Here is a 57,671-nt window from a genome sequence, read left to right as displayed (position 1 = left end):
CCTGATAAGCATCCTCCAGGGCCCTCCAGGCTCCCATAGTATCTCCCAGAGGCTGGTGCAGCAAGTACAGGTCTACATATTCCTGGCCCAGTTTTTTCAGGGAAACTTTCAGGCCGTTCTGGGCATTTTCGTAGCCATAATCCTGCAGCCACAATTTGGAAACGATAAAAATTTCCTCCCTGGGAATCCCGCTTTTCCGGATAGCCCGACCTACGGCTTCTTCATTACCATAGGCCGCTGCTGTATCGATCATCCGATACCCGGCTTTCAATGCCCCCCAGGTGACTTCTTCACATTCCCTGGAATCGGTGATCTGGAAGACACCAAAGCCCTCCAGGGGCATGGAAATCCCGTTGTTCAAAGTTACTTTTTCCATGATATTCTCCTTATTTGGAAGCGATCTTACTGCCCCCGAAGACAGGCAGTTCCATCCGATCCAGTGCCCGGTCGAGCTGTTCGATTTCTCCCGGAGAAAGGAATACCTGGAGAGCCGAAAAGTTCTCTTTTAAACGGGAAATTTTCCGCGATCCGGGGATAGGGATGATATACGTTTTTTTGCAGAGCATCCAGGCCAGGGACAATTGCCCCACGGAAGCCTTTTTCTGTTCCCCCAGTTCCTGGAGCAGCTGCAGGAGCTGTTTCCCTTTTTCTTCTCCTTCTGCCGTGAACTGGGGCATCTTGGAGCGGTAATCCTTCTTGTCTGTAAACTGACCGGTCTTCGTGTATTTCCCGGTCAGGAATCCGTTGGCCAGGGGAGAAAATGCCACAAAAGAGACACCCAGTTCTTCACATACAGGGAACAGGTTTTCATGCCAGCGAGCCATCATGGAGTACCTGTTCTGGATAGCTGCCACCGGGCAGACCGCATTGGCCCGCCGCAGATATTCTTCATTGGCTTCCGAAATCCCCCAAGCCCGGATTTTGCCTTCCCTGATCAGCTTGGCCATGGTATCTGCCACCACTTCCGGTTCCACCGCCGGATCGATCCGGTGCTGGTAATATAGATCCACATAGTCCGTACCCAGCCGTTTCAGGCTACCTTCCAGACTTTTCCGGATGACTTCCGGCCGGGCATCAGTACTCAGTGACTGGTCCGGTTCAATCCGGATCCCCATCTTGGTAGCGATAACCACCTGCTGGCGTACCGGCGCCAGGGCCTTCCCTACCACTTCTTCATTCCAGGACAGGGTTCCATCAGCCAGTTTTTCTTTATAGACTTCAGCCGTATCGAAAAAATCATACCCTACGTCCTGGGACTGGCGCAAAATGGAAATTGCTTCCTGTTCGTCCATAGCATGACCATAAGCATGGCTGAACCCCATACAGCCCAATCCTACGGGATTGACCTGGATACCGCTTTTCCCTAACATCCTTTTTTTCATAACTGACACCTCTCTGATTTGATTTTCTCTTCTTTCCAGTTGGATAGACCGGTTTTTGCCTTACTCCTATACTCTACCGAAAAGAAGCTGGAATCAGAAGTCTCCATTGTCTAAAAGGAGGAAACCCGGAGGTTTATAGAAAAAGAGGGGTGTGAAAAAATGCTTTTTCACACCCCTCTTGCTTACAGCGTCCGTTCTATCTTTTTCGGTTTTCCTTCATCGTCCAGTGAAACGTATACGAACAGGGCATCCGCCGCCCGGATGGGTTCCTGGTCTTCCTGTTCCTGCTCCAGCCAGGCCACCACTTCCACGTCCATGGAGGCATGACCTACCCGAACCACTCGTCCTTCCAGCTGCAGTACGGAGCCGTAGGGAATGGGTTTCCGGAAGTTCAGGTTTTTCACTGCTGCCGTGGTCACCCTGGTCCAGGTAAACCGATGGGCTGCAATGCCGCTCACTTCATCCATCCAGCCCATGAGAGTACCCCCGAACAGGTTCCCAGCGGAGTTAGCCATTTTCAGCATCACTGAGCGGGTCATAATCACAGGAGCCTTTGGGTCCCGGATCATGCTTTCTCCTTCTGGGTTTCGTCCAGCAGGGCCACAAAGGCATCGGCAATGGCCCGATACCCTTCCGGCGTGGGATGAAGTCCATCTTCGAACAGAGAGTGGCCGGCGGCCTTTTCAGCGTCGCTAAGCACCTGTTCATAGTCCAGTGTGGGCAGGTTCCGCCGGGCTGCTTCTTCCTTCAGCCATTGGCGGTATTCCTTCAGCACGGCATTGTGCTTTTCAAATTCGCTGGGCAGCTGCCAGCCCTTTTCCGTGCTTTCGATGCGGGTGAGCGGCAGCAGCCCGATGAAGATCGGATCCAGCCCGGCCTTTTCCGCCTTGTCGAAGGTACCGGACATATTTTCCTTCACCTTGCTCAGCGGGTCATCCAGCAGGATGTCGTTCATGCCGCAGCAGATGAACACCCCATCGGCTTTTTCATCCACCACGTCCATATTGAACATCCCCCACATGACCAGGGTCAGCTTGCCCCCGGCCGCATTGTTCACCACATCGAAGCCTCTCTTTTTAGAGGCAATATCATACCATGTGTCCGCCAGGGTTACGTTGGTGCAGCTCACCAGACTGTCACCGATAAATGCCAGTTTCATACCTATCTCCTTTTCAGTCCCTGTGGGTAAAATCCACGCCTTTGTGCAATGCATCCAGGGCATTGATCACTACCTGGCTCATCAGCTTGGACCCCACCACCAGGGCATTTTCATTGGGGCACATCTTGGCATTGTGCAGGCCATGGACGGCCTGCCCTTCCGTACCACAACCCAGCCACAGGAATGAACCAGGGATATCCTGCATATAGAAGCCAAAGTCCTCTGCCGTCAGATCCGGCACCACATGGGATGCCAGTCCCTTTTCGCCCAGTACCTGCCGGGCCGTATCTGCCACCAGTTTCGCCGGCACCGGCCAGTTGTCCAGCACCGGATAGCCATAGTAATAGTTGAATTCATAATCCACCCCAGCGGACTTTTTCAATCCGTCCAGGATCCCCTGGATGAATTCCGGGATGTTCTTCCGATTGGTTTCGTCCAGGGTACGGATGGTGCCTTCCAGGGTCACTTCATCGGGCACTACATTGTACCGGGAACCCCCGTGGATGGTGCCGATATTGATGGTCGCTGTGGCCAGAGGGCTCACCCGCCGACTGACGATGTGGCTGACCTGTTCCAGAAAATCCGCGGCCGCCATGATGGCATCGATACCTTCCTGGGGATGACCTGCATGGGAAGTCTTCCCTTTGATCACCACTTTGATCCGATCAGAACCGGCCATCATGGCCCCCGGTTTCACACCGATCTGTCCGCATACATAGTTGGGCCAGACGTGAAGCCCGAACACCGCCTTCACATCCTTCAGAAATCCGTCCTTGATCATGTACCGAGCACCACCGGTGGGAGCCAGTTCCTCCGACGGCTGGAACAGAATCCGTACGCTGCCCTGGATTTCATCCTTCCGGCGCAGCAGCCGCAGGATGGTTTCCAGCAACGTGGTCATATGGACATCATGACCGCATGCATGCATGACCCCAGGATTTTGGGAAGCATAGGGCAGACCCGTATCTTCTTTCACCGAAAGGGCATCCATGTCCGCCCGCAGCGCCACCATAGGTCCCGGTTTGCCTCCTTTGAGAGTAGCAGCCACCCCGTAATGTCCCTGGCCCCGGACCGGATCCAGCCCCAGTTCCTCCAGAATGGAATAAATCTTTTCAGAAGTATGCTGCTCCTTGGTACTCACTTCCGGGTGTTCATGGAACCACCGGCGCCATTCCACACATTTCGCTTGCAGTTCGTCTTCCGTCATAGCCAATACGTCCATCATTCATCCTCCTGTATCTATACAACATGAGAAATTTCTATAGAGAATCATCAAATTTATTGTACCATTTTTTCAAACATTTGAAAACAGAAAGAGAAAATCGTTTGCCCCATATTGAAGATTGGCTTTCGAAAATTTTTTCTTTGACCAGAGACGAGAAACTGGAAACATAGGGTGGCTGCAAACCGCCCGTAAAAAAATCCTGCCGCATTCGGCGACAGGATTTTTTTACGCGTATTCCTCTCCGTCCCACAAAACGATACTGCCCGTTTCCAGAGACTTGGGTACATTGATGATCCGCTGGTTTTCGCTGCCTTTGAACCGCAGATTCAGATTTTTTTTGCTTTCCACGAATTCCCCGTCTACCAGTACATCCAGATACCCCAGCATTTCCCGGGTAATGGCTGGGTCGCCCAGCTTCCCGGTCAGCATATCATGATCGAACAGATAGCCGCTGTAGCACCAGATGGTCTTTTGCGGATAGCGCTCCCGGATATGACGGAGTACGCCCACCAGCACTTCCTGGTTGACCGGTTCGAAGGGTTCTCCGCCCAAAAGGGAGAAGCCCCGGATGTAGTCCGGTTCCAAATCTTCCAGGATTTCTTTCAGCTGGGCCTGCGTAAAAGGCTTTCCATAAGCAAAATCCCAGGTTTCCTGGTTGAAACAACCTTTGCAGTGGTGGGTGCAGCCACTGACGTACAAGGAAACCCGCACGCCCGGGCCGTTGGCCACGTCCACTTTCTTGATGGTCGCGTAATTCACGAAAAAGCCTCCTTACAGATGCAGCACTCTCGATTTGATTTCTTTGGTCTTGCCCACATTCCAGAAGTTTTCGCCCAGGTACCCGCAGGTCCGCCGGGTTACGTTCATCTTGGACTGGTCCTTGTTGTGGCATTGCGGGCATTCCCATTCCAGATTGTCGTTGATCTGGATTTCTCCGTCAAAGCCGCATACCTGGCAGTAATCGGATTTTGTATTGAATTCCGCATACTGGATATTGTCGTAGATAAACCGGACCACGTCTTCGATGGCTGTGGGATTCTTCTTCATGTTAGGGATTTCTACATAGGAAATGCAGCCGCCGGAAGAAATGGGCTGGAACTGAGATTCGAACTTGAACTTGCTGAAGGCATCAATGGGTTCCCGTACATCCACATGGTAGGAGTTGGTGTAGTAGCCCTTGTCGGTAATGTCTTTGATGGTGCCGAACCGTTCTTTGTCAATCCGGGCAAATCGATAACACAAGGATTCCGCCGGAGTACCGTACAGGGCGAAGCCCAGGCCGGTTTTGGCTTTCCAGTCATCACAAGCCTTGCGCAGGCGCTTCATCACCCGCATAGCAAATTCTTCCCCTTCAGGGGTGGTATGGCTGACACCCTTCATGGCCTTGGTACATTCGTACAGTCCGATATAGCCCAGGCTCAGGGTAGAATAGCCGCCTTCCAGCAGTTTATCGATGGTCTCACCCTTCTTCAGCCGGGCGATGGCACCGTTCTGCCAGTGGATGGGACTCACATCGCTGCGGATGCCCTTCAGCGCATTGTGGCGCACCATCAGGGCTTCATAGCACAGTTCCAGCCGTTCATCCAGCAGTTTCCAGAACTTGTCTTCGTCACCTTTGGCAATGATACCGATCTGGGGCAGATTCAGAGAAACAACACCCTGATTGAATCTTCCTTCGAACTTGTAGTTGCCATCCTTATCCTTCCAGGGAGACAGGAAGGAACGGCAGCCCATGGGAGAAAACACATTGCCCTGATAGATTTCCCGCATTTTCTTGGCGGAAATGTAATCCGGATACATCCGTTTGATGGAGCACTTCACAGCCAGCTTAGTCAGATAATCGTACTTACCGCCCTTCAGGCAGTTGAATTCGTCCAGTACGTACACCAGTTTCGGGAAGGCCGGAGTCACATAGACGCCCACTTCATTCTTGATGCCCTCCAGGCGCTGCTGCAGGATTTCTTCGATGATCTGGGCATTTTCCTCAATGTATTCATCGTTGGGGTCCAGATGCAGGAACAATGTCACGAAAGGAGATTGTCCGTTTGTAGTCATCAATGTATTGATCTGATATTGGATGGTCTGTACCCCGCTGGCCAGTTCATCTTTCATCCGGCTGTCCAGGATGGCTTCCATCTCATCTTCCGGCAAATCACCATGGGTGGTTTCAATCAGGCGCTTCCTGAATTTTTCCCGGCTGCGGCGCAGGTATTTACCAAGGTGGGACACATCCACGGACTGGCCGCCGTACTGGGCGGAAGCCACAGAGGCAATGATCTGGGTCATGACGGTACAGGCCACCTGGAAGCTCTTGGGACTTTCAATCAGTTTGCCGTGCATCACCGTACCGTTATCCAGCATATCGCCCAGGTTCACCAGGCAGCAGTTGAACATGGGCTGGATGAAGTAATCCGAATCATGGAAATGAATGACCCCTTCGTCATGGGCCCGGGAAATCTTTTCCGGCAACACCACACGGCGGGTCAGGTCACGGGATACTTCTCCGGCAATCAAGTCACGCTGGGTGGAAACCATGACGGCATTCTTGTTGGAGTTTTCCTCCATCACATCCTTGTTCTTGTTGCTGATCAGGCTCAGGATGGAATCATCGGTGGTATTGGCCTTGCGGACCAGAGCCCGGTTGTAGCGGTAGATGATATAGGCCTTGGCCAGTTCGTATCGGCCCCGGATCATGATCTGTTTTTCCACCATATCCTGGATATCTTCCACCAGAAGTCTCTTTTTGTTCTTATGCTCTACGAAAGACGCAATCTCTTCGATATCTTCCTGCAGAAGCCGTTCTTTTTCTTCCACAGCCTTATTGGCTTTCGATATGGCTCTGACGATCTTGCTCCGGTCGAAAGAAACCGTAGAGCCGTCTCTTTTGATAACCTTCATAGCCGCTCCCCTTCTCTGGTATCCTTATTTTCTTTTTTCAATAATTAATATCTCATTGAATTTATTTTCTAAATGGCTTTGAAAAATCTTTTATTATCATACAATACTTTCCTGTTTTCTGCAAGGAAAATTACTATATATTGTGTTTTTCTCTTCGATTTCGACGTTGTAGACACAATAAGCAGTATGTGTCCTCTCATAAGACAACCGTTACAAATTCCGGTTTTCCCATCAATTTCCTGACTTTTTCCACCGCTTTCCCTGTTGAGCCCGGGTTCCATGGTATAATAAATCCAATCAATCAGAGCTCCAGTACCTGAGTCCCTGAGCAATCTGCTGTGTAAAATCGTCCGGACCATCTTATAAGGAGGAATTCCCTTTGTCTTTGCTAAATGAATACAATACAAAAAAAAAGACCGTTCCAGAGCTGCTAAGCCTTCTCCGGGACGGTGACTATATCCTGTCCGCCCAGGCCCTGGCCGAGCCGGTGACGCTGCTGGAACAGCTGCCCCTGCTCCACAGGATGGGTCGGAAAAACATCATATTCAATTCCTGTATGCCTGCCCGGGATCTTCCCTGGTACCATGACCCGGCCATGCAGGAGACCCTGGAACATGTCTGTTGGTTCTTCAGCCCGCCGGCACGGAAAGCCCATCAGGAAGGACTGTGCAGCTTCATTCCCGGTTACTCCACCAACCTGGTCCGAAAGACCTTCCAGCGGCTCCGGTCTGAAGACCGCCGTCCGGTACTTCTGGCCACAGCTTCTCCTCTGGATGCGCAGGGAAATTTTTCTCTTTCCATCAGCGCCCTGTTCGAACGGGAAATCATTGACAGCGGAGCGCTGGTCCTCCTGGAAGTGAGCTCCCGCTTTCCCCGGACCTATGGGGATACCACTCTGCCCCTTTCGAGGGTGACCGCCTTTGTGGAAACAGACCGGCCGGTACCGGAAATGCCGCAAGCCACCCTGCGTCCTGTGGATGAAGCCATCGGTACCCGGGTTGCTGAACTGATTCCGGACGGTTCCACCCTCCAGCTGGGCGTGGGGCACATCCCCGATGCGGTGGCCATCCGGCTGAAAGACCGCCGTCACCTGGGCATCCATTCCGGCATGTTCAGTGAAAGCCTTATGGAGCTGATCCGCTGCGGAGCCGTAGATAATTCCCAAAAAGACTTCCATACGGGACAGACGGTGACAGCTTTTGCCGCCGGCAGCCAAAAGCTGTACCAGTTCCTTCATGAAAACAGGACCATCCTGATCAAAGGAGGCTATTATACCAACTCCCCGGCCGTCATCGCACGGAATCGGAACATGGTTTCCCTGAATACAGCCCTGGAAATCGATCTGACCGGCCAGTGTTCTGCTGAATCCATGGGCTTTACCCAATGGAGTGCCACCGGTGCCCAGACAGAAACGATTGAAGGCGCCCAGCTCTCTCCGGGAGGCAAATCCATCCTGGCCCTTCCTTCCTGCTATACTGCCCGAAAGCAGAATGGAGAAAAAATCCTGCGTTCCAAGATTGTCCTTTCCTTCCGGCCGGGGACCGTCGTTTCCACCTCCCGGAACGATGTGGATTATGTGGTCACCGAATATGGTACGGCCTGGCTCCGGGGCCTGCCCCTGGACAAGCGGGCCAAAGCCCTCATTTCCATTGCCCATCCGTCCTTCCGGGAACAGCTCACTGCGGATGCAAAAAAATGCGGTCTGCTTTTCTAACCACATCCCCGTCATGAATCACTATCCGAGGGAAGCCAGCTGATGCTGGCAAAAAAATAGGAACTGTGAAGAATGATTTCGCAGTCCCTATTTTTAAGCCAAAAATTCGATACCCAAATCGCAAAAGAGGGAACTGTGATTTCCACAGTTCCCTCTTTTATCGTAATCTTACAGGCTTTCTGCAAAAGCTTCCAGAGCGGTCTGGGCTTGCCCGAAGTCACGGGTCTGTTGATCCACACCGATCTTCACATGAGGAATGTGATGGGCATCCAGAGCCTTCTTCAGGTCAGGATATTCCATTTCTTCCGGATCGCAGAATTGCATCATGAAGACCACAACACCTTCAGCGCCGCTGTCTTTTACCAGCTGGCACACATATTCAGCACGAGTGTTTTGTTGATAAGTCGGGTCGTACAGCAGTACATCGTTCTTCTGTTTGGAGAACTGTACAGCCAGGGCCTGCAGACCATTATCCAGGTCTTCCGGAGCATCCACTGCGAAGCTGCGGCTTTCGTAAGCGCAGTCATCTGCAGCTACGACCAGCTTGTTGTCGTCCATAGCTTTCAGCACGCCGGGCATATTGTAGATGATACCGGAAACAACCACTTTGTGGCCATCGAACTTGCCAGCCGGAGCAGCAGCCAGTTCTTTGTTCAGTTCTTCCAGCTTTGCGGTATATTCATCCTTCAGCATGAAGTAAGCTGCACGCAGAACAGCAGCACGAGCAGAAGCCGGAATCAGATCCGGATGTTCGTTGGCCAGTTTGCAGAATTCACGGCGGGCCTGACGGCTCTTATTGTACACTTTGATGGCATCTTTGATGGCATCGTTGGTGATTTCATGACCGCAGATTTCTTCCAGATGGCCCTTCACTTCATTGTAGGCATCATAGGTGAACTGGCGGCCGGCAGCAGTTTGACGGACCTGCGGATGAGCCAGGAAAATGACAGGCATCTTGCCAGCCATGGCAACTTTGAAATTCTGGCTCATAGGACGCAGGGTATCGCACAGAACCGTAGTGATAATGCCGTCCAGGCCGTCCAGAGTGCCGTCCAGCAGCATTTCCAGGGATTGTTGGGCAACGGTGCAGTAGAAAGAAGCGCAATATTCCTTGGAACGGACTTCCTGTTTGCCGTTGCAGCCCCATACACCCATGGGAACCATGCCTGCAGCATAGACCAGTTCTTCCGGGCTATAGTAAGGCAGACAGCCGATGGCTTTTTTACCCTGGGCTTTATATTTTGCCAGCATGGTTTTCGGGCTGGCAGAGATTTGTTTGAATTCATCAAGCAGTGCACTGATAGCCATTGTTATTTCCCCTTCTTTTCATCATTTGCTTCCATGGCTTCGACCAAGCCTTGAACACGGGTCTCATACTGAGCCGCATTGAAGTTTCTCGGGTCAGCCTGGTCACCGTCGAATCCGGCAGTGGGGATACCCATGTCTTTGGTGAACCGGCGCTGCATTTCAGGCATATAACCGCTCCAAGGTTTGCAGGACCGGTTGTAATGGACCAGTACACCGTCGACCTTGTTGTCACGGATCAGACCTTCACGCCAAGCAACACCTTGTTCGATGCTGACGGAGTTAGGCGCTTTGCAGTAGGCTTTGACCAGACCATCCAAGTTGTCGTACACGAACCCAAAAGCAGGAGCATACACAACGCCGGTGATGTTCAGGCCGTTGGCTTTCAGCGGTTTGAACAGGTTCGGCAGTTTCGGCCAGCAGGGGATACCTTCGAACATGATACGATGCTGTTCTTTGAACGGAGCAGTGGTGGTACCCTCTTTTACATGCTGTTCCAGTTCGCTGGCCAGCAGTTCGAAAGCTTCAGCAGCTTCTACACGGCCACGAGCGGTTACTACATCAGCCATGTGGTTGAACAAATCGAACCCGTTGAACGGAGCCGGTTTGTATTGCAGATAGTCGCAAACCTTCAACCAAGCTTTAGCAGTACGGTTGGCGTTCTGGCAGCATTGTTCGAACTTGTCTTCATCGAACTTCTTGCCGGAGATTTCTTCCATTTGATGGATGGCCGTATCCAGCTGAGCACGGATATATTTTACGTTGGATTCGTTTACATGGTCGAATTCATTGTAAGGAACATCGATCATGATCAGGGGAATGTTATGACGACGGGCAATGTCTTCATACCATTTGGTCATGCAGTTGCAGATGTTGTTGCAGCACAGCAGGAAGTCCGGCTGAGGCATGGTCATCTGACGATATTTATGCAGTGCATTCTGCCGGCGGGTCTTTTCTTCCCCTTCGGGCAGAGCAGCAATTTCATAAATGTTATCAACAGTCGGATACGGTTTCAGCGTCTTGGGATCGATTACGGGTTTGCCGTTTTCATCAAAGACCTTCTTGCCGTTTTCGTCTTTCTTCTGTTTGCCGCTGTTGGGGTTGATGACGTAGTTGCCATCTTTGTCCATCTTATTGGCACCACGATAACCGGCAGAATAAGCCAGGGAAATCCGGGCATACCCGCAGATATCGTTATCGTATCCCATATCTTCAGCAGCCTGGCACATTACTTCACCGTCACGGTTGGCAGCGATACCAGCAGCCTGGTTTTCAGGATAACCTACGTGCAGACCGAAAGATTCAGCCAATTCGCAGGGGAACTTGGAAGAGGACCAGCCTACTTTTTCTCCTCTTTCTTTGGCTTCCCGCAATTCTCTGTAAACCTTTTCAACTACATCTCTCAATGCCTGAACGCCAGGGCTTACTTTCTTTGGCATAATGATCCTTCCTTCTCTCGAAATGAAATCACGCTTACGCTTGATTTTTCAACGCTTTTTTATATGCATACAGGGCAGCACCCAGGGCACCATTATACTGTGCCAGAGGAGATGTCTTGATTTCCACACCAAGACCTTCTTCCAAGGCCTGTCTCACACCATAGTTCTGGGCCACACCGCCCGTCATCACTACGTCCTTCACAACCCCCACCCGGTTGGCAAGGCCGACGACACGGCTGGCTACGGAACGATGGATCCCGGCAATGATGTCGACCTTATCCGCGCCTTTGGACAGCTGGCTGATGACTTCACTTTCGGCAAATACCGTACAAGTGGAGCTGATGGAGATCCGTTTCTTAGACTGGGCACCCAGCTCAGCCAACTGAGAAACTTTCACCTCCAGGATATTTGCCATTACATCCAGGAAACGGCCTGTCCCGGCAGCGCATTTATCATTCATCTGGAAATTGGTCAAGGCACCGTTATCCACATGGATGACCTTCACATCCTGGCCGCCGATATCGATGACCGTATGGACATTGGGCCACAGGAAACTGGCACCCATGGCATGGCAGCTCAGTTCGCTCATCTGTTTGTCAGCAATGCCTTCCAGCGAATTGCGTCCGTAGCCGGTAGCCAGGGTAAAGGCCATATCTTCCCGCTTCATGTGGGCATTTTCCAGCACTTCCTTAATAGAACGTGCGGGACCGGATGTACCGGTCCCCACGTCTACCAGGGATTTTGCCACGATGTCTTTTCCGTCTTTCAGGATAACGCACTTGGATGCCGTAGATCCAACATCGATTCCCAAGGTATAGATACTCATGAATGGTTAGCCTCCGTAAGAATTATTTCTTTACGAAAGTGTCGAACTCTCTGATGGCACGAGGCAGCAGCATTTGATGGAACGGGCAGATGCTTTCCGGATTCTGGTAAGCAGCTTCCGTAAAGGCAACCACATAGCCACGCAGTTTGTTCATATCCACGATTTCGTCCACCAGGCCCAGTTCGGCGCAAACTTTCGGACGAGATTTGGTGTAGAATGCCTGCATCAGGGTATTCATCTTGTCGATGGTCGGCTGCAGGTCCTTACCGGCTTTCCGGTCTTTGGCCAGTCTCCGGGAGTACATGGCCGTAGCAGCGGTTTCACCGTTCATAACGGCGATTTCCGTAGCGGCAGTACCGATGGAGAAAGCGTTGGTATCATTGCCCTGCGGGCCACCCAGTACATAGTGGGCAGCAGCAGTACCTTTTCTCAGAGTGATTTCGAATTGCGGAATCTTGGAACTCTGGATGGAATAGATCAGGGATTGACCCAGACCCAGCAGTTCAGCCTTTTCTGCATCATTGCCTACATCGATACCAGTGGTGTCCTGGATCCATACGATGGGCAGACGGTCTCTGGTGCACAGAGCGACGAATTCGTTCATCTTCATCAGGCCCTGGCGATACAGCTTGCCGCCGATACCCACAGAGCCGGCAGCCTTGTATTCAGGATAGTTCATCAGCAGGCCCTGGACGTTGGCCACAACACCAACCAGCAGACCGTTGACTTTGGCCATGCCCGTAACCATTTCAGGGCCATAGCCTTTCTTGTATTCTTTGAATTCGCTGTTATCGAACAGACGGCCGATTACATTGTAGATATCATAAGCCCGTTTGTCGTTCAGCGGGACCATGCTGTACAGATCGTCAGCCGGGAAAGCAGGTTCTTTCGGATCGTCTACACGGAAGAATTCAGGATCATATTTCGGCAGCATGCCTACATATTTCTTGATGCCTTCCAGGACGCCTTCTTCAGAAGCGTACACTTCGCGGATGAAACCGGTTTCCGTATAGTGGATGTCGACAGCTCCCGGAGGTTCAGTCTTGCCGGAGCGATCCACCATATCAGCGATTTCGTTGGCATATTCCGTATCCACATGGCCTTTGGGGTTCATGCCGCCCATGATGCCGGCACCGCCTACAGCCATGTTGGCTTTTTCATGAGCGATGATCACAGTCGGGCTGATGGAATGGTAGCCGCCGCCTGCAGGGTTCGTCCCGTAGATTCCTACGATGACAGGAACGCCCATCTGATTCAGTGCAGCATTGCGGAAGAAAGGAGTACCGCCGCCGCGACGGTTGGGATATACTTTTTCCTGTTCATCGAATTTAACGCCGGAGCAGTTCAGCACATACACCAGAGGAATGTGCAGGGTCTTGGCGGTATCGGAAGCCCGCAGCAGGCATTCAGCCTGCCCAGGCACCCAGGCACCGGCCAGCTTCTTGTTATCGGAAGCAACAATCACGCACCATTTGCCGTTTACACGGCCCAGGCCCTTCAGGATACCCACAGAACCATTCTTGTTGCCCTGGGGGTTGAACAGGCTGTTCAGCGGTCTCCAAGTACCAGGTTCCACCAGTTTTTCCAATCTCTGGCGGGCAGTCAGTTCGCCTCTCTTGTTGACGTCAGCATCAGCCTTACCGGCATCCTGCGCTTGTTGGATCAGCGCATGGATCTCGTCTTCGATTTTCTTCAGCTTTTCGGTATTGTCAGCATCTGCTTTTTTCAGCGGTTTGCCTACTTGAGGCAGTTGTTGAAAATATCTAGGCATAGAGTAGAAACCCATTTAAATTTTTCCTCCTGAATGGTTTATTTTGCTTCCGGAACAGGGACTTTAATGAAAGCCTGGCCCGGGTCGATTTCTTCACGGATCAGTTTGATAACGGCAGGATCAGGCGGTTCCAGTTCAACAGCCTGGGAAACATCCAGATCGAAGCCCGTGTTTTCCAGTACATCTTCCGGAGAAGAAGAAGGATAGTAGGCAGCCAGGTACATCCGTTTGGTCTTCGGATCGAATTTCAGGATCCCTTTATCGGTTACGACCAGTTGCGGACCTACATCACCGGGCAGACCCAGTCTTTCACGTCCGCCAGGGCCATCGATCCAGCCCGGGCTGGTCACATAGTCGATCTGTTTCATGAATCTGCGTTTTTCATGCTGCATCATGATAATGGTGTTGGAGTACGTAGCAATGCCGTTGGCGCCGCCGGACCCGGTGAAACGGGTTTTCGGATGATGGTAGTCACCGATGGAGGTGGAGTTCACGTTGCCGTACGGGTCGATCTGAGCACCGCCGATGAAAGCGATCAGACGGTCTGCCTTGTGCAGGTATTCGTTGATTTCAAAACCAACGAACCGGACGTTCGGCCAGATGCAGCCGCAATGAGCCATGAACCGCAGGTCACCTACGGAACGGGGAACTTCAACAGGAGAGCAGTCCATCAGACCACTTTCCACGATGATATGGCAGTCAGGAGCATATACTCTCTTGGCCACGCTGGCGCCGATCAGAGGCAGGCCGGTACCAACGGTTACGACCTGACCATTTTTGATCTGCTTGGCAATGGTCACAGCCTGCATTTCTTTATTGGTATAATTCGTGTAATCAGCCATTGTTATTTGTCCTCCTTCGTCATGTCGATATGATAGCCCAGACCAGGAACAACCTTCAGGTTGATCAGACGGGTAGCACCCAGTTTGTTCAGGTATTCGTCATGATCTTTCAGGTCAAACACCCATTCTTTGCAGAAGGCATCGAAGTCTTCCTGGGTCTTGCTGACTACGTCATAGACTTTCAGGAACGGATTATCATAGTCATACAGGCCATAGCACTGAGAAGGATGAGCACCATAAGGAGCCAGTACCACAGCATCTACGCACATGCCGGGGATATCATTCTTGGTGGGATCTCTGCGGATTTCTTCATTGCTGACGATTTCTTCGCAGGTAACAATGGTATATTTAGCAGCTTCAGCAATATCCACATCCTGGAATTTGCCGCCCCAGATGCGAACGGTGCCATCCGGAGAAGCCTGCTGGGCATGGATGATGGCCACATCGATTTGCGGAACCGGTACAGCCACGACTTTTTCACCCGGCTTGAAGGGGTTGTCGATATATTTGAATTTGTCATCGGGCACCTTATCCAGAGTTTTGCGAACTTCTTTGCTGATGCCCCATTCATCGGTCAGGCCAGAGCCCTGCATCAGGGTTACAGGCAGGAACGGCAGACCCAGAGCAGCGGCATGCCACATCATGTAGATTACGTCCTGGGAGTAGTCTTCCATGGTCAGTTTGCCGGCTTCGAACCATTTTCTGAACCGTCTGGAAACGTTGGTTACACCAGAGTTGGCAGTGTAGCAGTTGATGTAGGCTTTCACACGGCCATTGCCGATCAGCATATCCCAGTCGCCGCCGGCAGCGCCGCTCAGGCCGGTCAGGTCAGTGATACCCTGTCTCAGGATTTCATACACAGCTGCATACGGTTTACGGTCAGTCGTAAAGCCACCCAGAGCAATGTGATCACCGCTGTGTACGTACTTTGCGATTGCGTCTTTTAACGTCATTACTTTACTCAAAGCAAAAACCTCCTTATGATCCAAACCAGTTTCTGAAACAACCGGAATCCTCCTCTAAGAAATAATCCATCCCCCTTTATGAGTATTTTTTACATTCGCACTCCGGTTGGACCGACTGTATTCAGTGTACGAAATGATTATAACACAAATAATTTTTTTTTTAAATCTTTCTTGACCTCATTCGTTGATTTTTTTGAAAATATATAAGAATTCTAATAACTTGTAGCAAAATGGCGTTTTTTTGTGTTCTTTTACATCAATCTTTACACAAAAAAGAAGGTGTTTCATAAGAAACACCTTCTTTTTCTTTCCAAATATATTGTCATTCCGCCTGTTCCTGACGCTTCAGCCACCGCTTCACGGCTTCGCCCAGTTCCGCTGGAGCGTTTTTCAGGGTACCATCCTGGACCCGCCGGAGCAGTACGGGCATCAGTTCCTTCAGCTGTGCCGGACGGGCACCCAGAGCCAGGGCATCCCGGCCGGAAAAATCCAGATCCGAAGTATGGACGGGCATGAGATATGCCATCTTCACCAGCCGTTTGCCGTACATCTGGACATGGATTACGTCGTTCTTGTCTGCGTTGGTAGCAGCCACATCGGCGATGCATACAGCCGTCAGCTGCTTGAAAGCCTCTGCCATTTCCTTATTCACCCTGAAATGGCCGCTGCGGGCCTCTTTCCGCAGCCAGCGCCAGGTCTTGTCATCTTCCTGAGCGCTGATAAAGCCAAAATGCATATGGTTCTTCACCAGCCAGGCCACCCGTTCTACCGTTTCCCAGGGCAGCCGCAGCCGGTTCAGGATCTGCCGGGCCATGGCTGTCCCTACCGCTTCGTGGCCATGGTCACTGGGCATTCCTTCTTTGTTGACGCCCCGGACTCCCTCCAGTCCCTTGGCCACATCGTGGAGCAGCAGAGCCCAGCCCACTTCCAGGCTCCGGTCCCCTTTATCCAGAGCCACTGCCGTATGCTTCCAGGCATCGAACCGGTGAAAACAGGGGTTCTGAGGCAGATCCACCAGATGTTCCAATTCCGGCAGAATGGGCACTGCTTCATATTTTCCCTGTTTCTTGATTCGGCAGCTTTCCGCTGCCAGGCCGCTGCGTACCATCAGATCCATGCCTTCCCCTGCCCAGGTACCCATCAGCAGCTTGTTCAGTTCCGTACGCACCCGCTCCAGAGAAAGACCCCGGACCCGTTCCAGGTTCTTCCGGATGGCAGGCAGGATGGAAGGATCCGGAGCAAAGCCCAGCTGGCCAATGAACCGGCAGGCTCTGAACATGCGCAGGGCATCCTCCTGGAACCGCTGATTTGCATCCCCCACGGTGCGCAGCACCCGGCCGTGCAAATCCTCCAGTCCATGGAAACAGTCGATGATTTCTCCGTCCTGCCCCAGGGCCAGGGCATTGATGGTGAAATCCCGGCGGGCCAAGTCTTCTTCCAAGGTCCGGCAATACCAGACCGCTGCCGGCCGGTGAGCATCCTCCACTCCGTAGGCTTCGTTCCGGTAGGCGGCCACTTCCACCCCATGTTTCTCCACCCGCAGGATGACCACCCCGAAGTTCTGCCCCAGTTCACTGATCACTGGAAGACCAGCCTGCTCCGCCACCTGCCTGATCTCGTCCGGCCGGGCGTTGGTCACCACATCGTAATCGTCAGGCACCCGTCCCAGCAGCAGATCCCGAACGGCACCGCCCACCACATGAGCCTCATAACCGGCTGCAAGCAATATATCCAGCACTTGATTCACATAAGAAGGAAGCCGTAATTCCATGATGGTTCCCCTTTCTCTCCAGAGTCAATGATCCACCGCCAGCAAGGCAAAGACGCCTGCTTCCAGAGCCGGATCACTGGCCAGCTTCAGGGTGCAGTGGAATTCCTTCTCCATATCCTTCACACCCTTTTCCCGCAGCCAGCTGTAAACCATGGGATGGACCGTCAGCAGCAGGGTATGGCTCATATTTCCCTCATTGAAACTGCTGCGCAGCCGACGCCGGATCTCCACATACACGCTCTCTGGAGATTCCACCCGGCCGCTGCCTCCGCACAGAGGACAGGTGCTGTACAGGATACTGGATAAGTTCTTCCGCGCCTTCATCCGGGTCATTTCCACCAGGTTCAGATGGGTAATATCGATGACCTTGGGTTTCATCTTGTCAGAAGCAAAAGCGTGCTTCAATATCTGCAGGATTTCCTCCTGCTCCTCCCGGCTATCCATGTCGATGAAGTCAGCCACGATGATGCCGCCGATGTCCCGCAGCCGCAGCTGACGGGCGATTTCCCGGGCCGCCTCCCGGTTGGTGACCATGCTGGTGGCGTCCCGATCTGCCGCCGAAGCGAACTTGCCGCTGTTCACATCGATGACGGTCATGGCCTCCGTGTAATCGAACACCAGGTAACCGCCCCCCGGCAGCCACACCACCCGGTCAGAAATACTTTCGATATCTTCATCCAGGTGATAGAAGGAGAACAGATCTTCCTTCCCCTTGTACCACTTTACCTGGATCTGGGACAGCCCCATCTCCTTCAGCAGTTCCTCCAGCCGCCGGCAGGTGTTTTCCTCATCTACGATGATGCGCTGGATTTTCGGCGTGGCATAATCACGGATCAGCCGGATGGCCAGGTCCAGTTCCCGGTACAGCAGCTGGGCTCCCCGTCCCACCTTGCTCCGGCGCAGCAGCACATCCCAGCTGCGGAGCAGCTGCTCCAGATCGGCCCGGATATCCTCTTCCTCCGCCTGGGCTGCCGCCGTACGGATGACCAGCCCCATATGCTCCGGCAGCAGTTCCTCCGCCCATTCCCGCAGCACTTTCCGCTGTGTCTTGCAGGTAATCTTCCGGGACAGACTGATGCGATTTCCGTAGGGTTCCAGCACCACATACCGGCCCGGCAGGGTGACATTCCTGGTCACAGCCGGACCTTTGTTCCCCCGGGCGTCCTTCACCACCTGTACCAGGAGCATCTGTCCTTCCGACAGCTTCTCCCCCTTCTGCAGAGTCAGAAAACCGTTCTTTCCCACATTCAGATCGATAAAAGCTGCCTGGATACCGGGGACCACATTGGACACCCGGCCCCGATACACATTCCCCACCAGATTGTCCGAGTGGCGTCGTTCCACCGCATATTCCTGGAGCTTATCATCCTTGACCAGCCCCATACGGGTCTCTTCCGGCCGGACGCTTACGTAGATGGTATCCATGGCGCCTCCTCATTCTTCCCCGATCAGGGGTTTCTTATTGCCGGCCTCATCCCGGGTGTACAGATCCACCCGGCGGATATCTGCCTGTTCAAAGGACAGTGGCACCTGGAACTGGTCCAGGAGTACCTGGAGGAATTCGGAAGCCTTCATGCTCCCGGTGGGGGTAATCTTACAGTCGAAAGCCAGTTTCAGTTCCCCGCCCTTCCATTCACTCTCCGTACTGGGGATGAATTCCTTCACATCGATGGTCTTGGGTTTGCCCTTGCCCTTTTTATGGGTCTTTGTATAGGACACCGTTTCCGCTGCAGCAAAAGCCGCCAGCCCGGTTGCCGGATCTTCGCTACAGGGGACGGATACTTCGTAACGGGCTCCCTGGGCTACAGCCATCAGTTTGGGTGCTTTGTCATCAGCCAGGTCGGCCTTCACAATATGGATTCCCATGGGCAGGGCACGGCGGATTGGTTCCACCAGTTCCTCCAGAGGATGCTCCTCCTGAAGCTTGATTTCCACGAATTCGCAGGAACTGGTCACACCCACACTGAGGGCGGAAGCCAGGGAAAACCGCATATGGGGATTGAACCCCTCCGAATAGGCCACGGGGGTCCCGGCCCGGCGCAGGGCTTTTTCGATGCTCCGCTGGTATTCCAGATGGGAAATGAACCGGATGCCCGGTTCCTTGGTGATCTGCAGCCTCAATTTCATACGTTCTTCCCCTTCCAGTCAATGATCTTGATGCCCAATTGCTGGCACACGCCGCAGCCCGTACACGTACTCCGCCGACAGTCATGGGTCAGGGCTGCCTGCTGGGCTTTTTCGTATTCGCTCCACAGGAACCTCCTGCTCACCCCGCAGCTGGTATGCTCCCAGGGAAAGATTTCTTCTTTGCCCCGTGGCCGGCTGTTATAAAAATCAGTGGTCAGTCCGCAGTCTTCGATGGCCTGCTTCCACCGGTCATAATCGAAAAATTCGCCCCAGCTGTCGAACTTGGCACCCCGCTTCCAGGCCAGGTAAATGGCCTTGCCCAGCCGCCGGTCGCCCCGGGCCAGCACTCCTTCCATCAGGCTGGTACGGGAATCATGGTACTGGTAATGGATGTTCTTCAGGCTGGCAAAGGCATGCTTCAGCAGCATATGCTTCCGGTCGAACTCTTCTTTGGTATTCTGCCCCACCCACTGAAATGGCGTATAGGGTTTTGGTACGAAATTGGACACACTGACAGTGACCTGGGCCCCCATATGACCGGTGACCTGTTTGTATTTCCACTGGACCTTCTGGGCCAGTTTGGCAATGGCCAGCACATCCTCGTCAGTTTCCGTAGGCAGACCAATCATGAAGTACAGCTTCACCTTGGTCCAGCCGTTCTCGAACGCGGCGCCCGCTGCATTCATCAGGTTCTCTTCCGTCACGCCCTTATTGATTACATCCCGCATGCGCTGGCTGCCTGCTTCTGGGGCAAAGGTCAGGCCGCTCTTCCGCACCTGCTGCACTTCCTGGGCCAGCTTCACCGAGAAGCTGTCAATCCGCAGGGAAGGCAGGGAAACACTGACCTTTTTATCGCCGAATTCCTTCAGAAGATTCAAAATCAGCGGCTCCAGATGGGAATAATCCGCTGTGCTCAACGAAAACAGAGATATTTCGTTATAACCGGTAGCCGGAACCAGCTTCCGTGCCAGCTCCATCGCCGTCTGGGGTTTCCGTTCCCGCACCGGCCGGTAGATGATACCAGCATTGCAGAACCGGCAGCCCCGGCTGCAGCCCCGGAACAGTTCCAGCATGATCCGGTCGTGGACCGTATCACTATAGGGCACAATGGGATGAGTGGGAAAATCCAGCGTTTCCAGATCCGGTTCCGCCCGCTTGTACACCACCGCAGGCGCTGTGGGCTCCAAAGATTTCTTGCCGGTAATGGTACCGTCCGATCCATAGGTCACTTCATAGAAACAGGGTACGTATACTCCCTGAATCTTCGACACCCGACGCAAAAATTCCAGCCGGCCGCCGGGTTTGCCTTCCCGTTTCCAGTCCCGGTACAGCAGGGTCACTTCCTGGATGATCCGTTCCCCATCGCCCAGCATGCAGAAATCCAGGAAATCTGTCAGGGGTTCACTGTTGAAGACACAGCAGCCTCCAGCGCATACGAAAGGATCGTCCAGCGTCCGGTCTTTGGCCAGGACGGGCACACCACCCAGGTCCATCATATTCAGGATATTGGAATAGGACATTTCGTACAGCAGCGTGAAGCCCAGCAAATCGAAGTCATCCAGTTTCCGGGAATTTTCCAGACTGGTCAGCGGCAGTTTCCGCTCACGCATCTTCTCCTCCATGTCCACCCAAGGAGCAAAGGCCCGTTCCGCTGCCACTTTTGGCAATTTGTTCAGGATTTCGTACAAAATCTTATAGCCCAGGTAACTCATCCCGATTTCGTAAGTATCGGGAAAAGCCAGACAGAAAGAAACTTCCGTCTCCGTTTCCGGCTTTACAATGCTGCCGAATTCCATGCCTGTATACCGTGCCGGTTTCTCCACAGCACTGAGGATGTCAATGGGAAAATCTTTATGCATAATCTCTCCTTAATGAAAACGCAAAGTCTGATGGTGGGCGTTGATGTTCAGCAGCAGGGCCACCATGAGCATATTGGTAGTCAGAGAGCTGACCCCATAGCTCATGAAGGGCAGCGGCACACCGGTGACCGGCATGATGCCGCTGGTCATCCCCACATTGACCAGGATATGGAACAGGAACATGGAAACGATGCCCACAGAAAGCAGGGTACCAAAATCGTCCGCCGCATGGATGGCAATGGACAGACCTCTGTAAATCACGATGCCATATAACAGCAGGATAATCGTGGTACCGATGAAACCGAATTCCTCTCCGGCCACAGCAAAGATGAAATCCGTGTGGTTCTCCGGCAGAAAGTTCAACTGGCTCTGGGTTCCGGCAAACAGGCCCTTGCCTGTGAACAGACCGGACCCGATGGCAATCATGGACTGGATCACGTGATAGCCGCTGCCATAGGGTTCCAGACCCGGGTTCAGGAACACCCGGATCCGGTTCCGCTGGTATTCGTGGAGAAATCTCCACACCAGCGGTGCCGAAGCCAGCCCCAGCCCTCCCATGATCAGAAAGTACCGGATGCGGAAACCACAGCAGATGATAAGGCCCAGCAAAATGGCCAGAAACACCAGAGAAGTGCCCAGATCAGGCTGCTTCATAACAAACAGGAACGGAATCAGCACATAACCGAATACCGGCAGCCAGCTGCGGAAATCTGTCAGAAGAGGCAGCCGGTCATCCACAAAGGAGGACAGGCTGATAATCATGATTGCCTTGGCAAATTCGCTGGGCTGGATGCTGATAGGGCCCAGCTGCAGCCACCGCTGGGCACCCAGGGCGCTCTTCCCCACCAGCATAACGGCCAGCAGCATCAGAATGTTGAAGATGTAAAGCGGCCGGGCCAGGCTTTTCAGCACCCGGTAATCGAAACGCATGAGGAACGCTCCCAGTACCAGGTTAATAGCCGCAAAACTCAGCTGGCGCAGTACGAAGCTGTAGCGTTTGGGTCCCGGGATGTTGGCATGGGTAGCACTGCCGATGAGCAGGATGCCGATGGTGATCAGAAGCAGGACGCTGATCAGCAGAGGCTTATCAATATTCCTAAAATATTTTTTCAACGAAAATTGAAAATGCAGACGCATGGTATCTCCTTACTTGGGCATGGCCTTCCCCTGCCGCCGCACCCGGGGATCTGTGAATACGTATTCCAGGATGCTCTTAACGATAGGGGCTGCAGAAATAGTCCCGAAACTGCCCTGTTCCACAATGCAGACCACTACCAGCTGAGGCTTGGTAGTCGGTGCATAGGCGATGAACCAGCCATGTTCCAGACCATGGGGGTTTTCGGCCGTACCGGTCTTGCCGGCTACGGGTACCGGCAGGCTCTTCAGGAACGAAGCAGTACCACCGCTTTCCGTAACGGCTTCCAGACCTTCCTGGATCAGCTTCAGAGTGGATTCAGAAATGGGCAGCCGCCCTTCTTCTTCCGGCTCGAAAGTTTTGGCCACACTGCCGTCATCATTCAGGATCTTGCTGACCAGATGAGGTTTGTATCGTTTGCCGTCGGTGGCCACCGCACTGAGCATCTCCGCCACCTGGATGGGGGTAGCCAGGGTAAAGCCCTGACCGATAGCCGTGTTGAACGTATCCCCCAGATACCATTCATCATCGAAGACCTTTTTCTTATATTCCGGTGAAGCAATCAGTCCCTGGGCCTCTCCGTGAAGGTCGATGCCGGTAGTCTGGCCAAAGCCGAACTCCCTGGCATATTTATCCAGGGCTCCGATACCTACCCGGTTGCCCATTTCGTAGAAGTACACGTTATCAGAAGCCGCCAGAGCCCGTTTGAAATTGATGTACCCCAGCGCTTCACCGCCGGCATTCCGCATATCGATCAGCCAATGCCGGCCGGAGTCATAGATCAGTTCATCCGGAGTCACTTTCTTTTCTTCCAGAGCTGCGGAACCGGTAACAATCTTGAAGGTGGATCCGGGAGGATATTCCCCGCCGATGGCCTTATCCGTCATGGGATGGAAAGGATCTGTGTTCAGGTATTTCCAGTTTTTCTCGCTGATCCCGTTTACGAACCAGTTGGGGTCGAACCCGGGCCGAGAAACCAGAGCCTTTACTTCCCCATTGTTGGGGTCGATAGCTACCACCGCAGCCCCTCGTGCCCCAATGGCCCGCAGCTGCCGGTCCATGGCTTCTTCCGCCACCCGCTGCAGCTTGGCATCGATTGTCAGCACCAGGCCCTGTCCCGGTTTCGGTTCCACTTTATCCATGATCTGGACCACCCGGCCGGCGACATCCACTTCTTCCCTGTAACTGCCGTCTTCGCCCCGCAGATAGGAATCATAATAGTTCTCCAGGCCGAATTTGCCGATGATATCCCCAGCCTTCAGGTCACTGTAAGCGCCCTGGGAAATTTCATAGTCACTGATTTCACCCACATAACCCAAGGCATGGACAGCCAGCTGTTTATTGGGATAGTTCCGCACCGGCTGTACTTCCAGCATGACACCGGGCAGATACCGCAGATTCTCCTCTACCTTGTCCACCACTTCCGGCGATGCATTGCGTACCAGACGGATAGGCTCCGAACTGCCCCCGGACAGCCGGATGGTTTCCTTGATGTCCTCCACCGGGATGTTCAGCAGCTGGCTCAGCCGTTCCAGGGTTTCTTCCTTATAAGCCCCGGTCTGACGCACCAGGGATACCATGACGCCGGGCTTGTTATTGGCCAGTTCCTCCCCGTTGCAGTCATAGATGATGCCCCGGGGTGCCAGAATCCGGGTATAACGGGTCCGGTTCCCTTCTGCCTGACGGCGGTAGTAGTTCCCTTTGATGATTTGCAGATAGAACATCCGTCCGATCAGGATCAGGATGACCAGGAACCCGGCCACCATCATGAATTCCAGACGGTATGCATATTTCTTATTCAGCACAGCAGACTCCTACAGATGATAATAATAATCCATGCGGCTGCGGACCCGTTTCTTCAGTTTATGGTATAAAAACCACATCACCGGAGCCGCCACCAGGTTCCAGCCCAGGCTTTTCAGGGTCAGGAACACAAAGGGCAGCAGAGGCAGCCAGCGTCCCAGCACCACGCACAGGAACAGTCCCCGGGCTACCTGCAGCAGCAGAGTCACCAGCCCGGTAAGGATCAGATAGGTAGGCAGCCGGTCAGCGAACATGTTCATCCGGTTGCGTCCCACCAGATAACCCAGGGCAGCCCGGGTCACCATATGCCAGCCAAAATAGCTGAACGTGACAATGTCCAATAAAGCACCAATACCCAGTCCGTACCATGCCCCTCTGCGCTCCCCCTGGTCCATGGCATAGAGCAGGAGGAACAACAGCAGCAGGTCAGGAGACTGGGTGGTGTTGAAAAATAAGAACCAATGATTTTCCAGAGTGAAAAGGAACAGGGTAAAAAACAGCCAGGCCAGTGCAAGAAGGATCATCCTTTACCTCCTTTACCCGACTGGGCGTCCGGATCCTGGCCCTCCCGGCGCAGGAAGTCCGCAAAGCCTTGATAATTGGTGATGACCCTGGCTTCCTCCAGATGCCCGTAATCCACAGAGGGAGCAATGGATGCCGTCTTGGTCAGCCCGCCGGCATCCATCTGGATATCCTCCACAGTGCCGATGACCAGACCTTCCGGATGGTAACCGCTGTAACCGCTGGTCACAATAGTATCCCCGGGCAGGATATCCGCATTCCGGCTCAGGTTGCGCATTTCCAGCAGCTGGTCCGGACCGGCCACACCGTTCACGATGCCGGGAGCACGGGAATCACCCCGCAGGTTCAGACCGCCGATGCGGCTGCGGGGACTGGAAATCAGCAGGACCTTGGCCATGTGGGGATACACCCCGTCCACAATGCCGATCAGCCCGGAGGAACTTACCACGGGCATGTTCACTTCCAGACCATCAGCCCTGCCTTTGTCAATCAGGATCACATCCCTGAAGTCTCCCAGGTCCCGGCTGATGACTCTGGTGGATACCATCTTCCACTGGGGATGGAGTTCACTGAACTTCAGCAGCTTGGCCAGCCGCTGGTTCTCCGCTTTCATCCCGATCAGTTCCACATTGCTCTGGCGCAGCTCTTCGTTTTCCGCCTTCAGGGCCGCATTTTCTTTTTCCAGAGCCGACTTGGAAGCAAAATAATTCCCCGTCCCCTTGAAACCGCCGCCAACGCCGCCCACCACAAAGCTGATGGGCCGTGTCAGAGTGGACAACACCGTATTCACGGCCGGAAACCGGTGGAAAGCATCCCACAGCACGCCCCCGATCAGGAGGAGCACTACCAGGAGTGCTCCCAGTCTTGCTTTCTGTTCCTTTCTCATATTTTTTCTATCTCTCCGTTAGCCATTCCGCCGGGGCCGAGGCCCTTCCCGGAACAAATTCATATTATCGGCGGCTACGCCCGTTCCCTTCACCACACAGGACAGGGTGTTTTCTGCCACCCGGACCCGCAGACCCGTTTCCCGGGCCAGGAGCCAGTCGAAATTCCGCAGCAGAGCACTCCCGCCAGTGAGTACGATACCCTCTTCGATTACATCCCGTGCCAGAAGGTCCGGCAGGGTTTCCAGCAATCCCCGGACACACTCCACCATCCGATGGGCCGGTTCCCAGAATGCTTCCCGAAGCTGGTTCTGATCCACCGTCACACTGCGGGGCAGTCCAGTTATCAGATCCCGGCCCCTGATATCCATATAGGCCGGCGGCGCCGTCTCCCGCATCGTACCGATTTCAATCTTGGCCTGCTCCGCCTGGAGCAGCCCGATAAGAAGATTATACTTTTTCTTGCAGTACTGGACAAGAGCCTGATCCAGATCCCGGCCGCCGCAGCGCAGAGTCCGAGACAAGGTGATTTTGCCCTGGGTCAAAACCGCCGCTTCCGTGCAGCCGGCTCCCAGTTCCACAATCAGCCGTCCTCTGGCTTCTTTCACATCCAGTCCAGCGCCAAGTGCCGCTGCCAGAGGGCCCTCCAACAGATAGGCCTCCCCGGCCCCTGCCTCCATTGCCGCATCCAGCACAGCCCTCCGCTCCACGCTGTTCACCCCGCAGGGCACACTCAGGACAAGCCGGGGCCGCAGCAGCGGACGTTTGCCCAGGGCCTGGTGCAGGAAATCCTTCAGCATATCCTTCGTCAGATCGAAGTCAGCTATGACCCCGTCCTGCAGGGGACGTACCACCCGAATCCCTTCCGGCGTCCGGCCCAGCATCTGCCGGGCTTCCTTCCCCACGGCCAGGATCTTGCCCCGCCTCTCTTCTACTGCCACCACAGAGGGTTCATCCAGGACGATACCTTCCTCCTTCAGCAGGATCCGGGTATGATCCGTCCCCAGATCCACCCCCAGGTCCGTGCTGAAAGACCCCAAAAGATCAAACATCCTGTTTTCCCTCCCTTTTGTTATAATAAACCATGTTCCTTAAAACTGTAATAAATCCCATCGCCGATGATCAGGTGGTCCACCAGGGGAATGCCCATCACCTTGCCCGTATCCCACAGGGTCCGGGTCAGTTCCCGGTCCTCCCGGCTGGGTGTGGGATCTCCGGACGGATGGTTATGTACCGCCAGGATGGCCGCCGCATGCTGCAGCAGAGCCGGAGCAAACGCTTCCCGGGGATGGACTACTGATGCGTTCAGCGAGCCTTCCGAGATGGGTTCGATGCCTATCACCTTCCCCTTGCTGTTCAAAAGGATCACCAGGAAATGCTCATGGGTCTTATAGCGCAACTGAGGCATCACCAGCATGGCCCCATCCTCCGGACAGTGGATGGCCTTCATGGGTTTCCCTTCGGCGCCCGCCAGCCGGCGTCCCAGTTCCAGGGCTGCCATAATCACCGTGGCTTTAGCCGGTCCGATGCCCGAAATCCGGGTCAGTTCCCGGGGATCCTGGGTCCGTACCAGACGGGCATCCTTCAGCAAATCTCCAGTCAGTTCCCGGGCAATGTCCAGGGCCGAATGGTTCCTGCGGCCGGTACCAATCAAAATGGCCAGCAGCTCAGTAATGCTCAGAGCTGCCGGTCCCCGGCTCAGCAGCCGTTCACGAGGCCGCTCCTCCGGTATCATTTCTCGTATCAGGTAGTGTGTCATGGGTTGTCACATCCAATTCTGCGAATATTGTACGTAAAGGAGCCAGAGGAAGGCCCACTACATTGCTGTAGGACCCTCTGATGGAAGGGATGAAAAGGGCTGCCCGCCCCTGAATGCCATAGGCACCTGCCTTATCCAGAGGTTCACCGGTGGCTACATAATGGTCGATTTCCCGATCGGTCAAGTCCGCAAAGGTCACTTCCGTGATCTCCACATGCTTCCATACCTTACCCTGATAATACAGGGCCATGCCGGTGAGCACCTGATGGGTCTTTCCGCTGAGCTGACGCAGCATGGACCTGGCCTTTTCCGGAGTACCGGGTTTTCCCAAAACATGCCCAGCCAGCGCCACCACCGTATCGGCAGCCAGCACCGGCACTGTATCGCCCATTGTCCGAACCACATCCCGGCCCTTGGTCAGAGCATTATCCTGCACCAGTTCTGCCGGAGATGCCGCCTTCTTTTCTTCTTCGCTGTGGCTCACCACCACCTTCGGTTCCACTCCGATCTGCCGGAGCAGTTCCAGCCGGCGGGGAGAGCCGGAAGCCAAAATCAGATCCATGGTTCCTCCTTACAGTTTATGGAACAGGAATCCTGCCAGAAGCATTCCTAGGATAGCCACCAGATTGGGAGAAAACACCAGTCCCAGGGTCAGCTTGAACACATACAGATCCAGCTCCGTGGGCGGAATCTGCAGCACCTGGTATCTCCGTACCAGGAAGTCTGTGGCCGTCCCGAAGGGCTGGGCAGCCTGGAGACTGTCACCGGCCAGGCCACCCATGATGGCACCTGCTGCCAGTACCAGCAGCAGAGTCAGGTTGTTTTTCCCCAGCATGGATCAAACCTCCACTTTTTTCCCCTTGGCATCGTAGATTTCCCCGTCACTGAAATAACCGGTGATGGTCCATTGTTCCACTTTCGTCTTTACACTCTTCTTGAAATTCCGGGCATAGTACAGGCCCAGTGCCAGCCATACGATTACGCTGCTCAACAGCACAATGCTGCTGTCAGATGCAAAGAAATGGGCGATTGCCTTGCCGAAGGCCAGGCCAGCCAGAACGGTCAGCACGGGGATTCCATAGATAATCATCTTGGCCTTCTTTTCATCCAGAGTCTGTTTCCCTACGATGACCCGGGTCCCCCGCTTGGCTTCGCAGGCATTCCAGCAGTCCAGCATCTTGGGACGTTGTTCCCCGGGACGCTGTTCAATCTTTACCTTGGCACGCTGTTTGTTCACAGCGATGACTTTACCTACATACACACTGTTGTTGCTCATGGTTCTACTCCTTTATTCTGGAAAATCTAAAAACTGATTGGGATACCGCCGGGCCAGCAGGTCGATCATCCGGTCGCTGCATTTGAACAGCAGTCCGCACAGAGTTCCCTTATCCCGATATACCAGCAGCCGGTCCGGCTGGGAATCAATGGAAGAATACCGGCGAACATACCTTTTGATGGCGGTCTTGCGAAAGAAACTCCGCTTATAGTGATTGGTGAAGCTTTCCATCTGATCCAGGGGAATGCGCAGGGTACGGCGTATGCCCAGGCCCGTCATCTCAATGATCATTTCCTGTTCCGTCAGTTCATAACTGTACCGGTACAGACAGCGCCAAGCCCACAGAATCACAAAAAGGACATTATACCCCCATCCCATCAGGCTGAACTGACCCATGGCAAAGGTATGGTATCCCTCATAGATCCAGGACAGAGCAATGAATCCTAATGTGGTCCATTGCAGCAGCTTCCGGCTGGCGCTCACTGTTGAATATTCTTTGTATGCTTCCAAATTTGACTCCTTTGCTCCATTTCCATCACGAAAAGCAATATCTCTCTTATTATAACAAAATTTTTTCCAATAGAAAGGCGTTTTTCCATAAAAAAAGAGCTGTTGCCGAAGCAACAGCTCTTTTAACCATTCAAGTACAGGTTGGATTATTTCGAGCCAACCATTGCCAGCATAGTACCGGCAGCAACAGCCGTACCGATAACGCCGGCCACGTTCGGACCCATAGCATGCATCAGCAGGAAGTTGCCGGGGTCAGCCTGTTGTCCCACAACCTGGGACACACGGGCAGCCATAGGCACAGCGGAAACACCAGCAGAACCAATCAGCGGATTGGTCTTGCCGCCATCCAGGAGGCTCATCAGTTTACCAAACAGCACACCGCCGGCAGTACCACCGATAAAGGCAACCAGACCCAGGCAGATGATTTCAATGGTCTGTACGGTCAGGAAGCTTTCAGCCTTCATAGTCAGGCCAGTACCGGTAGCCAGCATGATGGTTACGCTGTTCATCAGGGCATTTTGTGCCGTGTCAGACAGACGATCCATACAGCCGGATTCGGTGAACAGGTTGCCCAGCATCAGCATCCCAATCAGAGAGCAAACGGAGGGCAGCAGCAGGGAAATGAAAACGGTGGCAACGATTGGGAACACTACTTTTTCGAAGTGAGTTACCGTACGCAGCTGAGCCATTTTGATGCGGCGTTCTTTCTCGGAAGTGAACAGCTTCATCACAGGCGGCTGGATCAGTGGCACCAGAGACATGTAGGAATAAGCAGCTACGGCAATGGCACCCAACAGATGGGGAGCCATCTTGGAAGCCAGATAAATAGAAGTCGGGCCGTCAGCACCGCCGATGATGCCGATAGCGGAAGCTTCCTGTACGTTGAAGCCCAGCAGCATAGCGCCCAGCAGAGCGACGAACACACCGATCTGAGCAGCAGCGCCCAACAGCAGGGTCTTCGGGTTGGCAAGCAGCGGACCGAAGTCAGTCATTGCCCCTACGCCCATGAAAATCAGCGGAGGGAAGATTTCGTATTTGATCCCGCCCAGGATCAGCTGCATTACGCCCGGATCGGTTTCAAAACCGGTACGGGGCACGTTGGCCAGAATGCACCCAAAGGCAATCGGGCTCAGCAGCAGGGGTTCGAACCCCTTGACAATGGCCAGATACAGCAGGATACAACCTACCAGCATCATGACGGCATTGCCCCAGGTAAAAGCCACGAAACCACTGTCGTTGATAACAGAAGTCAGGGCTACCACAAAAGCATCCATGTTCTAAAATCCTCCTTTAGATACGGAGACGTATTAGAGAATTACCATTACGTCGCCGGTGCTTACGGTATCGCCAGCGTTTACGCGGACTTCAGAAACCGTACCATCTTCAGGAGCCATGATTTCGTTCTGCATCTTCATAGCTTCCAGGATCAGCAGCACGTCACCAGCTTCCACTTTGTCGCCGGGTTTCACGTTAACGGACAGGATCTTGCCGGGCATCGGAGCTTCTACAGTTACAGCGCCAGCAGGAGCAGCAGCAGCCGGTTTAGCAGCAGGAGCAGGAGCAGCAGCCGGAGCGGCAGCAGGGGCCGGAGCAGCAGCCGGAGCAGGAGCAGCTACAGGAGCAGGAGCAGCAGCCGGAGCGGCGGGAGCAGCAGGAGCTGCGGTTACAGCGCCGCCAACTTCTTCAACTTCGACAGTGTAAACAGTACCGTTAACGTTAACATTGAATTTTCTCATGAGAATACCCTCCTTAAATTGTGTAAAACGCAAGCATTTTGATTGACAGATCGTCCCTCAACAATCTGTATGGTTTAGAAGAAATGATGGGGCAGAGCCATCGGTTCCATCTTCTTCTGGTGCTCGGCAATGGCTGCCGTCAGTGCAGCGGCCACCATGTCGTCCTCATCCTGGATCATTGCCAGGACAGCAGCCATGGCTGCCACTTTTTCTTCTTCCTGCCGTTGGCTGGCTGCAGCCGAAGCTGCCGGTTTAGCTACAACAGGCTTTTTTTTCCCCTTCGCCTTGTTCTTCGTCGGATCGACGGCGTGGATCAGTACCATCAAAAGACCCAGAACAATCAGCACGCCGAATACGATGGTCATATTGATCAGCATAATCAGCCAAGGATTGTTGGTCATGAACGTTTCACCTCTCTTTCCTGTACCTGAATGGTTTGAAATGGTTTATATCAAAATCACAGAGGAATGTTACCGTGTTTTTTCGTTGGCCGGTCTTCCTGCTTTGATTTTAACATACGCAATGCTTTGATCAGCGTAGGACGGGTGGTCTTGGGTTCGATGACCATTTCCACCATCCCGTGCTTCGCCGCATAGTACGGAGTCGCGAAGTTGGTGATGTACTCCTGGGTTTTCTGTTCCACATCCGGATCATGCCGGAAAATGATCTTGGCAGCTCCCTGAGGCCCCATGACAGCGATTTCCGCCGTAGGCCAGGCAATGACATGATCCGCACCCAGATCCTGGGCGCACATGGCCAGATAGGCACCGCCGTAGGCTTTCCGGGTAACCAGGGTGATTTTGGGCACCGTGGCTTCGCAGTAGGCATACAGCATCTTGGCACCGTGGCGGATAATGCCGCCATATTCCTGGTTGGTCCCCGGCAGGAAACCGGGAACATCCACGATATTGATCAGAGGAATCTTAAAAGCATCACAGAACCGGATGAACCGGGCGGCTTTGTCAGATGCGTTGATATCCAGGCAGCCGGCCATGATCCGGGGCTGATTGGCAATAATTCCCACCGTGGAGCCGTCCAGACGGGCCAGACAGGTGATGATGTTCCGGGCATACATCCGATGAGGCTCTACATATTCCCCATTATCTACGATGCTGCGGATGACTTTGTACATGTCATAGGGCATCTGGGAATCATCAGGGATAATGGTATTCAGTTCTTCATCCATCCGGTAGGCACTGTCGCCGGTATCATAGACCGGCGGATTTTCCCGGTTGTTGCTGGGCAGAAAACTCAGCAGGTACCGGATCTGTTCCAGGCAGTCTGCATCGTTTTCCGCAGGAAAGTCGGCCACACCACTGCGGGTGCAGTGGGTGAACGTGCCTCCCAGGTCTTCCTGGCCTACTTCTTCGCCGGTCACGGTCTTGACCACTTCCGGCCCGGTGATGAACATCTTGGAGTTCCGCTTCACCATGTAAATGAAATCGGTCAGAGCCGGGCTGTATACAGCACCGCCGGCACAGGGTCCCATAATAGCAGAAATCTGGGGAATCACGCCGGAAGCCAGGGTGTTCTGCTTGAACATCTTGCCGAAACCCGCCAGGGCATCAGTAGCTTCCTGGATCCGGGCACCGCCAGAATCCGCCATGCCCACGATGGGAGCACCGGTTTTCAGAGCCATAGCCTGGACCTTGGCGATCTTGTTGGCATGCATTTCACCCAAGGATCCACCTTCTACAGTGAAATCCTGTGCAAACACGAACACCGTGCGGCCGTTCACCGTACCATAGCCGGTGACAACCCCGTCTCCGGCCAGATATTTCTTTTCCTGGCCGAAGTTAGAGCACCGATGTTCCACAAATTTATCGAGTTCTACAAAACTTCCCTCATCTAAGAACGAGTTTATACGTTCACGGGCTGTCATTTTACCCGCATCGTGTTGTTTCCCTACTCTTTTGGCGCCGCCGCCCGCTTCGATCTTCTCGTAGCGCGCAAACATATCATCGATTTTTTCTCTTGTTGTCAAAAATATGCACCTCCTGAGACTTCATGGTTCCAACGAAAATAAAACATGGTAATTGTAACATAAATTCGAGCCTGTTACCACCTGTTTTCCGAAAATTTCGTGGCACTATGAATTATTTTTTCTCCATGGTGCCGGTTTCCAACATTCTTTCATGGAAAGAGAAGGCTTCTTTGAGGATATGGGGTGTCTGGCTGTTATGGCAGGCAACGCAGGCCCGTTCGAAATAATCTTTCAGCAGAGGCTGATACCGCGGGCTGGCAATCTTGTCAATGATGATCGGAGCTCTTTCTTTCGGAGACAGTCCACGCAGATCGGCTACGCCACGTTCAGAAACGATAACATCCACATCGTGTTCGTTGTTGTCGATGTGAGAGCAGAAGGGAACCACAGAACTGATCTTGCCGTCTTTCCGTTCCGATTCGGCAAAGAAGATGGACAGATACCCGTTCCGGGCGAAATCACCGCTGCCGCCGATGCCGTTCATCAGATTGGTCCCGCAGATATGGGAAGAGTTCACGTTGCCGTACAGGTCCACTTCGATAGCGGTGTTCATGCCGATAATACCCAAGCGCCGTACCACTTCAGGGTTGTTGGAGATTTCCTGAGGCCGCAGAATCAGATGGGATTTATATTTTTCCAGATTGCTGTAGAACCGTTTCTGCACTTCGGCGGACATGGTCAAGGAAGCCCCGGAAGCCACACGTAGTTTGCCGGCATCGATCAGATCGAACATGCCATCCTGAATGACTTCGGTATATACCGTCAAATCTTCGAAATCGGAATGGACCAGACCGTTGATCACAGCATTGGCTACAGAGCCTACACCGGATTGCAGGGGAAGCAGATTCTTGGGCAGACGGCCCTGTTTCACTTCATTCTTCAAGAAATCCACCAGATTGGCACCCATGGCCCGGGCGATGTCGCTGATGGGAGCCAGTTTGCTGGGGGTATCAGGGATGTCGCAGGGAACGATGGCCACCAGTTTATCCAGGTCGCAGGGGATATAGGTGGTACCAATCCGGTCTTCCGGTTTTTCAATGGGGATAATCTTCCGGTAAGGAGGATCCAGCGGTACGTAGCAGTCGTGCATCCCTTCCAGGCCCACAGGCTGAGTAGTATTCACTTCCACGATAACCTTCTTGGCGCTCTGCACATAGCTGCAGCTGCCGCCCAGGCTGGTGGTGGGGATAATGCCGATTTTGCCCTTGCCCAGATCCTTGATAGCGCAGGCTTCGATGATAGCTACATCCACGTCCCGGTGATCCGGCAGGAAACCGAACCGGGCCATTTGATTGAACGTACTGATATGGGTATCCAGATATTTGATCTGGCCGTTGTTGATGGCATTCCGGCAGTTCTTATCCGTCTGATAAGGCATCCGGTTCCCTACGATACCGGCTTTCACCATTTCGGTATCGACTTCAGGACCGGCAAGCACTGTCCATACATTCACTTTGAAAGGATGTTCCTTCCCTCTGGCAGCCAGTGCCAGGGGCACAGCTTTGGGATAGCCGGACGGGGTGAAACCGCTCATACCCAGGTTCATGCCATCCTGAATGAATTCGGCTGCTTTTTCTGCAGGCATGATTTTGCTCAGCGCAGCCGCACAATGGACTCGATCTGTAATATCGATCATTTGCTTTTCCTCCTGTTGCCTGTTCTCCAGGCAATTCTTTTCTGTCTGAATATTTAAATTTAGAATCTTCGTCATAAATAATAGCAATATTTCATGAAACTTGCAAGGGAAAACCCCTATTTTACCCGATGAAATTGTCGGAATAGTAGCTGTTTCCCTGTCTTTTCTATCACCTTCTCTCTATTTTTCTTTTTTTTGCTGTTTTTTCCGCAGAAAGATACAATCGTCTTTCTGCCCCAGTCCCCGAACCACATCTTCCGCAAAAGCCTTACAGGTCGGAGCACCACAGGCTCCGCAGTCCAGCTGGGGAAATTCCTGCTCCAGGGCTTTCAGCTGCTGCATCTTTTCCAGTGCCTCCCCGAAATCTTCCGCCAAAGGCGGATGGGGCCTGGGTTCCAGAGGCTTGATGTAACGCCAGGAGGCAGGAAAATCCTCCAGGATCCGGCAGTTCTGCATCGTCTCCTGCCGGTCGGGACTTTCCCGGCTCCGGCGCCGCCCCACCCGCACCCGCAGATTCTTTGCGGCCACAAACTTGTTGACGGCCACGCAAGGTCCGCCCACACAGCCGCCAGCACAGCTGTAGCAGCAGGCATACCGCACATCGTTCAGCTTTGCCATGCTGATCTGTTCCAGCAGTTCATCCACTTCCTCAGGCCCCTGGGCACATACGGCATCGGTCACTCCGGTGGATTCCAGTTCACCCTGCCAGCTGCCCCAGCTGAGACTGTATGAGGAACCCAGGATGGCCTCCGGCACCTCATACCGGGTTTCCTGCACATGCTTGATGGCCTTGGTAAGCGGCCCATAGATGGAGGCGATGGTAAAGGAGCCAGTGACAGCCGTATGAGCCACATCCACGGACTGATGGATGTTGGTTCCCTTGGAGGGGCAGGGGGAGATGAACCAGATTCCCACCTGCTCCGGGGCCACTTTCAGCCGCCGGGTGGTCTCTCTCCGGGTATAGATGGCCGCCGCCTCTGCCGGAGCCAGGATGGGCAGCACCTGCTTCACCAGTTCCGGATACCTGGTCTGGATCAGCCGCAGCACTGCCGGACAGGCTGAGGAAATCAGCGGGAACGGTCCCCTGTAACGGCCAATATACCCTTCCATTTCCCGGCTCACGTAGTCCCCGGCCAGGGCTACATCAAAGACAGTGTCAAAGCCCAGCTCCCGCAGGCCCTCCCAGATTACTGAAGCCGCAATGTTGCCATCGAACTGGGCATAGAAAGAGGGGGTGGCCAGAGCGATGTTCACCTTATACTTCTTCAGTTCATCCAGGGAATCGGCCCAGCCTTCCATGGCCCGCACCGGGCAGCAGCGGATGCATTCTCCGCAGTCGATGCATTTGTCCGACAGGATTTCCGCTTTGCCGTTTCTGACCCGGATGGCCTGTACCAGACATTCTTTCACACAGATCAGGCAGCCGGTACAGCGTTCCCTGTCTACCCGCACCGAATTCAGATAAGGTTCTGTCATCCCGCTTCACCTCCCTCCCGCAGTCTTTCTCAATGAGGCAGCTTGAACGTCAGAGTGACCTTCGTCCCTTTCCCCACTTGGGTAGCGATCTGCATTTCGTCCGACACCTTTTTCATATTGGGCAGTCCCATGCCGGCGCCAAAACCCATAGCCCGGATTTCAGCCGAAGCGGTGGACCATCCTTCCTGCATGGCCTTCTGCACATCCGGGATGCCGGGACCGTTATCCTCGATAATCACCTGGATGGCTTGAGGGCTCAGTTCGGCCCGGATGGTACCGCCGCCGCCATGAATCAGGCAGTTCATCTCACCTTCATAGGTACCGATGGCAATCCGGCGAATCAGCTCCGGAGACAGCCCCAGCTGTTTCAGGGTGCCTTTCAGAGATGTGGACGCCGCACCGGCCCGTTCGAAGTCATCCGGGATGACGGTATAGGTTTCTTCCATCCCTTATTTCCTGTCCTTAGCAGTACAGCCCCGCAGACCCAGTCCATACAGCCGGCCGCATGCTTCGAACATGGTACAGCGGGTATACAGCACGGGTATGTTCTTATCCCGGGCCGCCAGCAGCACATCGTTTTCCGGATGCTTATCCCGGACGAAAATCAGAGCTGCAGCATCACTCACATCTGCCGTGCGCACCACCTGTACATTGAGCAGACCTGTGAGCAGCACTGCATCATTCTTCGCATAGGCCAGCACATCGCTCATCATGTCACTGCCACAGGCGGAACTCACCGTGCGGTTCAGGGATTCCTGCCCCAAAACCACCTGAGCTCCCAGTGTTTCCGCCACTTTTTTCAGAGTAACCATTTTCCATTCCTCCCTCATTCAAAACAATGCTTCCAATTGCTGCCGTTCCCAGGAGTCCCGATAAGGATCCAGCACCTGGAGGGCCCGTGTGGCATAAGAGGCCACCGATCCCTCATAATGGCTGGTGATCCGGCTGTCCGGATAGTTCTGTTTCAGCAGCGCAATGGCCATATATACATAACCAGCTTCCCGGGGATTGTTCATATTGCCCAATTTATGGAGAGCATCATCCAGATAGCTGATTGCTTCCTTTTCCTGCTGTTTCCGCATGGAGAGCAGCGCCAGGTAGGATTCCACGATGGGATGCCGCCAGTAAAACACATAGCGGGGGAACAATTCATAGGCCTGGAGGAAATACTTCCGGGCCTCCGGGTAACGGCCCATATTGTAGCAGGCCACCCCGGCATTGCAGGAAAATACCACCCAGCTGCTGTAGGCCTCCTGCCCTTTGGCATATTCAAGAGCCTTTTTGTACTCGTCCAGGGCTTCCTGGAATTTTCCCTCACCCCGTCGGATTTCCCCCAGATAATTATAAGCTCCGGCGATGTTCAGTGCATACCGGTGCTGCACATTCTGAGTCACTGTAAAGGTGGAGATGGACTCTCTCAGCAGTCGCTCCGCTTCCGGGAAGTTTCCCTGCATGATCATGTTCAGACCCTTCAGCCGCAGCAGGATGCCCATTTCCTTGTGGTAATTGCATTCGTCAGCCAGGTTCAGGGCCACTTCCAGATAGTTTTTCATTTCTTCCGTGTTGCCGATCTGGATATCGTAGTAAATCATCTGCTTATAGCCCATGAGCATATAATCCCGGTTGTGGATCTCTGCTGCCTGTTCGATCAGGCTCAGGATGTTCCGGACACCCTTTTCATATTCCCCTACACGGATGTAGTGACGGCCCATGAGATGAAGATAGGTCATCTCCAGTTCCTTCACTTCCGGAGTCTCTCCGCAGGTCCGTTTGATGGTATGCATCATCTCGTCCACTTCCGCCAGGAATTGGTCCAGATTGGTCTCGATGAAACGGCTCTTGGTGTCATCCGGAACCAGTTCCGTGCTGCTGAGCACTGGGAACAGTTCATTGCTGAAGTTCAGGTAGTACATGAGGATTTTCAGTTTATACCGCCCCATGTTCACCAGCTCACCGGCCTCCTGGTAATGGTACTCCAGATGGTGGTACAGCCGGATATCCTGAGGCGAATGGGTCAGCCTTTTTTCCCACAGACTGGCAATGTAACTGTGAAGGATCCGCTGCTTGTCCACGGAAATCTGCTGCTGGAGATAATCTTTCATTTTCTGGTGGACCAGTTTATAGATTACCTCCGGCTGCTGAGGCACTGGCCGGATAAAGTTGGCCTTGCGCAGGCTCTCCATATTCTCCAGGGTCTGCAGGTTGTTCATGTGCATATATTCGGAGATCATGGCCAGCGGTGCTCCGTCATAGAACAGGGAAATAAAGTCCAGGATTTTCTGCTGGTTATCCGTCAAAGCAAAGCAGCTGGCCCTGAAAATATTCCGCATGTTCTCTGTCAGATTATCCAGGCTGCCGGTGGTCTTCAGAGCCATGAGGCATTCCCGCAGCAGGAACAGATTTCCTTCAGATTCCTCCCAGAGCCGCTGCACCAGATTGCCATCCACGGGCACAGTCAGCCCGGTCCGGCTGGCATACTGCCGGATACCCTCTTTGTCCAGAGGCTTCAGTTCCAGCACCTGCAGCTTGTGGTACATGGTCACTGACGTCTCGAACTGCTGGTAATTCTTTTCCCGGGAGGGCTGGGCCGTCAAAAGGAACAGGAACCGATCGGACCGTTTATGGAGGATCAGGCTGCTGAGCAGGGACAGGCTCAGGGAATCCATCCAGTGGATATCCTCAAAAATCAGCAGGATTCTCCTTGCCTTAGCCGCATTCTCCAGTACCGTATACAGAGTATGGAACACTGCATCGAATTTCAGCAGGTCCTTGATTTCGCCCAGCCCGGCTTCCCGGTCACCGCTCATATCCATCTGCGGGAACAGATCGCTGAGTTTCCCCGGTTCCATATTGGGAATCCTGATGTTCTCCCGGCGGACCAGGCTGTCCAGTCCCTCCACGATACCGGTCCAGGGCCGCAGCGGGATGTTCTGTTCCGGTTTGAAGCAATTGGTTTGGATCACCGCTACATCCGGTGGCAGCTCCCGCACCAGAACATCCTTCAGGCTGGTCTTGCCGCTGCCCGCATCCCCCTGCAGCAGCAGGGTCCGGGAAGATTTTCCGGAAAGGAACTGTTCCAGCGCTCCATTGAGCTGGTCCAGTTCTGTTTCCCGTCCAGGAATATCCCCCTGGATTTTCCGAGGTTCTGCCGTTTCTTTTGTTTTTTCCTGCTGAAGATGCTCCCGCATGAGCTTTTCGATTTCCGGCGGGACACTGGTCTGGAGTTCCTCCCGGAACAGGGCCTTCATTTCCTCATACAGCTCGGTGGCCTGCTTCATGTTCCCCTGTTCGCAATAAGTCTGAAGCAGCAGGGTATAAATGGATTCATCGTAGGGATCATGTTTTAGCAGCATACGCCCATAGCGGGTCACCTGCGGCAGGTTCCGCACCGCCACTGCATCCTTCAGTTTCTGGAGCAAAGCCTCCATGTACAGGCTCTCCAGCCGGTCCCGTTCTGTCAGATACCAGCTTTCATATTCTTCGGCATCCTTGATGAAAAATCCCTGAAGAAAAGACCCCTGGTACAGATCCAGATTTCGCCCCGGATCTGCCTCGAAGTCCTTCACATCCACCTTCACCTGAATATCCGGATTGACCTTGATGATGGCCTTTCGGGGTGAGATGAATACATCCGCCCCCATGATTTTTTTTGTTTCATACAGGGCATTCCGCAGATTCTTCCGGGCCATGGCATCGGACTTGTCCGCCCACAAGATACCACTGAGCTCATCCCGCAGGACCGTCCCCTTGACCAGGATATAGTAAACCAATGCATTGACTTTGTTATAGGGAAAGAAAATCTCTTTTCCATCTTTCCGGATGACCGGAGCCCCCAGAAATCTTGCTTCAATCAGACTCGACATGGCCTGCACCTCATTAAGAAAAATTGGCTGAATTCAGTCCATCAGCGAAATCCCCTCAATCGTTACAATAGTCTATTTTTTATTATAATATAAAATCACTACAAAAAAAAGCAGGACGTGCGTTTCCGCACGCCCGCCGTTTCAAGTCTTTCCGGCTCAGCGGACCACCACTTTGCCGTTCTTGACCACCATTTCCACAATGTTGATGCCCGTATGATAGGGCAGGAATTTATAGGACGGATACTGGAGAATCACCAGATCAGCCTGTTTCCCCGGTTCCAGGGAACCGATCCGATCTGCCCGGTCCACAGCTGCTGCCCCATTCAAGGTCAAAGCCGTAATGGCTTCCTCCGCCGTCATTTTCATGTAGATCACAGCCAGCCCGATCATCAGCGGTACCGAAAAGGTAAAACCGCTGCCGGGATTGAAGTCCGTAGCCAGGGCTACGGCACAGCCCGCATCGATCATTTTCCTTGCTCGGGCAAAGGGTTCCTTCAGGCAGAAGGCCGTAGTGGGCAGCAGAGTGGACACCACACCGTTTTCGGCCATGGCCTTGATTCCCGCATCGCTGGCATGGAGCAGATGATCGGCACTGGTGGCATGGAGTTCACCCGCCAGTTCAGCGCCGCCCAGGCTGACAATTTCATCTGCATGGATTTTTAGTTTAAAACCCATCTTCCGTGCTTCCTGAAGAAGATGACGGCTCTGCTCAATGGAAAATACCCCTTTTTCACAGAACACATCGCAGAATTCTGCCAGATGGTCCCTGGCCACTTCCGGCATCACGTTTTTCAACAGGAATTCAATGAAGTCATCGCCCCGGTCCTTGAATTCCGGCGGGACTGCATGAGCTCCAAGGAACGTGGAAACCAGTTCGATGGGCTGGCGGCTGTTCAGCTCCTGCACCACTTTCATCTGTTTGATTTCCGTATCATGATCCTGGCCATAACCGCTCTTGGCTTCCACGGTAGTGACCCCCATGGCCAGCATCTTCTTCAAAAAGTCCATGCTGTGGTCTACCAGCTCTTCTTCGCTGGCTTCACGGGTGGCTTTCATAGTATTTAGGATACCGCCTCCCCGTTCCATGATTTCCATGTAGCTCATGCCTTCCATACGCCACAGGAATTCATCGGGCCGATACCCACCGAACACCAGATGGGTATGGGAATCCACAAAGCCGGGGAGTACAGCTTTGCCCCGGGCATCGATCTGTTTGTCCGCCGGCACCAGCTTTTCCCAGTCTGGCTGATTTCCGATGCTGCGGATCTTCCCGTTTTCAATCAAGATGGACTGATTCTCATAGATTTTCAGCTGTTTCATTTCCCGGCCCCGGCGGGCAGTCTTCCCCAGCGGGGTGACGATTTGGGCTGCATTTTTGATGAGCAGGCGATCGTTCATAGTCTTCCTCCTTACAAAGATTGCCGCCCGTAAGGCGGCAATCTTTTCCTGTTGTTCAAATCCTCAGTCAGTCTTTGATTACATGGGCGTTCGGATATACCCTGGCCACTGCATCTTTGATCTTGGCTTCGTCCGTCAGGTAAGGCAGAGTAATCTGTCCGACGCCCAGACGAGTCTGGTTGAATTCCAGCGCAGTTTCCATAGCGTGTTCATTCCGTGCCCAGCTCCGGCGGGCTACACCGCTGATTACATCCCAGCTCAGGGAACTGCGGATGATTTCGTCTACCCGATGGCTGCCATCCAGCACCAGCCCAAAGCCGCCGTTGATTGCCTTGCCGATCCCTACGCCGCCGCCATTGTGCAGGGCACACAGGCTCATGCCTCTGGCTGCGTTCCCGGCGAAGCACTGTACAGCCATATCGGCCATCACATTAGACCCGTCTTTGATGTTACTGGTTTCACGGAACGGAGAATCCGTACCGGATACATCGTGATGGTCACGTCCCATCATCACAGGCCCGATTTCGCCTTTGCGGACCAGTTCATTGAATTTCAAGGCAATCTTCACACGACCTACTTCATCCTGGTACAGGATACGAGCCTGGGTACCTACCACCAGTTTGTTCTTTTCGGCGTCACGGATCCAGTTGTAGTTATCCCGATCCTGATACCGGCGGTTCACGTCGATGCAGCTCATGGCTGCCATATCGGTCTTATGCAGGTCTTCCGGTTTGCCGGACAGGCAGACCCAGCGGAACGGTCCATAGCCATAGTCGAACAGCTGCGGCCCCATGATATCTTCTACGTAGGACGGCCAGATGAACCCGTCTTTATCGTCCACACCGTTCTTGGAGATTTCCTTCACGCCGGAATCGAACACAGCCTTCATGAAAGAGTTGCCATAATCGAAGAAGTATACACCGCGGGCAGTAATCTTTTTCAGAGCTGCAAAGTGGGCATGGAGGGTTTTGTCCACCAGTTCACGGAAATATTTGGGATCCTCAGCCAGCATCTGGGTCCGCTGTTCAAAAGTCAGACCCTGCGGGCAGTAACCGCCGTTGTAGGCATTATGGCAGGAAGTCTGGTCGGAAACCAGGTCCACATGGATGTTATGATCCACGATGTATTCCAGCAGATCCACGATGTTGCCATGGTATGCGTAGGCTTTGCCTTTCTTTTCAGCCATGGATTTATGAGCCAGGTCGAATACTTCCGGCAGAGAATCGGATACGCCGGAGATCCAGCCCTGATCCAGACGGGTCTTGATCCGGGAGGCATCCACTTCGGCAACGATGGCTGTGCAGTTGGCAATTTCTGCCGCCTTGCCCTGAGCACCGCTCATGCCGCCCAGCCCGGATGTGATGAACAGCTTGCCACCCAAGTCCCCATCTTCAGGGATACCCAGTTTCATACGGCCGGCATTCAAAATAGTATTGAATGTGCCATGCACGATTCCTTGCGGCCCGATGTACATCCAGCCGCCCGCGGTCATCTGCCCGTAGTTGGCGACGCCCATTTCTTCAGCGATTTCCCAGTCTTTCAGATTGTCATATTCACCAATCATCAGGCCGTTGGTGATGATGACCCGGGGAGCTTCCGGTTTGGAATGGAACAGGCCCAGGGGATGGCCGGATTCCATGACCAGAGTCTGGTCCGGTGTCATGTTCTCCAGGTATTTTTTAATCAGCAGGTATTGCATCCAGTCATGGCACACGCTGCCGGTTTCACCGTAGGTTACCAGTTCATACGGATACAGGGCCACTTCAAAGTCCAGGTTGTTGTCGATCATCACCTGGAAGGCCTTGCCTTCGGTGCATTTGCCTTTATATTCATCAATGGGTTTCCCATAAATTCGGCCTTCCGGACGGAATCGATAGCCATAGATCCGGCCCCGGGTAGTCAGTTCTTCCAGGAATTCCGGGATCAGTTCTTCATGGTATTTTTCAGGGATGTACCGCAGTGCGTTTTTCAGAGCGATTTCAGTCTGGGCAGGCGTCAGACGGAAGCCACGATCCGGAGCCCGGCGAATGCCTTCCTGGAAAGGTTTTGGTTTCGGCAGTCCGTTGGGGAACTCCAATTTGATCGTCATGGCTTTTCCGATGTCTTCATTTTTCATATTGAACCACTCCTTTTCAGTATGTTTCTTGAGGAAACGTGCTTTCCTTTCTGATTACGTCTTTATTGTACGGAACCTTCATCGGAAAAACGTCCAATTCTCCCTCTTCTTCCAGAAAAAATTCTGTGATTTTCCGTCCATTCTCTGGACGTTTTCTTCCAATTCCGTCAAAAGAAAATCAAAAAAACGACTGTCTGCCGGGAGAAAAGAAAAGAGCTGTGGATGCGTGTCCACAGCTCTTTGATGAAGGGATGGAGATAAGGGAGTTGTCTGTATTAGAAGAATTTCAGGTCGACTTTGTCTTCTACCGCATCCAGGATGCCGCCGCTCTGGACCAGATCGGTGATCTTTTCCAGTTCTTTGAACATCTCGATGTCTTTATCGTAAGCAATGAAATCATTGGTTTTCCGTACGGCGTCATAAGCAGCCTGAGTACCGGCACCCAGCTTGAACCCTTCGCCTTCCCGCAGATCGATGGCCTGGCAGGCAGCCAGGATTTCAGTTGCCACCACCCGGCGGGCGTTGAAGGCAATTTCACCGGCTTTCCGTGCAGCATGGGCACCCATGCTGACCAGGTCTTCCTGATTTTCGCAGGAAGGAATGGAGTCAACAGAAGCAGGATGGGCCAGGACTTTGTTTTCACTGACCAGTGCGGCAGCGGCATATTGGGTAATCATGAAACCGGAGTTCAGGCCGGAATGTTTCACAAGGAAGGACGGGAATCCGCTCAGGGAGTTATTGATCAGCCGTTCCAGACGCCGTTCGGACACGTTGGCGATTTCCGAAATGCCGATGCCCAGGAAGTCGAAGGGCAGAGCCATGGGTTCTCCATGGAAGTTGCCGCCGGAGATTACATCGCCATCCGGCAGGACGATGGGATTATCCGTAGCTGCATTGATTTCAATATCAACCTTGTCCTTCACGAAGCCCAGGGCATCCTTGCTGGCTCCGTGGATCTGAGGCACGCAGCGCAGACAGTAGGCATCCTGTACCTTCAGCTGGCCCTGATGGGTCACATAGGTACTTCCCTTCAGCAGGCTGCGCATGTTATAAGCAGTATCCAACTGTCCTCTGTGAGGACGGATTACGTGGAGCCGTTCATCGAAAGCATCGATGATGCCCCGCTGTGCTTCAATGGAAAGAGCAGCGGCAATATCGCTCTGTTTCAGCAGGCTCATGCCTTCCCACAGGGCAAACACACCCATGGCAGTCAGGATTGGTGTACCGTTAATCAAAGCCAGACCTTCCTTGGCTTCCAGATGGATGATGGGGATACCGGCCTTTTCCATGGCTTCCCTGCCCGGCATCAGCGTGCCCTGGTATTCGGCATCGCCCAGGCCCAGCATGGGCAGTACCATATGGGCCAGCGGCGCCAGATCGCCGGAAGCACCCAGGGAGCCTTTTTCAGGGATGTAGGGATGGACACCCTTGTTAATCATATCTACCAGAGTCTGCAGGGTGGACAGACGGATACCGGAATACCCTTTGACCAGAGCGTTGGCCCGAATGGTCATAGCAGCCCGGGTCACTTCCTTACTCAGAGGTTTGCCATAGCCGCAGGAGTGGGTCCGGATCAGGTTTTCCTGGAGCTGAGCGCAGTCTTCTTTAGAAATATGGACCCGGCAGAGAGAGCCGAACCCGGTGGTAACACCATAGACCACACGGTCGCTGTTGACGATGTCATCGATCAGAGCACGGGAAGCTTTGATGCGAGCTACAGCATCCGGATCAAAAGATAATTTGGCACCATAGCGGCTGACAGCGATCAATTGTTCCAGGGACAGGTCATTCCCGGTCAGGACAACTTCTTTAATGGCTTTTACATCTTTCAGTAACATAATGGCATCCTCCTTTAATTTCCAGTATCTGAATCTTTGTTTTTATTCCTTTAGAAGGACAGGGGCTGTACACAGCCCCTGTTTTTGATTCTATCAGCCCAGGATCATGGCGCCGATCAGCCCGCCGATGAACAGAGGGATATCGAAGAAAAGAAACGTGGGTACGCAGGTATCCCAGATGTGATTATGCTGTCCGTCCGCATTGAGCCCGGAAGTGGGTCCCAGTGTGGAGTCGGAAGCCGGGGAACCGGCATCGCCCAGAGCTGCAGCCACACCAATCAGCAGGATGATGGACGGAATCCCGAAGCCCAATTTCAGACCCATGGGGATATAGATGGAAGCAACTACAGGGATGGTCCCGAAGGAAGTCCCGATACCCATGGTAATCAGCAGTCCAACGGCCAGCATCAGGAAGGCACCGCCAAGCTTGGTGTTGATGATAGAGGTTGTAGCCATGACCAGGGATTCCACAGAGTGGGTTTCCCGCAGGACGTTGGCATAGCCGGCAGCTACCAGCATGACGAAAGCAATAAAGCCCATCATCTTGACGCCGTCATTGACCACAAGATCCATTTTGTTCCATTTGATGCTGCCGGTCAGCAGCAGTACCAGCAGACCGCATATAGCACCGATGGGCAGGGATTTGAAGTACAACTGGGCTATGAAAGCAGCTGCTGCCCCGGCCAGGGCCTTCCAGCAGTCGGCATTCATTTCTGTCTGGTCAGCGTGTTCGTCCTGGCCCATGATGGGCAGATCCTGGTATTCCCGGGAACGGCTGTAGAAAATAACGGCCAGCACCAGGCCCACCAGCATGGAAGCACCGCCGATCCACATCACGGAAGAGATGTCACTGATGGCGACCTGTACATTATTGGCAACCATCTGATCTTTGATGATGGTCATGAACAGCAGCCCGAAACCAACCGGCAGGGAAACGTACGGTGCTTTCAGCCCAAAGGTCAGGGCACAGGCCACTGCTCTCCGGTCCAGTTTCATGTGGTTCATCACCAGCAGCAGCGGGGGAATCAGGATAGGGATGAAAGCGATGTGGACAGGGATCAGGTTCTGGGAAAAACAGGAAACGAAAGCAATCAGGAAAACAAAGGCGATTTTTTTCGTTCCCACCACTTTGGTGATTTTCCGTGCGACGATGTCTGCCAGCCCGGACTGCCCGATGGCTACAGCCAGAGTCCCCAGCAGGATATAACTCAGAGCGGTTTCCGAATTACCGCCCATCCCGCCGATCAGGACACTGACTGTCTTGTCGATGTTCAGCCCACCCGTGGCACCTGCTACGATGGCCGCCGCCAAAATGGCGAACAGCACATTCATTTTCAGCAGGCAGAGTACGGCCATGACGATGACCGAGACGACAATGGGGTTGGTTAAGATTTCCATACGTTGATCACTCCTTTTCTTGATTTACTTTTCCGTAGATGGGGACGCCTGCATCGTCCATATCCTTTTTACGCTATCATTGTACCGGGTAACTGTCAGAAAAAAGTCAAATAGATGCGTGTTTTTGAATTTAATTTTGAATTTTCTTTTTTCTGTATACTGTATACTTTGATGTTTTTTATTAAAGTATTGCACTAAAGCAAGGACGTTCTATGGACTCAAAAAGGGTGTTGCATGAGCAACACCCTTTCGCAGGTTGTCCAACAGATATAGTATTTTAGCACAGTAGAGAAAAGGAGTAAAGCTTTCCATCAAATTCCATTTCATCCAAAAAAATCGGGGCCGCTCTTTCAGCAGTCCCGATTTTTTCTACAATTACAGCTTCACCTTGGCCAGCAGGGCCTGTTCTCTGGAGTCCACATCGGCTTCGATTTCAGCCATCCGTTTCTTCAGCTCTTCCACAAACAGGACATCTTTGATGCTGCCCAGATTGATTTTCACATTCAGGAACGCTCCCCGTACAGCGGCCCGGGCGTTCATGGCAGCTACAGCCCCATCTGTCACCGCATTGGGGTTGCCCCGCAGGATCACTGCCTCGGCCAGGTCAAACAGCTCATTGGCTGTCTGACCTACCTTGAAGGGAACCAGAGCTGCACCCTTAGTGGCATCCTGAATGGCTGCGCTGCGGGCCTTCTTGGCTTCGTCCGTATCCTTGGGCAGCTTAAAGGCAGCCATGATTTTGTTGAAAGCATTGCTGTCCTCATCGATGAAAGCCAGGAACTGATCTTTCATGGCACCGGCCTTCCGGACCACTTCCTGCATTTCTTCCTGAGAATCAGCATATTTTTCCTTGCCCAGGGTCAGCTGGGCCACCATGGCGATCAGAGCTGCGGAAGAGGCCGCATTCAGGGCAGCGATGCTGCCGCCCCCAGGTGCCGGAGAGGAAGACGCTGTTTCATTGATAAAACCTTCTACCGTGAGTTTCTTCAATTCCATGGGGAGTATCCCTCCTGTATCAGAACAAACCAGTGATCTTGCCGTTGTTGTCGATGTCCATGTTCAGAGCCGCCGGATGTTTGGGCAGACCGGGCATCACCATGATGTTACTGGTCTGACAAACGATGAAACCGGCACCATTGGAAACCCGGACATCCTGTACATTGATCTTGAACCCGCTGGGAGCACCCAGGAGAGCCGGGTTGTCGCTGAGCGAATATTGGGTCTTGGCTACGCATACCGGCAGCTTATCCAGGCCCCATTCTTCCAGCTGTTTGATTTGCTTCCTGGCATTGGGAGTGAAGGTCACACCATCGCCGCCATAGATTTTGGTCACAATGGCTTTCAGCTTGTTGGGGATGGTATCATTCACATCATACAGTTCTACCTTTTGGGGAGCCTGTCCCTGTTCATCCAGGATTTTGGCCAGTTTGCGGGCCATATCCAGACCGCCTTCACCGCCCTTTTCCCAGCTTTCGTTCAAGGTCACTTCCACGCCGTAGCTGGCGCATTTCTGCAGCAGCATATCGATTTCTGCCGGCGTATCCGTAGCAAACTTATTGATGGCCACCAGGACCGGCAGCCCGAAGCTCCGCATATTTTCCACCTGTTTGGCCAGATTGCTGAATCCGTCGCTGAGAGCCTGGACATTTTCCTTGCCCAAATCGGCCTTGGCTACGCCGCCGTGCATCTTCAAGGCACGGATGGTAGCTACCACGACCACCGCATCCGGATACAGTCCGGCATAGTGGCATTTGATGTCGATGAATTTTTCGGCCCCAAGGTCAGCACCGAAACCGGCTTCCGTAATGGCCACATCCCCCAGTTTCAAAGCCATCTTGGTGGCCAGAATGGAGTTGCAGCCGTGGGCGATATTGGCAAAAGGACCGCCGTGGATGATGGCCGGAGTGTATTCCAGGGTCTGGACCAGATTCGGTTTGATGGCATCCTTCATCAGCATGGCCATGGCGCCCTCGCAGCCCAGCTGGTGCACGTACACCGGATTTCCATCCAGATCGCTGCCGATGACGATCCGGCCGAACCGCGCTTTCAGATCTTCCAGATCTTTGGCCAGGCACAGGATGGCCATGATTTCAGAGGCCACGGTAATGGTAAAGGCATCTTCCCGGGGGAAGCCGTTCACTTTTCCGCCCAGCCCCACCACTACTTTCCGCAGGGCGCGGTCATTCATATCCAGTACCCGGCGCCAGGTAATCTGACGGGCATCGATCCGCAGCTGGTTGCCATGATGGATGTGGTTGTCGATCATAGCGGCCAGCAGGTTGTTCACGGCAGTAATGGCATGCATATCACCGGTGAAATGCAGGTTGATATCATCCATGGGTACCACCTGGGCATAGCCGCCGCCGGCAGCACCGCCCTTGATGCCGAATACGGGACCCAGGGACGGTTCACGCAGGGCAACCACAGGGTGTTTGCCGATTTTCCGCAGAGCATCAGCCAGGCCAATGCTGGTAGTGGATTTTCCCTCCCCGGCAGGAGTAGGGGTGATGGCAGTCACCAGGACCAATTTCCCGTTGGGTTTATTTTCCAGACGTTTCAGTACATCCAGAGAAAGTTTGGCCTTGTAATGGCCATATTGTTCCAGTTCTTCCGGCAGGATTCCCAGATTGTCAGCGATTTTGCTGATGGGTTCCATGACGTTCTTTTGCGCAATCTCGATGTCACTCAGCATCAAAGTCCCTCCTTCTCTCTGGGTAAGGAATTATTCTTCCAGTTCCAGCAGACGTTTTTCCAGGATTTCGTCCAGGTTGAAGTTTTCGATCTGCAGATAATATTCCGCAGCCATCAGCAGTGCCTTCATGGGAACGGTCCCAATGACTTCACTGCCCACTACGTTGACGCCATACCGGCGGGCTTCCATCTTAATCATTTCGAAAGCCTGGTACACAGCGGATTTTTCGTAGTTCACCAGATTCATGGAAACCTGTACCTGATTCCGTTCTTCCAGTTTTACACCCATGGCCTTTACATAGTGCAGACCGCCGCCGATGTTCCGGACCTTGCGGGCGATGGCATCTGCCACAGCCTTGTCGCTGCAGTCCAGGTTCACGTTGAAGGCAACCAATGGTACACGGGCCCCCACTGCAGAACAACCGGATTTTTCATTCATGACAGCCGGGCCATAATCCGGTTTCCATTCCGGATCCTTGATTTTTTCAAAGAAGCCCTCATACTGCCCCTTGCGGACAGAAGCCAGGTTCCGACGGGCTTCCCTGGTGCAGGCGTCTTCATACAGATAAACGGGGATGCCCATTTCGCCATAAGCCTTGCCTACAGCATTGGCAATGGCAACACATTCATCCATGGTCACGCCCATGACAGGCGTAAAGGGAACCACATCCACAGCTCCGAAACGGGGATGGGCACCATGATGAGTCCGCATGTCGATCAGCTGGATGGCTACCCTGGCCATGTTGATGGCAGCTTCCGTCACCGCTTCAGGAGAACCGATGATGGTAACCACCGAACGGTTATGATCCGGATCGCTGGAGTAATCCAGGATTTTCAGGCCTTTGATTTTGCGGGCTTCGTCAACGATTTTTTCAACCTTTTCCTTATCCCGGCCTTCACTGAAATTCGGTACAAATTCAACCAACTTTTTCGCCATAATGGGCACCTCCATAGTCCTATTATCGTTAACTGGTTTAGCTGAAAGGCAATTCCTTGCCCTATCTGCTATTATATTATGATTTCTTCGCCTAAAAAACGTCTGAAATCAATTTTTTTCGATATTTTTATTTTTTGACACTTTATGGACGTAAGTTTTTTTACTATACTGAAAGAAAGCGTACAAACACAGATGGAGGTGCTGCCCTATGACCATCCAGGCCATTCCCCGTTCCCAGGCCGTGACCACCCGCTGGTCTGGAGGAACTACGACTGAATTCTATATTTTTCCCAGAAGTGCTGCTTATGCCAAACGGGATTTCCAGATCCGGATCAGTTCTGCCACGGTGGATCTGGATGCCTCAGATTTCACCCTGCTGCCGGATTTCAACCGGATCATCTGCCCCCTGGAGGGCGGTTTTACCCTGACCTTTCCAGAAGATGGGAATCGCCAGATACCCCTTAGACCTCTGGAAGAAGCATATTTTGACGGTGCCTGGCACACCCATTCCGAAGGAAAAGCTGTGGATTTCAACGTGATGACCCGGAAGGGCCTCACCGCTACCTATGCCCGGCTGGCAAAAAGCCAGTTCCTGGCTCCGGCTGCCCACCGTTTCGTGTTCGTCCCCTTCCTGACAGACGAACAGCTGCTGGGCGCCGCCCTGGAAGGCCACCCGCTGAAAGCCGATACCCTGTATGTAATCACCGGATCAAAACCATCAGGTCTGCTGCTGCCGCCAAGATGTGAAGTCATTTATACCACAGTCTGCTGAAAAATAGGGGTGCAAATAGAATTTCCCACACCCCGTCACCAGTCACTGTCCAATGGAGTCCAGCTGATACTGGCAAAAAAAGAGGAGTTGCGAATGATTCTTTCACAACTTCTCTTTTTCGTTTCATGGATGCTTTGTTCCTTTATCAGGACTGGCCTGTCAGCTCACTCAATCATTCAGCCGATAAAATAACACCAGACGGGAATGGTGAACATGGATAACAGGGTGGACAGGATGACCAACTGGGTCGCAAAAGGAAAATCACTGTCATACTGGGCGGCAAAAATCGCTGCAGTGGCCGGAGCGGGCATGCCGGTCATAACCACAGACACACCGGTGCCCACATTGTCCAGGCCCCCCAGCATATGGCAGAGCACCAGGGCAATCAGCGGCAACAATCCCAGCCGGAACACACTGTAGAGTACGCTGTCCCGGTTTACAATGGTGGATAACGGCACATCCGCCAGAATCGTACCCACAATGAACATGGTAAGAGCGGAGTTGCAGTTGCCAATGTAAGTCACGGTCATTTCCAAAAAACGCGGCAGATGCAGTTGGAACACCATGCAGATCATGCCGATATAAATCGCCACCAGACACGGATGGGTCAGCACCTTTTTCAAAGCTGCTTTCCCATCTACTTTTTTCGCTACAAAATACGATGTGCCCACGGACCACATAATGATCCGCATGGGAATCAGAAATACGGACGCATACAAAAGTCCCAGGGGCCCATATACCCCTTCTGCCACCGGGTTCCCCAGAAAGCCTCCGTTGGACGCAATGGTACAGTACTGCAGTACTTTTTTCCTGCCTTCCGTATACCGGTTAAAAAGGAATCTATTTAAGACCAGATAAACTGCCTGCATGAAAAATGCCGCCAAAAGGATCCGGCCGCAGGTATTCAGCACATCGTTTCCCAAAGGTGCCAGACAGGATTTTAAAATATTGCAGGGAATCACCACATTGACACACAGATCCGTCAAGCAGCGTTTCCCCTCTTTATCCAGGATTCCCTTCTTTTTCAGCAGCAATCCTGCCAAAATCAGCAGAAATAACGTAATTTGTAAATTTGCCAAACGCAGTATATCCATACCGCCACCTCCTTCTATTTTTATTGTAACAAGATAAAAATAAAAATGGAAACTGTTATTTCCGGTAGGAGATTTCGTATTTTCCCTGTATATATTTTTATTTACAGGATATTTCCTGTTTTACTTACTTTATTTAACAGTTGTACTTTTAATTTCTCTTTTGCTATGATGAAAACAAAGAAAAAAAGCAAATGGAGGCTGAAGATGATGACAAAAAAGTATGCACTGGATTGGGTCACCAAACCGGATTTTGACGAAATGTACCGGAGCAAACTGTCCGGCAGGCTGATGAAGGCAGTGGAAAAGAAAACTGCTGCAAAAGTCAGCCAAAAACCTTCCGTCACCACTGGCAAAGCAGTGTACGGCATCGAATAAAACATTCCCCAAAAAGAAGGAGTCCATTATGAAACTATCTCTGAATCTGTACCTGACCATGGCTCTGGCAGTGTTGTTTTTCTACCTGGGCGAATTCCTCAAAAAGAAAGTCAAGTTTTTCCGTACCTACTGTATTCCCAGCCCGGTTATCGGCGGCCTGATTTTTGCGCTCCTGCAGTTTGGCTTCTACGAAGCCGGTGTGCTGGACTTAACCCTGGACAGCAGCTTGCAGTCCGTTTTCATGAACTTATTTTTTACCAGTGTTGGTTTCGGTGCAAGTCTCGCCATGGTGAAAAAAGGCGGTAAGACCCTGGTAATTTTCCTGATTTGTGTGGCTAGCCTGATCTGCATCCAGAATGTGGTCGGCGTAGCCATGTGCCAATTCTTTGGCCTGGATCCACTGCTGGGCCTGTGCGTAGGTTCCATTCCGCTGACCGGCGGCCACGGGAACTGCGGAGCCTTTGGCCCTCTCCTGGAAGATATGGGCGTACAGAGTGCCTTTACCGTTGCCGTTGCTTCTGCAACCTACGGACTGATTGCCGGTAACCTGATCGGCAACCCCATTGCCCGCCGTCTGATTCTGAAAAATCATCTGACGGAACACAGCAGCAGCAAAGTTGATGCGGAAGCCCAAGCAGAACTGGAAAAAAACTCTGCTCTGACCCATGTACTGGATCCTGTAAAAGGGACTTCCGGTCTGGCCCTGTTGTTCATCGCTCTGGGCGGCGGCATTTTTGTCACCATGGCTTTTAAAGCTGCCCATATTACAGTTGCCACCTATTGCGGCGCCATGATCTGCGGCATCCTCATCCGTAATTTCTGTGATACCAGCCATATTGAACTGCCCATTCAGGAAATCAGCACCATCGGTAATATAAGCCTGAATTTTTTCCTGATCCTGGCCATGATGAGCTTGAAACTGCAGCAGCTGGTCGGCCTGGCTCTGCCCATGATTGTCATCCTGCTGGTACAGACCATCATCGTAGCGCTGTTCACCACCTACGTCACCTTCAATGCCTGCGGCCGGGACTACGACGCAGCGGTGCTGGTAACAGGACAATGCGGATTCGGCATGGGAGCTACGCCCAACGCTATGGCAAACATGGATGCGCTGACCAAGACCTTCGGGCCTACCCAGAAGGCCTACCTGATTGTTCCGATTACAGGCGGATTCTTCTCCGACATCATGATTGCTCTGTTTGTCACCATTGCCATGAATATGCTGGCTTGAATTCCGCCTGATTCATGCAGGAACACCCCCTTATCAGATACAAAATCAAAAAACCGGGATTTTCCCCCCAGGGATCCCGGTTTTCTTGTGTTATTTTTTATTACCGTTTCTGTTCGTGGATCACATCTAGGAAACTGGCGAAATCCATCGTCCGTTTCTTTAACAGCACATCCACCCGCAGTTTCAGCAGGGGATGCTGACTCATTTCCCGTGCTTTTAACAGAGCCAGCCTCATCTGGGACGACCAGTTCTTATCCGGCCAGGAATCTAATACGCTCAGCGCAGTGCCCCGGCAGGAATCGTAAATGGAAGTCAGTGCCTTTTCCAGCAGATCCTCCCCTTCTCCCGGATAATCAGCCAGTGCCTGCAGCAGCGGTTCCATGGCATACTCTTCCGTCAGATATTCATCCGCATGTTCCCGGGCAAACTTCATCACCCGGTTGAACCGGCGCTTGTCGTCCGTATCCAGCAGGAAGCTGTACAGCTCCGTCCGCATGGGATCTTTCTTCAGGAGGGCCCATAATTCCTTATGGATATCCAGATCCAGGGCATAGGCCATATGGGCCACGATCAGATTCACCCGGCCATCCTTTTCCAGCAGATTGGCCTTGATCTGAGGTAGCCAGTCAATGGAAAATACCAGGGATTCCAGGTCGCTGATCAGAAGGTGACACTGGTTCATGGTCAGATAATCCCAGCATTCATCGTCCACCATGGTCCGCAGCCCTTCTGCCATATTGATGAGAGCGGCTGCGTCCATCAGATCGGTATGATACTCTTTGGCATGACACAGGAACTTCTGCATGATGGAGAACAGGTCCACCACCGGCAACTTTTCTTCTTCGGAGATATCTAATTGCTGGAAACCCAGCAGGAAGGCCAGATAATTCAGCAGCAGACGGCTGATACCCTGGAACATGGGGTGCTCCAGGTGGGATTCATCCAGCAGCGCTGGAATGTTTACCTTGGAGAAGAGTAGCAGGGAGACTGCCGGATAATTGATGGTCAGATCACAACCATGGACCACCAGCCAGGCCTGATCTTCCGGTGTCTCAAACTCATAAGCCTGCATGGCGCACAGCTTGCCCCAGCCCATAGTATGCTGCAGCATGTCCCACAAATCCTTCTGGGCCAGCTGGTGACACAACTCCAGGGCATAGATTACAAAGCTGGTGAATTCCTCGCAGCGGGCCAGCACCAGCAGGTCTTTTTTCAGCTGCCAGTTCACCACCAGATCCTGCTCGTTCAGCATATACAACCCACAGATTACAACAGCCAGTTTCACTGTTTCCCGGCTGGAAGCTTCATAGAGCCATTCCCGGGCCAATTCCCATAAGGGCTGAGGGATCCGCTCTTCAGAAAGCTGATCCACCAGGCTCTCATAGTACAGAATGCAGGGCGTGGAGGAAATCCCCATGTACAGCATGGTGGCGTTTTCCGGGGTAGGGTCTTCTGCATAGGCCTGCAGCACCTGGTAGATCTGGGTACCCACCGAACCGGCCGCTTCTTCCGCCTGACTGTTGCTGGCCAGGAACGCATCGGCTGCCCCTGGCTCCAGCAGGGCTTCATTATCTCCAACTACGATAGCCCGATCCTCCAGGGTCTCCTTGGTAAAAAAACCATCAGCGTCCAGGTTGCTCTTGATATAACCAAATATGCTTTTTCCCTGCTTCCAGGGTTTTGTGCGTGTTTCCATCATTCTCATCCTATTTTCCAAAAATGTATAGCTATGTAGGATATCCATTATACCATAAAAAGACAAAAAATCAAAAAGGAGGTGCGGATTTCCACACCTCCCCTATTGTTTCTGATTGAATCTTACGCCTGTGTCGACGCTTCCGGTTCAGCAGCTGTTGCTGTAGTTTCCACCGTCTCCGGTTCATCCTGTTTCATGGTTCCGTGGAGAATGGCCATGAATTCATCGCCGGTAATGGTTTCTTTCTTCAACAGGTACTGGGCCAGCTCATCCATCTTATCCCGATGGGCTTCCAGGATGGCACGGGCCTGCTTATGGGCTTTCTTCACCACAGCGAACACTGCTTCATCGATCTTGGCTGCCGTTTCCGGTGCACAGGCAAGGGACGTATCACCGCTCAGATACGCATTGTTCACCGTTTCCAGAGCCACCATGTCAAATTCATCCGTCATGCCGAAACGGGTAATCATAGCCCGGGCCATCTTGGTGGCCTGTTCGATATCATTGGAAGCCCCGCTGGTCACCATATTGAACACCACTTCTTCGGCAGACCGGCCACCGGTCAACGTCACAATCTTGTTGTACAGCTCTTCCCTGCTCATAAGCACCTTCTCCTGTGTGTCCACCTGCATGGTGTAGCCCAGTGCCCCGGATGTGCGGGGGATAATGGTAATCTTATGGACCGGTGCCGAATCTTTCTGGGAAGCAGCCACCAGAGCATGGCCGATTTCATGGTAAGCGATGACTTTCTTTTCTTCCTGGGAAATCACAGCGCCCTTCCGCTGAGCCCCGGCAATGACCACTTCTACACTTTCCTCCAGGTCTTCCTGGATGACCTCATTCCGTCCCATCCGCACAGCACGCAGTGCAGCTTCGTTGACAATATTGGCCAGTTCAGCACCGGAGGCACCGCTGGTAGCCAGGGCAATGGTATGGAAGTCCACATGGGGATCCATCTTCACATCATGGGAATGGACCTTCAAGATTGCTTCCCTGCCCTGCAGGTCAGGCAGTTCCACCGGTACCCGGCGGTCGAAACGACCCGGACGCAGCAATGCCTTATCCAGTACTTCCGGCCGGTTGGTAGCAGCCAGGATAATAACACCCTTACTGCCGTCAAACCCATCCATCTCGGACAGCAGCTGGTTCAGGGTTTGCTCCCGTTCATCGTTGCTGCCAAAAGAACCGCTGTCTCTCTTTTTACCGATGGCATCGATTTCGTCGATGAATACGATACAGGGTGCCTTTTCCTGGGCCTGCTTGAACAAATCCCGGACACGGGCAGCTCCCATCCCCACGAACATCTCAATGAATTCGGATCCGGAAATGGAGAAAAATGGTACTTTGGCTTCCCCGGCTACGGCCTTGGCCAACAGGGTCTTACCAGTACCGGGAGGGCCCACCAGCAGGACGCCCTTGGGCATCACCGCACCAATTGCCTTATACTTGGACGGATTGTGCAGATAATTGACGATTTCCTGCAGGGCTTCTTTGGCTTCGTCCTGTCCGGCCACATTCTTGAACGTAACCCCGGTCTGAGAAGCAATGTACACCTTGGCGTTGCTCTTGCCAAAGCTCATCATATTGCCTCCACCCAGCTTGGGTCCCAAGTAGCGCATCAACAGCTGGCCGATGACCATGAATACCAGGAAGGGCAGGATCCAGTTGTTGAAAAAGCTCATAATAGGGGATTCCTGTTTGGGAATGACCTGGGAAAATTCCACCTTGGCTTTTACCAGACGGCTGACCAGTTCCGGGTCATCCACCCGGCCAGTCACATAAATCTGTTCTTTATTGTCGCTGTCGTTGCACAGCAGCGCAATCCGATCCTTGGTGATTTCCACCTTCTTTGCCTTGCCTTCATCTACCATGCTCAGGAAGTTGGTATAACTGACTTCGTGGACCTTGGGCTGGAAGAACATGGGGCTGATGACGGTATTGATGATCAGAATCAGCAGGATTGCCGCGATGTAATATATACGGACATGTTTGGACTGTTTGTCAGGATCCGTGTCTTTCATTTGATTTCACCCTTTCAACATAAAAAAACTTTTTGTACCCATTATATCATAAAGCATTGTAAGCGAATGAAGAAATCTTGCACTCATTGTAAAGAAATTGGTTCTTTGTCAAATGTTGGGGCGAATTTCAAATCATCCACCATTCATGGACGTGAGCATTTTTGCTTACGTCCATCTTTAATTTAGTTTTACCTTAGACAACAGTAATATCCTTCCTCGAAATCGTTTAAAGTTCTT

General features: G+C 53.0%; 50 protein-coding genes (1 of these 50 running past the window's edge). 4 read left to right on the top strand and 46 right to left on the bottom strand.

Translation table 11 applies throughout. The features are described from left to right. The 7 genes from ACR0QW_RS01515 to nrdD all read right to left on the bottom strand — a co-directional run. Positions 1-376 carry the beginning of an aldo/keto reductase gene (locus ACR0QW_RS01515; protein WP_432641960.1) on the bottom strand. The gene continues 476 nt to the left of window position 1, outside the view, so the window shows 376 of its 852 coding nt (coding positions 1-376); the start codon lies at positions 374-376; the stop codon falls past the left edge of the window. 10 nt (positions 377-386) lie between these two features. After that, positions 387-1,382, bottom strand: coding sequence for an aldo/keto reductase (locus ACR0QW_RS01510; RefSeq protein ID WP_432641959.1), 996 nt, complete (start codon positions 1,380-1,382; stop codon positions 387-389). Between the two features lie 182 nt (positions 1,383-1,564). Further along, positions 1,565-1,951 (bottom strand): acyl-CoA thioesterase, encoded by a 387-nt coding sequence (locus ACR0QW_RS01505; RefSeq protein ID WP_432641958.1) that lies wholly within the window; start codon positions 1,949-1,951, stop codon positions 1,565-1,567. After that, positions 1,948-2,541, bottom strand: a complete 594-nt coding sequence (locus ACR0QW_RS01500) for a GDSL-type esterase/lipase family protein (protein ID WP_432641957.1) — start codon at positions 2,539-2,541, stop codon at positions 1,948-1,950. Before ACR0QW_RS01500 ends, ACR0QW_RS01505 begins: the two co-directional genes overlap by 4 nt. Positions 2,542-2,554: 13 nt before the next feature. Further along, positions 2,555-3,766: a M20 metallopeptidase family protein gene (locus ACR0QW_RS01495; protein WP_432641956.1), complete on the bottom strand. Its 1,212-nt coding sequence runs from the start codon at positions 3,764-3,766 to the stop codon at positions 2,555-2,557. A gap of 225 nt (positions 3,767-3,991) precedes the next feature. Further along, on the bottom strand, positions 3,992-4,525 hold the full coding sequence (nrdG, locus tag ACR0QW_RS01490) for an anaerobic ribonucleoside-triphosphate reductase activating protein (protein WP_432641955.1): 534 nt from the start codon (positions 4,523-4,525) through the stop codon (positions 3,992-3,994). Between the two features lie 12 nt (positions 4,526-4,537). Next, positions 4,538-6,664 carry an anaerobic ribonucleoside-triphosphate reductase gene (nrdD, locus tag ACR0QW_RS01485; protein WP_432641954.1) on the bottom strand — a complete coding sequence of 709 codons (2,127 nt, stop codon included), beginning with the start codon at positions 6,662-6,664 and terminating at the stop codon, positions 4,538-4,540. Positions 6,665-7,043: 379 nt separating this feature from the next. Here nrdD and ACR0QW_RS01480 point away from each other — a divergent pair, with 379 nt between their 5' ends. Then, complete coding sequence (locus tag ACR0QW_RS01480; RefSeq protein WP_432641953.1) at positions 7,044-8,378, top strand: acetyl-CoA hydrolase/transferase family protein; 1,335 nt, start codon at positions 7,044-7,046, stop codon at positions 8,376-8,378. A gap of 168 nt (positions 8,379-8,546) precedes the next feature. Here the strand turns inward: ACR0QW_RS01480 and hgdB are convergent, their stop codons facing one another. From hgdB to ftcD, 36 genes are all read right to left on the bottom strand, one after another. Then, positions 8,547-9,686: a (R)-2-hydroxyglutaryl-CoA dehydratase subunit beta gene (hgdB, locus tag ACR0QW_RS01475; protein WP_432641952.1), complete on the bottom strand. Its 1,140-nt coding sequence runs from the start codon at positions 9,684-9,686 to the stop codon at positions 8,547-8,549. Positions 9,687-9,688: 2 nt separating this feature from the next. Further along, positions 9,689-11,122, bottom strand: a complete 1,434-nt coding sequence (gene hgdA, locus ACR0QW_RS01470) for a (R)-2-hydroxyglutaryl-CoA dehydratase subunit alpha (RefSeq protein ID WP_432641951.1) — start codon at positions 11,120-11,122, stop codon at positions 9,689-9,691. 34 nt (positions 11,123-11,156) lie between these two features. Next, positions 11,157-11,948: a (R)-2-hydroxyglutaryl-CoA dehydratase activase HgdC gene (hgdC, locus tag ACR0QW_RS01465; RefSeq protein ID WP_432641950.1), complete on the bottom strand. Its 792-nt coding sequence runs from the start codon at positions 11,946-11,948 to the stop codon at positions 11,157-11,159. Positions 11,949-11,970: 22 nt separating this feature from the next. Next, positions 11,971-13,734 (bottom strand): sodium ion-translocating glutaconyl-CoA decarboxylase subunit alpha, encoded by a 1,764-nt coding sequence (gene gcdA, locus ACR0QW_RS01460; RefSeq protein WP_432641949.1) that lies wholly within the window; start codon positions 13,732-13,734, stop codon positions 11,971-11,973. A gap of 23 nt (positions 13,735-13,757) precedes the next feature. Beyond that, positions 13,758-14,561 carry a glutaconate CoA-transferase subunit B gene (gctB, locus tag ACR0QW_RS01455; protein ID WP_432641948.1) on the bottom strand — a complete coding sequence of 268 codons (804 nt, stop codon included), beginning with the start codon at positions 14,559-14,561 and terminating at the stop codon, positions 13,758-13,760. A 2-nt stretch (positions 14,562-14,563) separates the two neighbouring features. Continuing rightward, entirely contained in the window at positions 14,564-15,526 is a 963-nt protein-coding gene (gene gctA, locus ACR0QW_RS01450; protein WP_432641947.1) for a glutaconate CoA-transferase subunit A, read from the bottom strand. A 322-nt stretch (positions 15,527-15,848) separates the two neighbouring features. Continuing rightward, positions 15,849-17,297, bottom strand: coding sequence for a CCA tRNA nucleotidyltransferase (locus ACR0QW_RS01445; RefSeq protein WP_432641946.1), 1,449 nt, complete (start codon positions 17,295-17,297; stop codon positions 15,849-15,851). Between the two features lie 24 nt (positions 17,298-17,321). Next, complete coding sequence (locus tag ACR0QW_RS01440; protein WP_432641945.1) at positions 17,322-18,722, bottom strand: Rne/Rng family ribonuclease; 1,401 nt, start codon at positions 18,720-18,722, stop codon at positions 17,322-17,324. Positions 18,723-18,731: 9 nt separating this feature from the next. Next, a complete protein-coding gene (locus ACR0QW_RS01435; RefSeq protein WP_432641944.1) occupies positions 18,732-19,424 on the bottom strand; it encodes a TIGR03936 family radical SAM-associated protein in 693 nt (230 codons plus the stop codon). Beyond that, on the bottom strand, positions 19,421-21,283 hold the full coding sequence (locus ACR0QW_RS01430) for a TIGR03960 family B12-binding radical SAM protein (protein WP_432641943.1): 1,863 nt from the start codon (positions 21,281-21,283) through the stop codon (positions 19,421-19,423). Before ACR0QW_RS01430 ends, ACR0QW_RS01435 begins: the two co-directional genes overlap by 4 nt. Positions 21,284-21,292: 9 nt before the next feature. Next, positions 21,293-22,420, bottom strand: a complete 1,128-nt coding sequence (gene rodA / locus ACR0QW_RS01425) for a rod shape-determining protein RodA (RefSeq protein ID WP_432641942.1) — start codon at positions 22,418-22,420, stop codon at positions 21,293-21,295. Positions 22,421-22,429: 9 nt separating this feature from the next. After that, positions 22,430-24,223 carry a penicillin-binding protein 2 gene (gene mrdA / locus ACR0QW_RS01420; protein ID WP_432641941.1) on the bottom strand — a complete coding sequence of 598 codons (1,794 nt, stop codon included), beginning with the start codon at positions 24,221-24,223 and terminating at the stop codon, positions 22,430-22,432. Positions 24,224-24,232: 9 nt separating this feature from the next. Further along, positions 24,233-24,745: a rod shape-determining protein MreD gene (gene mreD / locus ACR0QW_RS01415; RefSeq protein ID WP_432641940.1), complete on the bottom strand. Its 513-nt coding sequence runs from the start codon at positions 24,743-24,745 to the stop codon at positions 24,233-24,235. Further along, complete coding sequence (gene mreC / locus ACR0QW_RS01410; protein ID WP_432641939.1) at positions 24,742-25,629, bottom strand: rod shape-determining protein MreC; 888 nt, start codon at positions 25,627-25,629, stop codon at positions 24,742-24,744. Before mreC ends, mreD begins: the two co-directional genes overlap by 4 nt. A gap of 18 nt (positions 25,630-25,647) precedes the next feature. Continuing rightward, positions 25,648-26,679 (bottom strand): rod shape-determining protein, encoded by a 1,032-nt coding sequence (locus ACR0QW_RS01405; protein WP_432641938.1) that lies wholly within the window; start codon positions 26,677-26,679, stop codon positions 25,648-25,650. Between the two features lie 20 nt (positions 26,680-26,699). Then, a complete protein-coding gene (radC, locus tag ACR0QW_RS01400; RefSeq protein WP_432641937.1) occupies positions 26,700-27,386 on the bottom strand; it encodes a RadC family protein in 687 nt (228 codons plus the stop codon). After that, entirely contained in the window at positions 27,337-27,948 is a 612-nt protein-coding gene (locus ACR0QW_RS01395; RefSeq protein ID WP_432641936.1) for a Maf family protein, read from the bottom strand. Before ACR0QW_RS01395 ends, radC begins: the two co-directional genes overlap by 50 nt. A 9-nt stretch (positions 27,949-27,957) precedes the next feature. Continuing rightward, on the bottom strand, positions 27,958-28,221 hold the full coding sequence (locus tag ACR0QW_RS01390; protein WP_432641935.1) for a DUF4321 domain-containing protein: 264 nt from the start codon (positions 28,219-28,221) through the stop codon (positions 27,958-27,960). A 3-nt stretch (positions 28,222-28,224) separates the two neighbouring features. After that, positions 28,225-28,662 carry a SoxR reducing system RseC family protein gene (locus ACR0QW_RS01385; RefSeq protein ID WP_432641934.1) on the bottom strand — a complete coding sequence of 146 codons (438 nt, stop codon included), beginning with the start codon at positions 28,660-28,662 and terminating at the stop codon, positions 28,225-28,227. A gap of 12 nt (positions 28,663-28,674) precedes the next feature. Next, positions 28,675-29,172 (bottom strand): hypothetical protein, encoded by a 498-nt coding sequence (locus tag ACR0QW_RS01380; protein WP_432641933.1) that lies wholly within the window; start codon positions 29,170-29,172, stop codon positions 28,675-28,677. A 146-nt stretch (positions 29,173-29,318) separates the two neighbouring features. Then, complete coding sequence (gene gcdB, locus ACR0QW_RS01375) at positions 29,319-30,446, bottom strand: sodium ion-translocating glutaconyl-CoA decarboxylase subunit beta (protein WP_432641932.1); 1,128 nt, start codon at positions 30,444-30,446, stop codon at positions 29,319-29,321. A 33-nt stretch (positions 30,447-30,479) separates the two neighbouring features. Next, entirely contained in the window at positions 30,480-30,908 is a 429-nt protein-coding gene (gcdC, locus tag ACR0QW_RS01370; protein WP_432641931.1) for a sodium ion-translocating glutaconyl-CoA decarboxylase subunit gamma, read from the bottom strand. A 74-nt stretch (positions 30,909-30,982) separates the two neighbouring features. After that, the gene (gcdD, locus tag ACR0QW_RS01365; protein WP_432641930.1) at positions 30,983-31,309 is read right to left on the bottom strand and encodes a sodium ion-translocating glutaconyl-CoA decarboxylase subunit delta; all 327 of its coding nucleotides are present in this window, start codon (positions 31,307-31,309) and stop codon (positions 30,983-30,985) included. Between the two features lie 56 nt (positions 31,310-31,365). Next, positions 31,366-32,865 carry a methylmalonyl-CoA decarboxylase subunit alpha gene (gene mmdA / locus ACR0QW_RS01360; RefSeq protein WP_432641969.1) on the bottom strand — a complete coding sequence of 500 codons (1,500 nt, stop codon included), beginning with the start codon at positions 32,863-32,865 and terminating at the stop codon, positions 31,366-31,368. Positions 32,866-33,004: 139 nt separating this feature from the next. After that, a complete protein-coding gene (locus ACR0QW_RS01355; protein WP_432641929.1) occupies positions 33,005-34,528 on the bottom strand; it encodes a succinate CoA transferase in 1,524 nt (507 codons plus the stop codon). 180 nt (positions 34,529-34,708) lie between these two features. Next, on the bottom strand, positions 34,709-36,004 hold the full coding sequence (locus tag ACR0QW_RS01350; RefSeq protein ID WP_432641928.1) for a [Fe-Fe] hydrogenase large subunit C-terminal domain-containing protein: 1,296 nt from the start codon (positions 36,002-36,004) through the stop codon (positions 34,709-34,711). 29 nt (positions 36,005-36,033) lie between these two features. Further along, on the bottom strand, positions 36,034-36,450 hold the full coding sequence (locus ACR0QW_RS01345) for an ATP-binding protein (protein WP_432641927.1): 417 nt from the start codon (positions 36,448-36,450) through the stop codon (positions 36,034-36,036). Positions 36,451-36,453: 3 nt separating this feature from the next. Then, positions 36,454-36,816, bottom strand: a complete 363-nt coding sequence (locus ACR0QW_RS01340; protein ID WP_432641926.1) for a DRTGG domain-containing protein — start codon at positions 36,814-36,816, stop codon at positions 36,454-36,456. Between the two features lie 18 nt (positions 36,817-36,834). Beyond that, complete coding sequence (locus tag ACR0QW_RS01335) at positions 36,835-39,867, bottom strand: AAA family ATPase (RefSeq protein WP_432641925.1); 3,033 nt, start codon at positions 39,865-39,867, stop codon at positions 36,835-36,837. Positions 39,868-40,023: 156 nt separating this feature from the next. Then, positions 40,024-41,265: an imidazolonepropionase gene (gene hutI / locus ACR0QW_RS01330; protein ID WP_432641924.1), complete on the bottom strand. Its 1,242-nt coding sequence runs from the start codon at positions 41,263-41,265 to the stop codon at positions 40,024-40,026. Positions 41,266-41,332: 67 nt separating this feature from the next. After that, positions 41,333-43,381, bottom strand: a complete 2,049-nt coding sequence (locus tag ACR0QW_RS01325) for a urocanate hydratase (RefSeq protein ID WP_432641923.1) — start codon at positions 43,379-43,381, stop codon at positions 41,333-41,335. A 275-nt stretch (positions 43,382-43,656) separates the two neighbouring features. Then, positions 43,657-45,219, bottom strand: a complete 1,563-nt coding sequence (gene hutH, locus ACR0QW_RS01320; protein ID WP_432641922.1) for a histidine ammonia-lyase — start codon at positions 45,217-45,219, stop codon at positions 43,657-43,659. A gap of 93 nt (positions 45,220-45,312) precedes the next feature. Next, the gene (locus tag ACR0QW_RS01315; RefSeq protein WP_432641921.1) at positions 45,313-46,617 is read right to left on the bottom strand and encodes a Na+/H+ antiporter family protein; all 1,305 of its coding nucleotides are present in this window, start codon (positions 46,615-46,617) and stop codon (positions 45,313-45,315) included. 375 nt (positions 46,618-46,992) lie between these two features. After that, on the bottom strand, positions 46,993-47,613 hold the full coding sequence (locus tag ACR0QW_RS01310) for a cyclodeaminase/cyclohydrolase family protein (protein ID WP_432641920.1): 621 nt from the start codon (positions 47,611-47,613) through the stop codon (positions 46,993-46,995). Between the two features lie 19 nt (positions 47,614-47,632). Next, the gene (locus ACR0QW_RS01305) at positions 47,633-49,309 is read right to left on the bottom strand and encodes a formate--tetrahydrofolate ligase (protein WP_432641919.1); all 1,677 of its coding nucleotides are present in this window, start codon (positions 49,307-49,309) and stop codon (positions 47,633-47,635) included. 30 nt (positions 49,310-49,339) lie between these two features. Next, positions 49,340-50,245, bottom strand: coding sequence for a glutamate formimidoyltransferase (gene ftcD, locus ACR0QW_RS01300; RefSeq protein WP_432641918.1), 906 nt, complete (start codon positions 50,243-50,245; stop codon positions 49,340-49,342). Positions 50,246-50,453: 208 nt separating this feature from the next. On the opposite strand from ftcD, the gene ACR0QW_RS01295 reads away from it, so the two are divergent. Next, positions 50,454-51,017 (top strand): HutD/Ves family protein, encoded by a 564-nt coding sequence (locus ACR0QW_RS01295; protein ID WP_432641917.1) that lies wholly within the window; start codon positions 50,454-50,456, stop codon positions 51,015-51,017. 176 nt (positions 51,018-51,193) lie between these two features. On the opposite strand, the gene ACR0QW_RS01290 is transcribed toward ACR0QW_RS01295, so the two are convergent. Continuing rightward, a complete protein-coding gene (locus ACR0QW_RS01290) occupies positions 51,194-52,111 on the bottom strand; it encodes an AEC family transporter (RefSeq protein WP_432641916.1) in 918 nt (305 codons plus the stop codon). Between the two features lie 204 nt (positions 52,112-52,315). On the opposite strand from ACR0QW_RS01290, the gene ACR0QW_RS01285 reads away from it, so the two are divergent. Together ACR0QW_RS01285 and gltS are read left to right on the top strand one after the other, a co-directional pair. Next, the gene (locus tag ACR0QW_RS01285) at positions 52,316-52,486 is read left to right on the top strand and encodes a hypothetical protein (protein ID WP_432641915.1); all 171 of its coding nucleotides are present in this window, start codon (positions 52,316-52,318) and stop codon (positions 52,484-52,486) included. A 28-nt stretch (positions 52,487-52,514) separates the two neighbouring features. Then, a complete protein-coding gene (gene gltS, locus ACR0QW_RS01280; protein WP_432641914.1) occupies positions 52,515-53,717 on the top strand; it encodes a sodium/glutamate symporter in 1,203 nt (400 codons plus the stop codon). Positions 53,718-53,817: 100 nt separating this feature from the next. On the opposite strand, the gene ACR0QW_RS01275 is transcribed toward gltS, so the two are convergent. Both ACR0QW_RS01275 and ftsH read right to left on the bottom strand, forming a co-directional pair. Further along, complete coding sequence (locus ACR0QW_RS01275; protein WP_432641913.1) at positions 53,818-55,416, bottom strand: hypothetical protein; 1,599 nt, start codon at positions 55,414-55,416, stop codon at positions 53,818-53,820. A 119-nt stretch (positions 55,417-55,535) separates the two neighbouring features. Next, on the bottom strand, positions 55,536-57,434 hold the full coding sequence (gene ftsH, locus ACR0QW_RS01270) for an ATP-dependent zinc metalloprotease FtsH (protein ID WP_432641912.1): 1,899 nt from the start codon (positions 57,432-57,434) through the stop codon (positions 55,536-55,538). Positions 57,435-57,671: the final 237 nt, after the last annotated feature.

The sequence above is a fragment of the Acidaminococcus sp. genome, from assembly GCF_050873445.1.
Lineage (GTDB): Bacteria > Bacillota > Negativicutes > Acidaminococcales > Acidaminococcaceae > Acidaminococcus.
Note: the sequence above shows the minus strand (reverse complement) of the source record. Positions and strands in the feature narration are given on the sequence as shown.

What these genes read in the sequence shown, in the direction of transcription:
- ACR0QW_RS01440 (WP_432641945.1), bottom strand. Translation starts at nt 18,722, where the DNA reads ATGGATACCATCTACGTAAGCGTCCGGCCGGAAGAGACCCGTATGGGG.
- ACR0QW_RS01445 (WP_432641946.1), bottom strand. Translation starts at nt 17,297, where the DNA reads ATGGAATTACGGCTTCCTTCTTATGTGAATCAAGTGCTGGATATATTG.
- ACR0QW_RS01340 (WP_432641926.1), bottom strand. Translation starts at nt 36,816, where the DNA reads ATGGTTACTCTGAAAAAAGTGGCGGAAACACTGGGAGCTCAGGTGGTT.
- mreC (WP_432641939.1), bottom strand. Translation starts at nt 25,629, where the DNA reads ATGAGAAAGGAACAGAAAGCAAGACTGGGAGCACTCCTGGTAGTGCTC.
- hgdB (WP_432641952.1), bottom strand. Translation starts at nt 9,686, where the DNA reads ATGGCTATCAGTGCACTGCTTGATGAATTCAAACAAATCTCTGCCAGC.
- ACR0QW_RS01315 (WP_432641921.1), bottom strand. Translation starts at nt 46,617, where the DNA reads ATGGAAATCTTAACCAACCCCATTGTCGTCTCGGTCATCGTCATGGCC.
- gcdD (WP_432641930.1), bottom strand. Translation starts at nt 31,309, where the DNA reads ATGACCAACAATCCTTGGCTGATTATGCTGATCAATATGACCATCGTA.
- gltS (WP_432641914.1), top strand. Translation starts at nt 52,515, where the DNA reads ATGAAACTATCTCTGAATCTGTACCTGACCATGGCTCTGGCAGTGTTG.
- ACR0QW_RS01285 (WP_432641915.1), top strand. Translation starts at nt 52,316, where the DNA reads ATGATGACAAAAAAGTATGCACTGGATTGGGTCACCAAACCGGATTTT.
- ACR0QW_RS01290 (WP_432641916.1), bottom strand. Translation starts at nt 52,111, where the DNA reads ATGGATATACTGCGTTTGGCAAATTTACAAATTACGTTATTTCTGCTG.
- ACR0QW_RS01355 (WP_432641929.1), bottom strand. Translation starts at nt 34,528, where the DNA reads ATGATCGATATTACAGATCGAGTCCATTGTGCGGCTGCGCTGAGCAAA.
- ACR0QW_RS01325 (WP_432641923.1), bottom strand. Translation starts at nt 43,381, where the DNA reads ATGAAAAATGAAGACATCGGAAAAGCCATGACGATCAAATTGGAGTTC.
- hgdC (WP_432641950.1), bottom strand. Translation starts at nt 11,948, where the DNA reads ATGAGTATCTATACCTTGGGAATCGATGTTGGATCTACGGCATCCAAG.
- nrdD (WP_432641954.1), bottom strand. Translation starts at nt 6,664, where the DNA reads ATGAAGGTTATCAAAAGAGACGGCTCTACGGTTTCTTTCGACCGGAGC.
- ACR0QW_RS01335 (WP_432641925.1), bottom strand. Translation starts at nt 39,867, where the DNA reads ATGTCGAGTCTGATTGAAGCAAGATTTCTGGGGGCTCCGGTCATCCGG.
- hutI (WP_432641924.1), bottom strand. Translation starts at nt 41,265, where the DNA reads ATGAACGATCGCCTGCTCATCAAAAATGCAGCCCAAATCGTCACCCCG.
- ACR0QW_RS01430 (WP_432641943.1), bottom strand. Translation starts at nt 21,283, where the DNA reads ATGCATAAAGATTTTCCCATTGACATCCTCAGTGCTGTGGAGAAACCG.
- ACR0QW_RS01390 (WP_432641935.1), bottom strand. Translation starts at nt 28,221, where the DNA reads ATGCTGGGGAAAAACAACCTGACTCTGCTGCTGGTACTGGCAGCAGGT.
- ACR0QW_RS01275 (WP_432641913.1), bottom strand. Translation starts at nt 55,416, where the DNA reads ATGATGGAAACACGCACAAAACCCTGGAAGCAGGGAAAAAGCATATTT.
- radC (WP_432641937.1), bottom strand. Translation starts at nt 27,386, where the DNA reads ATGACACACTACCTGATACGAGAAATGATACCGGAGGAGCGGCCTCGT.
- ACR0QW_RS01495 (WP_432641956.1), bottom strand. Translation starts at nt 3,766, where the DNA reads ATGATGGACGTATTGGCTATGACGGAAGACGAACTGCAAGCGAAATGT.
- ACR0QW_RS01350 (WP_432641928.1), bottom strand. Translation starts at nt 36,004, where the DNA reads ATGACAGAACCTTATCTGAATTCGGTGCGGGTAGACAGGGAACGCTGT.
- ACR0QW_RS01345 (WP_432641927.1), bottom strand. Translation starts at nt 36,450, where the DNA reads ATGGAAGAAACCTATACCGTCATCCCGGATGACTTCGAACGGGCCGGT.
- rodA (WP_432641942.1), bottom strand. Translation starts at nt 22,420, where the DNA reads ATGCGTCTGCATTTTCAATTTTCGTTGAAAAAATATTTTAGGAATATT.
- gcdB (WP_432641932.1), bottom strand. Translation starts at nt 30,446, where the DNA reads ATGGATGCTTTTGTGGTAGCCCTGACTTCTGTTATCAACGACAGTGGT.
- ACR0QW_RS01395 (WP_432641936.1), bottom strand. Translation starts at nt 27,948, where the DNA reads ATGGATCTGATTTTGGCTTCCGGCTCTCCCCGCCGGCTGGAACTGCTC.
- ACR0QW_RS01505 (WP_432641958.1), bottom strand. Translation starts at nt 1,951, where the DNA reads ATGATCCGGGACCCAAAGGCTCCTGTGATTATGACCCGCTCAGTGATG.
- hutH (WP_432641922.1), bottom strand. Translation starts at nt 45,219, where the DNA reads ATGTTACTGAAAGATGTAAAAGCCATTAAAGAAGTTGTCCTGACCGGG.
- ftsH (WP_432641912.1), bottom strand. Translation starts at nt 57,434, where the DNA reads ATGAAAGACACGGATCCTGACAAACAGTCCAAACATGTCCGTATATAT.
- mreD (WP_432641940.1), bottom strand. Translation starts at nt 24,745, where the DNA reads ATGATCCTTCTTGCACTGGCCTGGCTGTTTTTTACCCTGTTCCTTTTC.
- hgdA (WP_432641951.1), bottom strand. Translation starts at nt 11,122, where the DNA reads ATGCCAAAGAAAGTAAGCCCTGGCGTTCAGGCATTGAGAGATGTAGTT.
- ACR0QW_RS01295 (WP_432641917.1), top strand. Translation starts at nt 50,454, where the DNA reads ATGACCATCCAGGCCATTCCCCGTTCCCAGGCCGTGACCACCCGCTGG.
- ACR0QW_RS01405 (WP_432641938.1), bottom strand. Translation starts at nt 26,679, where the DNA reads ATGTTTGATCTTTTGGGGTCTTTCAGCACGGACCTGGGGGTGGATCTG.
- gcdA (WP_432641949.1), bottom strand. Translation starts at nt 13,734, where the DNA reads ATGGGTTTCTACTCTATGCCTAGATATTTTCAACAACTGCCTCAAGTA.
- ACR0QW_RS01305 (WP_432641919.1), bottom strand. Translation starts at nt 49,309, where the DNA reads ATGCTGAGTGACATCGAGATTGCGCAAAAGAACGTCATGGAACCCATC.
- ftcD (WP_432641918.1), bottom strand. Translation starts at nt 50,245, where the DNA reads ATGGCGAAAAAGTTGGTTGAATTTGTACCGAATTTCAGTGAAGGCCGG.
- gctB (WP_432641948.1), bottom strand. Translation starts at nt 14,561, where the DNA reads ATGGCTGATTACACGAATTATACCAATAAAGAAATGCAGGCTGTGACC.
- ACR0QW_RS01500 (WP_432641957.1), bottom strand. Translation starts at nt 2,541, where the DNA reads ATGAAACTGGCATTTATCGGTGACAGTCTGGTGAGCTGCACCAACGTA.
- ACR0QW_RS01435 (WP_432641944.1), bottom strand. Translation starts at nt 19,424, where the DNA reads ATGAAATTGAGGCTGCAGATCACCAAGGAACCGGGCATCCGGTTCATT.
- ACR0QW_RS01385 (WP_432641934.1), bottom strand. Translation starts at nt 28,662, where the DNA reads ATGAGCAACAACAGTGTGTATGTAGGTAAAGTCATCGCTGTGAACAAA.
- mmdA (WP_432641969.1), bottom strand. Translation starts at nt 32,865, where the DNA reads ATGTTTGCGCGCTACGAGAAGATCGAAGCGGGCGGCGGCGCCAAAAGA.
- ACR0QW_RS01510 (WP_432641959.1), bottom strand. Translation starts at nt 1,382, where the DNA reads ATGAAAAAAAGGATGTTAGGGAAAAGCGGTATCCAGGTCAATCCCGTA.
- ACR0QW_RS01310 (WP_432641920.1), bottom strand. Translation starts at nt 47,613, where the DNA reads ATGGAATTGAAGAAACTCACGGTAGAAGGTTTTATCAATGAAACAGCG.
- gcdC (WP_432641931.1), bottom strand. Translation starts at nt 30,908, where the DNA reads ATGAGAAAATTCAATGTTAACGTTAACGGTACTGTTTACACTGTCGAA.